Source organism: Ruminococcus flavefaciens (genome assembly GCF_900108555.1).
Taxonomy (GTDB): domain Bacteria; phylum Bacillota; class Clostridia; order Oscillospirales; family Ruminococcaceae; genus Ruminococcus; species Ruminococcus flavefaciens_P.
In genome coordinates, this window is record NZ_FNWV01000007.1 from 173015 (window position 1) to 225613 (window position 52599).

The 52599-nt window shown below is 45.6% G+C and carries 50 protein-coding genes and 1 riboswitch (1 of these 51 running past the window's edge); of the genes, 27 read left to right on the forward strand and 23 right to left on the reverse strand.

Translation table 11 applies throughout. The features are described from left to right. On the forward strand, positions 1-1741 hold the 3' portion of the coding sequence (locus BLW60_RS10970) for a carbohydrate-binding domain-containing protein (protein ID WP_074717299.1). The gene continues 1139 nt to the left of window position 1, outside the view; the window shows 1741 of its 2880 coding nt (coding positions 1140-2880); its start codon lies beyond the left edge, outside the window; the stop codon is at positions 1739-1741. Between the two features lie 102 nt (positions 1742-1843). Here BLW60_RS10970 and BLW60_RS10975 read toward each other — a convergent pair whose 3' ends face one another. The 3 genes from BLW60_RS10975 to BLW60_RS10985 form a co-directional block, all read right to left on the reverse strand. After that, positions 1844-4852, reverse strand: a complete 3009-nt coding sequence (locus BLW60_RS10975; RefSeq protein WP_074717301.1) for a glycoside hydrolase family 9 protein — start codon at positions 4850-4852, stop codon at positions 1844-1846. A gap of 311 nt (positions 4853-5163) precedes the next feature. Next, positions 5164-5664 carry a hypothetical protein gene (locus tag BLW60_RS10980; protein WP_207645936.1) on the reverse strand — a complete coding sequence of 167 codons (501 nt, stop codon included), beginning with the start codon at positions 5662-5664 and terminating at the stop codon, positions 5164-5166. Next, positions 5639-7318, reverse strand: a complete 1680-nt coding sequence (locus BLW60_RS10985) for a glycoside hydrolase family 11 protein (RefSeq protein ID WP_074717305.1) — start codon at positions 7316-7318, stop codon at positions 5639-5641. The genes BLW60_RS10980 and BLW60_RS10985 overlap by 26 nt, the downstream gene beginning before the upstream one ends. 319 nt (positions 7319-7637) lie before the next feature. Between BLW60_RS10985 and BLW60_RS10990 the strand changes: the two genes are divergently transcribed. From BLW60_RS10990 to BLW60_RS11020, 7 genes are all read left to right on the forward strand, one after another. Further along, positions 7638-8096: a hypothetical protein gene (locus BLW60_RS10990; protein WP_074717307.1), complete on the forward strand. Its 459-nt coding sequence runs from the start codon at positions 7638-7640 to the stop codon at positions 8094-8096. Between the two features lie 4 nt (positions 8097-8100). Next, positions 8101-10026 (forward strand): M13 family metallopeptidase, encoded by a 1926-nt coding sequence (locus BLW60_RS10995; RefSeq protein WP_074717309.1) that lies wholly within the window; start codon positions 8101-8103, stop codon positions 10024-10026. 1 nt (position 10027) lies between these two features. Then, positions 10028-12439: an ABC transporter permease gene (locus BLW60_RS11000; protein ID WP_074717311.1), complete on the forward strand. Its 2412-nt coding sequence runs from the start codon at positions 10028-10030 to the stop codon at positions 12437-12439. 10 nt (positions 12440-12449) lie between these two features. After that, positions 12450-13124: an ABC transporter ATP-binding protein gene (locus BLW60_RS11005; protein WP_074717313.1), complete on the forward strand. Its 675-nt coding sequence runs from the start codon at positions 12450-12452 to the stop codon at positions 13122-13124. Between the two features lie 42 nt (positions 13125-13166). Then, a complete protein-coding gene (locus tag BLW60_RS11010) occupies positions 13167-13877 on the forward strand; it encodes a LytR/AlgR family response regulator transcription factor (protein WP_074717314.1) in 711 nt (236 codons plus the stop codon). Between the two features lie 9 nt (positions 13878-13886). Then, positions 13887-15191, forward strand: coding sequence for a sensor histidine kinase (locus BLW60_RS11015; RefSeq protein ID WP_074717316.1), 1305 nt, complete (start codon positions 13887-13889; stop codon positions 15189-15191). A gap of 111 nt (positions 15192-15302) precedes the next feature. Further along, on the forward strand, positions 15303-16037 hold the full coding sequence (locus tag BLW60_RS11020) for an N-acetylmuramoyl-L-alanine amidase (RefSeq protein ID WP_074717318.1): 735 nt from the start codon (positions 15303-15305) through the stop codon (positions 16035-16037). A 122-nt stretch (positions 16038-16159) separates the two neighbouring features. On the opposite strand, the gene BLW60_RS11025 is transcribed toward BLW60_RS11020, so the two are convergent. After that, a complete protein-coding gene (locus BLW60_RS11025; RefSeq protein WP_074717319.1) occupies positions 16160-16420 on the reverse strand; it encodes a TIGR03905 family TSCPD domain-containing protein in 261 nt (86 codons plus the stop codon). A 221-nt stretch (positions 16421-16641) separates the two neighbouring features. Here BLW60_RS11025 and BLW60_RS11030 point away from each other — a divergent pair, with 221 nt between their 5' ends. Continuing rightward, entirely contained in the window at positions 16642-17628 is a 987-nt protein-coding gene (locus tag BLW60_RS11030; RefSeq protein WP_074717329.1) for a glycoside hydrolase family 25 protein, read from the forward strand. Between the two features lie 99 nt (positions 17629-17727). Here BLW60_RS11030 and BLW60_RS11035 read toward each other — a convergent pair whose 3' ends face one another. Further along, a complete protein-coding gene (locus BLW60_RS11035; protein WP_028516792.1) occupies positions 17728-17973 on the reverse strand; it encodes an IreB family regulatory phosphoprotein in 246 nt (81 codons plus the stop codon). A gap of 224 nt (positions 17974-18197) precedes the next feature. After that, positions 18198-18734, reverse strand: coding sequence for a 4'-phosphopantetheinyl transferase family protein (locus BLW60_RS11040; RefSeq protein WP_074717330.1), 537 nt, complete (start codon positions 18732-18734; stop codon positions 18198-18200). Between the two features lie 258 nt (positions 18735-18992). On the opposite strand from BLW60_RS11040, the gene BLW60_RS11045 reads away from it, so the two are divergent. The 9 genes from BLW60_RS11045 to BLW60_RS11085 all read left to right on the forward strand — a co-directional run bounded on the left by BLW60_RS11045 (position 18993) and on the right by BLW60_RS11085 (position 26396). After that, complete coding sequence (locus BLW60_RS11045) at positions 18993-19220, forward strand: hypothetical protein (RefSeq protein ID WP_074717331.1); 228 nt, start codon at positions 18993-18995, stop codon at positions 19218-19220. A gap of 15 nt (positions 19221-19235) precedes the next feature. Next, complete coding sequence (locus BLW60_RS11050; protein ID WP_074717332.1) at positions 19236-19451, forward strand: hypothetical protein; 216 nt, start codon at positions 19236-19238, stop codon at positions 19449-19451. Positions 19452-19484: 33 nt separating this feature from the next. Continuing rightward, entirely contained in the window at positions 19485-19766 is a 282-nt protein-coding gene (locus BLW60_RS11055) for a hypothetical protein (RefSeq protein ID WP_074717333.1), read from the forward strand. Between the two features lie 13 nt (positions 19767-19779). Continuing rightward, positions 19780-20022: a hypothetical protein gene (locus tag BLW60_RS11060; RefSeq protein WP_074717334.1), complete on the forward strand. Its 243-nt coding sequence runs from the start codon at positions 19780-19782 to the stop codon at positions 20020-20022. Between the two features lie 143 nt (positions 20023-20165). Next, positions 20166-22928 carry a preprotein translocase subunit SecA gene (gene secA / locus BLW60_RS11065; RefSeq protein ID WP_074717335.1) on the forward strand — a complete coding sequence of 921 codons (2763 nt, stop codon included), beginning with the start codon at positions 20166-20168 and terminating at the stop codon, positions 22926-22928. Between the two features lie 94 nt (positions 22929-23022). Continuing rightward, positions 23023-24006, forward strand: a complete 984-nt coding sequence (locus tag BLW60_RS11070; RefSeq protein WP_074717336.1) for a hypothetical protein — start codon at positions 23023-23025, stop codon at positions 24004-24006. Positions 24007-24093: 87 nt separating this feature from the next. Continuing rightward, complete coding sequence (locus BLW60_RS11075) at positions 24094-24861, forward strand: class I SAM-dependent DNA methyltransferase (RefSeq protein WP_074717337.1); 768 nt, start codon at positions 24094-24096, stop codon at positions 24859-24861. Positions 24862-24874: 13 nt separating this feature from the next. Then, complete coding sequence (gene hslO, locus BLW60_RS11080) at positions 24875-25747, forward strand: Hsp33 family molecular chaperone HslO (RefSeq protein ID WP_074717338.1); 873 nt, start codon at positions 24875-24877, stop codon at positions 25745-25747. Between the two features lie 4 nt (positions 25748-25751). Beyond that, positions 25752-26396: an HAD family hydrolase gene (locus tag BLW60_RS11085; protein WP_074717339.1), complete on the forward strand. Its 645-nt coding sequence runs from the start codon at positions 25752-25754 to the stop codon at positions 26394-26396. 245 nt (positions 26397-26641) lie between these two features. Here the strand turns inward: BLW60_RS11085 and BLW60_RS11090 are convergent, their stop codons facing one another. After that, positions 26642-28225 carry a glycosyl hydrolase 53 family protein gene (locus tag BLW60_RS11090; protein WP_074717340.1) on the reverse strand — a complete coding sequence of 528 codons (1584 nt, stop codon included), beginning with the start codon at positions 28223-28225 and terminating at the stop codon, positions 26642-26644. A gap of 28 nt (positions 28226-28253) precedes the next feature. Then, on the reverse strand, positions 28254-28901 hold the full coding sequence (locus BLW60_RS11095) for a nuclease-related domain-containing protein (protein ID WP_074717341.1): 648 nt from the start codon (positions 28899-28901) through the stop codon (positions 28254-28256). A gap of 122 nt (positions 28902-29023) precedes the next feature. Here BLW60_RS11095 and BLW60_RS11100 point away from each other — a divergent pair, with 122 nt between their 5' ends. Next, positions 29024-29242, forward strand: coding sequence for a DUF378 domain-containing protein (locus BLW60_RS11100; protein WP_074717349.1), 219 nt, complete (start codon positions 29024-29026; stop codon positions 29240-29242). Positions 29243-29347: 105 nt separating this feature from the next. On the opposite strand, the gene rpsR is transcribed toward BLW60_RS11100, so the two are convergent. Genes rpsR through rpsF form a run of 3 tightly spaced genes read right to left on the reverse strand, consistent with a single transcriptional unit; the run spans position 29348 to position 30471 of the window. Then, positions 29348-29590, reverse strand: coding sequence for a 30S ribosomal protein S18 (rpsR, locus tag BLW60_RS11105; RefSeq protein WP_028516774.1), 243 nt, complete (start codon positions 29588-29590; stop codon positions 29348-29350). A gap of 39 nt (positions 29591-29629) precedes the next feature. Beyond that, the gene (locus BLW60_RS11110; protein ID WP_074717351.1) at positions 29630-30145 is read right to left on the reverse strand and encodes a single-stranded DNA-binding protein; all 516 of its coding nucleotides are present in this window, start codon (positions 30143-30145) and stop codon (positions 29630-29632) included. 29 nt (positions 30146-30174) lie between these two features. Then, the gene (rpsF, locus tag BLW60_RS11115) at positions 30175-30471 is read right to left on the reverse strand and encodes a 30S ribosomal protein S6 (RefSeq protein WP_028514575.1); all 297 of its coding nucleotides are present in this window, start codon (positions 30469-30471) and stop codon (positions 30175-30177) included. A 240-nt stretch (positions 30472-30711) separates the two neighbouring features. Between rpsF and BLW60_RS11120 the strand changes: the two genes are divergently transcribed. Next, the gene (locus tag BLW60_RS11120; protein WP_074717353.1) at positions 30712-31908 is read left to right on the forward strand and encodes a cation:proton antiporter; all 1197 of its coding nucleotides are present in this window, start codon (positions 30712-30714) and stop codon (positions 31906-31908) included. 142 nt (positions 31909-32050) lie between these two features. Next, the gene (ispF, locus tag BLW60_RS11125) at positions 32051-32527 is read left to right on the forward strand and encodes a 2-C-methyl-D-erythritol 2,4-cyclodiphosphate synthase (protein WP_074717355.1); all 477 of its coding nucleotides are present in this window, start codon (positions 32051-32053) and stop codon (positions 32525-32527) included. A 54-nt stretch (positions 32528-32581) separates the two neighbouring features. Here the strand turns inward: ispF and BLW60_RS11130 are convergent, their stop codons facing one another. The 11 genes from BLW60_RS11130 to queA form a co-directional block, all read right to left on the reverse strand. Next, positions 32582-32980 (reverse strand): hypothetical protein, encoded by a 399-nt coding sequence (locus tag BLW60_RS11130; RefSeq protein WP_074717357.1) that lies wholly within the window; start codon positions 32978-32980, stop codon positions 32582-32584. Between the two features lie 178 nt (positions 32981-33158). Further along, the gene (locus BLW60_RS11135) at positions 33159-34082 is read right to left on the reverse strand and encodes a hypothetical protein (protein ID WP_074717359.1); all 924 of its coding nucleotides are present in this window, start codon (positions 34080-34082) and stop codon (positions 33159-33161) included. A 325-nt stretch (positions 34083-34407) separates the two neighbouring features. Further along, positions 34408-35721 (reverse strand): dockerin type I repeat-containing protein, encoded by a 1314-nt coding sequence (locus BLW60_RS11140; protein ID WP_074717361.1) that lies wholly within the window; start codon positions 35719-35721, stop codon positions 34408-34410. 10 nt (positions 35722-35731) lie between these two features. Next, entirely contained in the window at positions 35732-36073 is a 342-nt protein-coding gene (locus BLW60_RS11145) for a phenylpyruvate tautomerase MIF-related protein (RefSeq protein ID WP_028516769.1), read from the reverse strand. 183 nt (positions 36074-36256) lie between these two features. Next, the gene (locus tag BLW60_RS11150) at positions 36257-37537 is read right to left on the reverse strand and encodes a methionine gamma-lyase family protein (RefSeq protein ID WP_074717363.1); all 1281 of its coding nucleotides are present in this window, start codon (positions 37535-37537) and stop codon (positions 36257-36259) included. Between the two features lie 379 nt (positions 37538-37916). Beyond that, positions 37917-39164, reverse strand: coding sequence for a GTPase HflX (hflX, locus tag BLW60_RS11155; protein ID WP_074717365.1), 1248 nt, complete (start codon positions 39162-39164; stop codon positions 37917-37919). 3 nt (positions 39165-39167) lie between these two features. Beyond that, positions 39168-39485: a GIY-YIG nuclease family protein gene (locus tag BLW60_RS11160; protein WP_074717367.1), complete on the reverse strand. Its 318-nt coding sequence runs from the start codon at positions 39483-39485 to the stop codon at positions 39168-39170. Between the two features lie 3 nt (positions 39486-39488). Further along, positions 39489-41876, reverse strand: coding sequence for a hypothetical protein (locus BLW60_RS11165; RefSeq protein ID WP_074717369.1), 2388 nt, complete (start codon positions 41874-41876; stop codon positions 39489-39491). Between the two features lie 33 nt (positions 41877-41909). Further along, positions 41910-43040, reverse strand: a complete 1131-nt coding sequence (gene tgt, locus BLW60_RS11170) for a tRNA guanosine(34) transglycosylase Tgt (RefSeq protein WP_074717370.1) — start codon at positions 43038-43040, stop codon at positions 41910-41912. A 24-nt stretch (positions 43041-43064) separates the two neighbouring features. Then, complete coding sequence (locus BLW60_RS11175) at positions 43065-43442, reverse strand: hypothetical protein (RefSeq protein WP_074717371.1); 378 nt, start codon at positions 43440-43442, stop codon at positions 43065-43067. Between the two features lie 25 nt (positions 43443-43467). Beyond that, positions 43468-44499: a tRNA preQ1(34) S-adenosylmethionine ribosyltransferase-isomerase QueA gene (queA, locus tag BLW60_RS11180; RefSeq protein WP_074717372.1), complete on the reverse strand. Its 1032-nt coding sequence runs from the start codon at positions 44497-44499 to the stop codon at positions 43468-43470. 264 nt (positions 44500-44763) lie between these two features. Further along, positions 44764-44935, forward strand: a riboswitch (Lysine riboswitch). A gap of 102 nt (positions 44936-45037) precedes the next feature. Between queA and asd the strand changes: the two genes are divergently transcribed. From asd to BLW60_RS11205, 5 genes are all read left to right on the forward strand, one after another. Further along, entirely contained in the window at positions 45038-46117 is a 1080-nt protein-coding gene (asd, locus tag BLW60_RS11185; protein ID WP_028516839.1) for an aspartate-semialdehyde dehydrogenase, read from the forward strand. 246 nt (positions 46118-46363) lie between these two features. Further along, positions 46364-47254: a 4-hydroxy-tetrahydrodipicolinate synthase gene (dapA, locus tag BLW60_RS11190; RefSeq protein WP_074717373.1), complete on the forward strand. Its 891-nt coding sequence runs from the start codon at positions 46364-46366 to the stop codon at positions 47252-47254. Positions 47255-47384: 130 nt separating this feature from the next. Further along, positions 47385-48134, forward strand: a complete 750-nt coding sequence (dapB, locus tag BLW60_RS11195; RefSeq protein ID WP_074717379.1) for a 4-hydroxy-tetrahydrodipicolinate reductase — start codon at positions 47385-47387, stop codon at positions 48132-48134. Positions 48135-48215: 81 nt separating this feature from the next. After that, complete coding sequence (locus tag BLW60_RS11200) at positions 48216-48779, forward strand: GNAT family N-acetyltransferase (protein ID WP_074717381.1); 564 nt, start codon at positions 48216-48218, stop codon at positions 48777-48779. A 3-nt stretch (positions 48780-48782) separates the two neighbouring features. Continuing rightward, complete coding sequence (locus BLW60_RS11205; RefSeq protein WP_081348221.1) at positions 48783-49184, forward strand: PaaI family thioesterase; 402 nt, start codon at positions 48783-48785, stop codon at positions 49182-49184. A gap of 47 nt (positions 49185-49231) precedes the next feature. Here BLW60_RS11205 and BLW60_RS11210 read toward each other — a convergent pair whose 3' ends face one another. After that, positions 49232-51142 (reverse strand): GGDEF domain-containing protein, encoded by a 1911-nt coding sequence (locus tag BLW60_RS11210; protein WP_074717383.1) that lies wholly within the window; start codon positions 51140-51142, stop codon positions 49232-49234. A gap of 651 nt (positions 51143-51793) precedes the next feature. Between BLW60_RS11210 and BLW60_RS11215 the strand changes: the two genes are divergently transcribed. Beyond that, positions 51794-52599 (forward strand): glycoside hydrolase family 11 protein (locus tag BLW60_RS11215; RefSeq protein WP_175460930.1); only part of this gene is annotated, 806 nt, incomplete at its 3' end.

Here is a 52599-nt window from a genome sequence, read left to right on the forward strand (position 1 = left end):
GAACCTCACCTCAACAGAGCAGAATACACTTATGTTCGACTTTGTCAAGGAGTGGTCAAAGAACAATCCTGTTACCATAACGGATTCTTCAAATAAGGAGCTCTTTGACAGGAATACGAGCAAGAAGTTCAGATATGCAATAGTTTCATCATCAAAGATAGGCAGTGACGAGTATAAGCTCTTCACAGGCGGAATAAAGATGAAGCACAGCACAGGCAGCACCTTCAAGGCAGGCAAGCCTGCTTCATACAAGGAAGTCAATAATGATATGGAGAACGAGGAGCAGCTCTACAGCGAGCTCTTCAGCCAGAAAAAGATACACAAGATCGACGTCAAAATGGACGAAGCAAAGTGGGAAGAACTTCTCAAAAACGCAAGCAAGGAGGAGTGGAACCCCTGCGACGTTATTATCGACGGCGAGGAATACAAGAATGTCGGTATCAGAACAAAGGGCAACAGCTCACTTATGATGGCTCAGAACGGTAAGTACAGCTTCCGTATCAAAATGGACAAGTACGATAAAGAAACAAACTACCACGGTCTGACCGAGCTCTGCATGAACAATATGCTCATGGACGCTTCATGCCTCAGAGATATAATCTGCTACAACGCAATGTATGAGGTAGGCGGTGTTGCTCCTCATGCTGCACATACAGATATGTACCTCAACGGCGAGCTTTACAGCTTCTATCTGCTGGCTGAGCAGCCGGGTACTACAGTTGCAGAGCGTTATGCTGTAGATGATGATTCTGTACTCTACAAGGCTACAGAAAGAGCAGGCAACGGCGGCGGCTGGGGCTTCGGCGGCGACAGCTACTGCTCATTCACAGAGAATATGACTCCCGACAGATTTGATGTTAAATTCGGTAAGGACGATGAGTACAAGCACATAGTTGATATACAGAAAGCTATCAACAAGCTCACTCCTACCGATTACAAGTTCATTGAGGACGTTATCGACGTACCGAGCTTCCTCAAGGGCTTTGCAGTAAACTCTATCTTCTGCAACTACGACAGCTATAACGGCTCACTTGCACATAACTACTATCTTATGTACTCAGGCGGAAAGGCATATTTCGTAGGCTGGGACTACAACCTCTGTCTCGGCAACTTCACAGGCGGCGCAAGCTCAGTAACATCTGATATCACAACAAGTCTCTATCAGTCAACTGTTGAAGACCGTCCGCTTGCAAAGCTTCTTCAGGTGCCCGAATATTATGATATGTATGTGGACATAGTAAACGAGATCATGGACTACTACAGCGATCCCGAGTCATATGTTGCTGATTATGCAAAGAAGATACGTTCACACGTAGAAGCTGATCCCCGTGCGTCATTCACAATTGATGAGTTTGATGTAAACACCTCAAAGAGTGCCGAGGGACTCCAGTACAGCGAAGAAGATACAGGCATGGGCTGGGGCAACTGGAACGGCAACGGCGAAGGCGGCGGCTGGCAAGGCTTCGGCGGCGGTGACGCTAACGGAGGAAACGGCGGCTGGCAGGGCTTCGGCGGCGGTGACGCTAACGGAGAGAATGGCGGCTGGCAGGGCTTCGGTGATGCAAGCTTCGACTGGGCTAACGTAGATTGGAGCAATATGGACTGGGGCGACATGGACTTCGGTGATATGGACTGGGGCAATATGGACTTCGGCGGCGGAATGTTCGGCGGCGGTCAGACCTCAGTTGTTGACTTCCTTATCAAGAGATTTGAGATTATACGCGAAGCACTCGAAAAATGATCGGCATATTGCTGTAAAGCGATAATACCGATAAAATAGTATAAAAAGACGGCTAATGAAGGCTTTAAAGCTTACATTAGCCGTTTTTTGAATATTAATTTATCAGTCTATACTCAGTCCAAGTAATATTTTCTGTATGTTCAGCGCATCACCAACAGTCAGACCGTCACCGTTCATATCGCCGTATATTTCGCCCGGCTTTGTAAGATGAGTTTCAGCTGTGCCGTTTATTCCGTATTTATTCGGATTTGCAAGAGCCTGCATGATAAGGACCACATCGCTCATATCAAGCTGACCGTCACAATTAGCATCGCCTTTCATTCCCATTGGGAGAGGAGTGTCAACTGTTACGACAGAAGTTGTGGTTACAGTTGTTGTGGTAGTCGTCGTTGTAGTGACAGAACTTGTAACTGTAGTTGTTGTAGTTGTTTCTTCGGGAGCTTTCCCTAAAATGTCCTCAAAGAAAGACAGATCCCATACCAATCCTGCCTGCCAGTCAAGAGCAGGACTGTTTACCGACCATGCCTCAATGGAATCGGCATAGCTTTTCTGCGGAGAGGTCTTATCTGGAGCAAGACCGAGAGAGCGTACATACATATCAGCTGCCAATGTATAAGGACCGCCTGCCATAATTCCGTCGGGAGCTTTGGGAAAGTCCTTGTCGAGCTCATATCCCCAGTATTCGTCAACAGGATTTTGGGCATGATATGAACCGCAGCCTGTAACATACGAGAAGCCAAGGGCGTTTCTGCCGAAAATATAGTCCACAGCCTGTAAAGCACCGTTAAGGTATTTTTTATCGTCCGTTGCATCGTAAGCGTACGCCATTATCAGAGCATTATTTGTGATCGTACTGTTAGAGCCAAGACCGTAGCCTGCATATGACTCTTGCGGATAGGTGTATGGATCAAGCCACTGGATCTCTTTATACGGAACGCCCATACCATTGGTTTTCGTATCGTTTTCAAGATCAAGATACTTATTTGCGGTATCCGTAATGTTTTTCTTTATTGCTGCTTTATCAGCATTTTTTGTTTTATCGCTGAGGTAAAGCGAAAGAGTTCCGCAGCCCACCTTATTGTTTCGGTCAAATGCAGAGAATATACCTTGGGATTCAATCATAGGAAGATAAAGCGGAATATCCAGAGCAGAGCAATCTCCGATATTAACTGACGTTTCCTTTCTCTTGTAATCCTTCAGATAGTCATAGTAAGTTTCGTCACCCGTAGTTGCAAAAAGCTCACAGGCTGCCCAGTATGCTTCATCTTCAATATCAGAATTATATGAATCAGTATCGTGATAGGAAGTAAACGGAACAAAATGAACATCTTTCTCCCATGCAGCGTCACTGAATTTACCCGGTTTGTATTCAAAATCATCTTTGTATTTCATGATAGCTTCCCATGATCTTTTTGCATGGTCAAGGCATTCCTGCGCAAAGTCATCATCAATGCCTTTCCACAGACGAGCTGCCTGTGCTGCGCAGGCTATCATGTTAAATGTAGCACTGTATGTAGGCGGACAGATGAGACGCGGCGACAGTTTTTCATCGATGTAATCAAGGGGAGCATACGGTACAGGCTCACTCCAGAGGTTCCTTACCCTGTCATAAACAAAATCACCGTATTTTTCGCCCCATATGCTGTCCTTTTCGGAGTCAACGATCATTCTGAACATGAATTCAAGTTCATATCTTGCCTCGTCAAGAATATCGGGAGTATCGGCACAGTTTACAGTTCCGTTTGATATGCTGTACTCGTTTGGGATAGACATAGTCCTGCCGTCAGCCCATTTGCCGTCGGTTCCGTTTTTCTTTGACCTTTCGTACATATTCTGGAGAAGCCATACAGCATTACCGCCGCTTGAAATGCTCTTGCAATGATTTTCTGGATCATACCAGCCGCCCGAAACGTCCAGAGAGACTTTTTTATTTATATCGGCATTATATTCATAACCATAGTATTCTTTATACCATATCGGCTGAACATAAGCCGTGTCAGTTTTTATAAAATCCTTATGGGCGACTTTATTTTTGTCACCCGAGGTCACATACTTCGCCTCAACATCAGAACCCGAGCGTTTCTGATAGTAGTAATTGAGTGCGTTTCTGAGTGTGTTTTTATAGATATCATCACCTATGCTGAACTCATGACTGATGTGTTTACTGCCGTCCTTTTCATCGTCCATAACTATGGTATATACACCCGGAGTATCGAACTTTGAGAAATCAACTATATGGCAGTATTCTCCTGCCATCTCGTCATATCCGGCAGGTTCGCTCTTGCCTGTAAATACGGTCTTTCCGTCCTTGTCCACCAGCTTGAAATCGATAGATTCTTTATCTTTTTCGGTAACATATGTAGCTTTTTTGTCAGCTGTTGTGTAATATCCGAGCTGATTAATACGTACATCGTTTTTGGGAATAGTTAAGCCGTAATTGCTGTCACCTGTCCAGCCGCAGGTCGCAGCACCCGGATCTTCATCACAGGTAAGGCATTCGATAGACATATCATCGAACCATATCTCATCGCCCTCCTTAGCATTGCCCTGATACTTAGTACCTTTTGCATACTGAAATGTCCACTGACATCCTTCAATATCTTCGGTAGGCTTGAATATTCCCTCAATGGTCTGCCATTCGGTGGTGAGTTCCAATGCCCTTAACGCCCATTGACCTCCCATATGAGGTCCCATGTGCATATTCGATTCTTCACCGTCAAGTACGAAGTATTCTTCAAGATCGTTTAAAGTACCGATGAATGAGCAAAGCTCCATGCCATATCTGTTTCCCTTGACTTTAAAGCTTACTTTGTACTCATGACCTTTTCTGAAATTGAGACCTCTGTGTCTGAACTGAAGATCCCACTTTTCATGTTCTGAGCCTTCGGGAACACGGATCTGTATATGGTACGCCCCGTCCTCGATGTTAAAGCTTTGCTTTGCAGGATTTGATGAACAGATGTGCCATGGCAGAGACTTGTTTTCAAACGAAGTTTCGCCAAGTACCTGAACCGCTGAAGCAGGCAGGGGAGCAATATAAGCAGATGCTGATGATGCTAACATTGCCAGTGACATGATGCCTGAGATGAATTTTTGTGTTTTCTTATGCATTTTAAACCCTCCCTTATAAATATGCATTGTATAACTATTATATATGTTTATGAGAAAATAGTCAAGTTTTTGTAAAAATCAGTATAAGATAATTTTGCAATGCAGCCATTAGCTGTTAGCCGAAGGAGTTCGCTTACGCTCACATTTTTAAAAAAGTTATGCATCCTCAAAAAACGCTCGCGTAAAGCAGTGATACCCATATAGAAATTTTTATGCTTATTATTGAGAGACACCCTTTTGAAAAAGGTTTTTCCCCGAGTAATAACTATAAACTTCTGTATGAGCATCGCTGCTACACGCGAGCGGCTTTTTTATTCTGCTTTTGTCTTGTCAAAGAATGATAATTCCTCAAGATCAAAATGTCCCGATGTATTGTCAGTACTTAATTCAAATTGTATTTCGCTTGGTTTGGCATCTTCCATGCCATAATACTTCAGTATCTCTGCAAAGTCAACTTCTCTTTCAAAGCTGCATGGTACGCCGCATTCAATGGTATTTTCTGTGGGATATAGCCAGTACACAGGTTCAAATATGTCGCTTTCCTCAGTTCCCTTATCAACGTAATACTCTGTGCCGCCAATAGTTACGCGCTCCATATCGTCAGCTCCCGATAACCACCTGAGCCTTTCTTTTTCATCTGCACCGTCCACAACTAACACATTGAAGTTTTGACCGTATTTTATAAATCCTGCCGTTAGTGTAACAGTAATAGCATGGTTGGTGCTGTCGTTTTTAAATACCTGATCATCAGTTACAGCCTTTCCCGAATACTTTACGCTCAGCTCGTCATAGCCGTGATGATAATGCCTCATAATTTCTGACATTTTCCCATTCTGCCATAAATGTACCATTTTCACGGATAGCCGTTTTTACAGCTTTGGCATTGCCTCCGTAAGCACTTACTATATGAGCTGTACCGTTAACTTCTTTATTGAAATTACCAAGATATAATTCCGTACCGATCTCAGGTTCGGGGATAGACTTTTCCTGACCGAGAACGAAACGTGTAAGAAGTACCAGATCACTTATATTGAGCTTGCAGTCTCCGTTGATATCGTGAACAGCATCAATGGAGAAATCACCTGCATCAATGAGTTCTTTTCTCAATGCGATGATATCGAACATATCAACTGAATTGTCATGGTTGATATCTCCGCGTACACGATCGCCTGACGGATTTATTATCTCATTATATTTATCCGCTTCACAGATATAGAGATCATCGGCACAGAAATCCACAGCGTCGTTAGCTGTTATGGTAAGATAGGCTTTTGTAAAGCGATCAGCGGCTACTGAAAAATGGAACGGCTCTACAGACACCCAGCGTCCTGCGGGAACGGTCCTGCTGTATTTGTCAGCGAAAAACCTGCCTCTGGAATTGTTCTCGAACATGACCTCAAAATCAAAGCTTACAGCCTTGTCTGAATTCTGGAACAGCTTTATGCCGCTCACAAGATCATCGCTTCTGAAATCATACGGATCTATCTCATACATAAATGTGCGTTTGTTATCGCCCTCAGCTGATACGAGCACCGAACGCTCACCGCTGACAGAACGTTCATCACTGTATGAAGCCTGACAGTCTTCATCGGCTGTACCGACTTTTTCATCAGCATTCTCAAAGTCGAGATATACTGTTCTTCCTTCTTCGTCAGGTTCAGCAGGTCCATGCTTTTTATATGCAAAATCAGGTCCGTAATTCAACTCGGGAGTGATCTCCTTTGTTATGTCGAGAGAGTTCAGCTTGACGCTGCCGCTGCTTCTGTAACATTCGACATCGAATCCGATATTATACATATATCCAAGCTCAAAGCCTGCCTCGGACCACGCCTTAAAATGGTCAGCAACATTGACAGTATTTTTGATATTGCAGGTGCCGTCTATCTTTTCGGCTTGATTTTCCCTTGCAACGCTATAGTAAATATATTTCGGCGAGTTATTATCGCCAAAGCAGACCATCTGAGCTATGATGCTCCTGTAAATGTCATATGTAATGCCGTTTGATTCAAATGAGCCGTAATTTTCGTCATCATTTCCCCGGGGACGCCAGCTTCCCCAGCTGTCAATGATATAGAAAAGCTTATCAGGATCCTCCATACGGCCGTAAATGCCGCAGAAATTGTTCTGTCCCATATAGTCGATATCCGCATCATATGTCACATTGTATTCTTTCAGCTGAGATGCAAAAATATCTTTTCCTTCAAAGGCTTCACCTTTCATTGCATAAGAGTTCTCAATATTGCTCCAGCTGGCGGAAAAACCGTTATTTTCAGTGTTTTCGTAATTGATTTCTCCTATGTAGTTCTGCTGCCATATCTCATAATGATAGCCGTCTATATCTCCGTACTCAAAAAAATCAGCTGCATATACCTTTGATGAAGATATGACCGACGGCAGATTTACTGTACCCAGCAGACAAAATCCTGCTGTCAGGGCAGCTGCTGTTCTGGCAAACGATCTATGCATAATAATTCCTCCTCACTGAAAAAACAAATCAAATTCTGATATAACATATCCTCTTTTCATGCTATCATTTTTATATGGAAATGACAAATCATTTTTTGCTAAAAATCGGCGTAATGCCGCCCATAAAGATCTTTGGCTCGTCTGTCATTCCGAGAATATCACGATCACTGTCAGCCCTTTCATGCTAAATCTTTGCAAAGAAACATAATAAAGAAGCGGCTTTGGTCATTTCACCACAAAAAGAGCATATTTCACCACATTATTTACCATGTTAATTTTTCCTGTGTTATAATCAGAAAAAATGAAAGGACTGGTATCTATGAAAAAATTTCTCATTGCATTTATTATTTTGGCAGTTGCAGGCGGTGTGGGGTGGTTCTTCCTGCTTCGTCCCGAAACTATCTCACAGGAAACTCTTACGCATGACTTTGAAGCGCACCGTCAGGCGTATGAGGACATTGCGTACTATCTCGCAAAGAAGGACATCACCACTGAGATCAAGGATATACCCATGGCAGGGAAGCAGTATGACGGTGTCATGTATGAGGATACTGACGAGTACCGTGCATTTATGGAAGCCATTTATGTGATCATGGAGGAAGATCACGATGCGATAATCTCTGACGGTGAAACCGTGGAGTTCGTATACCACAGCACAGGCGGCAAATTTCGTAAGCTGTACGGCTCGGTGATATATAACGGTGAAGAGCAGGTCAAAGGCAAGGTCACTGTACCGCTGACGACCGACGGCTGGCACTTGTATATCGCACAGGGGTGATATCATGCGCAGATGTGTTTCCGCAGTACTGGCGGCGGAGCTGCTGTTGACGGGCTGTTCTGCCAAGATCGCGCAGAATGGTCCAAAGCCCATCGACAATACTGTATACACCCGTGAAAGCGCAGGGATACGCTTGCAGGACGATTTTTACGGGTATATGGATTTCGATCTTCTGTATGGCAGCGATATACCTGCCGATATGAACGAATTGAGCGCAGGTCAGCTTGTGAACAAACAGGTCGAGGATATCCTCTCAGATGAAATACTGACGATTGCCAATGGTAAAGACTATAGTATCGGCAGCGATGAACAGAAAATACACGACCTGTATGAGCAGTATCTTGATGCCGAAGCAAGAGACAGTGTCGGACTTGCGCCGCTTGAAAAGGGCTTTGAAGCGATAGAAAGCTCTCGGACAACGTCCGAATTCGTCCGTGCCTGCGGTATGCTTTACACCGAATACGGAGTAGCTGCGCTGCCTGCGGTGTATGTGTCGCAGGATCATTTCGACAGCAGCAGATACAGTGTTGTGCTCGGACAAATGGAACTTTTCTATTCGACAGACGAGCTTCTGAACGGCAGAGACGGAGCAGAGGAATTGCAGCGTCAAATGACAGAGCTTCTTAAAGCACTCGGGACAGATAACGCCGATGCTCTTGCTTACGATACGGTCACAATGCTGCTGGATATTGCCGAAAGCACCGCCGATACAGGCAATATGACAATTGAGGAAATGCACAATATCCGCAAGCCTGGGGAGCTTGCTCCTCTGATCGCTTCATATATCGAAAAGCTGGGACTGGGCGGACGTGATGTGATAGTGTACGACACAGAACAACTCGATAAAATATGCTATTTGCTGAACGATGAAAATCTCCCTCAGTGGAAAGCACTTGCTGAATGTGTGCTGATATACGGATACAAGGACTATCTTCCGCCGAAAATTTCCAAGTCTATGGGCACGGAAAAAAGCTCCGATGAGGAAAAGGCTCTGAACGCCGTAAAAAACCTGCTTTCGGACGAGGTCGGAAATATCTATGCGAAGAAATATCTTGACGAAAAAACGCTTTCTGCTGCAAGGCAGATGACGGAGGATATCATCGCGGCGTACAAAAAAGTCATCGAAACATCGGAGCTTTTGTCGGAAAGCGAACGTGCAGAATGTCTTGCAAAGATAGACCATATAACAGTAAATATCGGCTGTCCCGATGTGGAATATTACAGCAGCTCTGAGGTCTCGGGCAGTCTGCTTGAAAGCGTTGTAAGTATCAAAAGTGCGGCAGTAAAAGACAACTTCTCAAAGCTTGATAAAAGTCCTGATCCGACCGAATGGTATATGCCGCCGCAGACGGTCAATGCAGTCTGCCGCCAGCAGAGCAACAGTATTACCATTCCAATGGCAATGTTCAACGCGCCTTACTTTGACATTAATGCGGACTACTACACCAATCTCGGCGGACTGGGTTCTGTCATAGCTCACGAAATAGGTCACGATTTCGATGCGGAGGGTATCCTTTACGATGAGTACGGAAATTACCGCCCCGAACGTATCGGCAGTGACCGCACTAAGCTATTGTCCGATGAAGTTGCGGAATATTTCGGCAGCAGGCAGATCATGGAGAAATTCTACATCGACGGCGAACGGACAAAGACAGAAAACGCCGCGGACCTCGGCGGTATGCAGGTCATCGCCTCCATGACCGACAATAAGGACGAGCTGAAGCGTATTTTCGGGAGCTATGCGAATATCTGGGCAACGCTCTCTTTCGATACCGATACAGCGGAGCGTATCGCCGAGGACGTTCACAGCCCTGCGGAGATACGCGTGAACGGGGTGCTGTCGAGTGTGGATAAATTCTATGAAGCTTACGGGATAACAGAAACGGACGGTATGTATGTGCCGCCCGAAAAACGTGTAAGGGTGTGGTGATATGCAGTTTATATTGAAAATAATACTCCGCAATATCACGGTAAAGCCCCTGCGGACAGCTGTCATCGTGCTGTGTCTTGCGGCAGTATCGCTGACATTTTCGCTGTGCCTGACTATCAGCGTTTCCTCAAAGGCAGCTGTCGAGGAGCAAGTGCGCAGCGGAAACGGCAGAGCTGACATTGTATTGAGCAGCGGCAAGGGTTTTACGGAATTGCCTGTTCTTCCCGACGAATGTGACAGCCTGCCCGTTCTGCTTGCAAGCTCGTATTTTCAGATACATGATATCAACAATTACAAATACGTTCAGAAGAAAAACATCAAAGTCCTCGGGATAGATACTGCAAAGGCACAGGAACTCGGTATGCTTCCCGAATGTACCGCACCAAAAGACGGTGAAGCAGTCATCAGCTACTCGGTGGCACAGCGATACGGCTATGAGGTCGGAGATACGATGACACTGCCCTGTGCATACAAAACAGAAGTCACTCTCACGGTCTCGGAGATCGTGCTGAACAAGGGCTTGCTTTCAATTATGCAGCAGACGGTGATAGTTACTGAGGACACGGCAAGAAGCTTTCTGTCCGAACCCGAATTAAAAGCGACAATGCTCTACATAGACGCCCCCGACGGCATGACCTCTGAAATTGCAGATCAGCTGTCGGAAATGTATCCCGAACTTATCGTTCAGCAGCTCACGGGAACAGCCGAAACGGAAGATATGATCGAAAGTTTGACAAGGACATTTTTCATACTCTTCATCGTGACATTTCTTATGATACTGTTCATCATCACGGCTTTTGCAAAGAATATCGCAGCTGAAAGGCTGTCAGTCATCGGAACGCTCCGAAGTATAGGTGCAGAGAAAAAGACCGCGGCGTTCACGCTGCTGACGGAATGTGCAGTATACGGACTGCTGGGCGGTGTTCTGGGAACGGTGCTGTTTTACGCCCTCAAGGATATGCTTGTCGGTAATATGATACCCTCTGTGAACGGCTTGGGCGGCAGCGTTTCCGTGCCCTTTTACATACCGATTACGGGACTTCTGCTCTCGGCGGCGATAAGCTGTATAGTTTCGCTTTCAACGGTTATCCGCACATCAAAAACGCCCGTAAGGGACATCATTTTCGGCGGCAAGGACAGCGTATACCGTCCCCAAAATACTGCGGCAGTCATAGGCGTGACATTTTTCGTTTTCGCGCTGTTACTGTACTTTTCGCAGACAGGGGCTATCTCTTGTATCGTTGGACTTACGGCGTTTGTCATCGGTTTGTGCCTTATTGTCCCGAAGCTGCTGTCCGCGGTGTCGGCGTTTGCGGCAATGCGTACAAATGGCGGCAGTCTGCCCGTATTAAGGCTTGCTGTTATCCAGTCGGGAACGATAAAGACAGCCGTCACGGGCACAGTCATCTGCGCGGCGGCCATGCTGCTTACCTCGTCATTGTATATACTCTCGTGCTCGGTGGATAAGCTGTATTCGGTGAGAAATTACGGCTGCGATGCTATCGTGACCGATCTTTCCGAACGCGCAGAGCGTTATGATATCATCACCGCCGACAGCAGGGAGTTTATCTACAACACCGAAGAAACCGCGCAGGTAAACGGTAAAAACATGACGATAAACCTATTCGGATATAAGGGCTTCGAGATGTTTTCGGGACTTTGTGATCTGCCTGATGAGCTTGCCGAAAACGAGATAGCATTTGACAGGCTTATGATGAAGCGGCTCGGCATCAATGAGGGGGATAGTGTTACACTCACGCTGAAAAGCAATTCATTTCGTCCCGTAACGCTTACCTTGACGGCAGTATCGGGCATCGACAGCATTTATTTCGATCAGCGGTGCAATGCGGCAGTCGTAAGCCTTGAAACTTACAAAAACGTCTATCATGATTATCCGTCAACGTTGCTTGTAAAGGGTGATACTGAGCTTATGCGCAGGCAGCTTATCGACAACAGCGCGGAATTTCAGCTGACGGAAGAATATTACACATCATCTGATGAGGAGTCCGAAAGCATTACGGGACTGCTGAAAGTGCTTGCGGGAATGGGCGTTCTGCTTGCGGTGATATCCGTTTCGAGCGAGCAGATGATAGGTTTCACGCAGCGCAGGCATGAACTTGCGGTGCTGCGTTCTCAGGGAATGAGCATAGGGCAGCTCTCGAAAATGCTGCTCATAGAAACTATTCTGACAGTGATCGTCCCGATATTTATCTTCTTGACCGCAGGACAGGCTGTGATGATGTTCATCACGAAAACTCTCGGCAGTCTTGATATGAATATCCCGATCAGCTATAAAATAACGGGGCTTGTCGGATTTATCGCAGTCATGTCGGCAGCAGTCGTTTTGACAGTGCTGATACCGATCAATTCACTCAAAAAAATGAACGTTGCTGCCGAACTGAAACAGGAATAGGGGGAGCAGAATGGAAAATATCATCAAAATAGAAGAGATATGCAAGAGCTTCGGTGAGAAAGACAGCCGTACACAGGTGCTGAACAATATATCCCTGACAGTCGGCAAGGGCGAGTTTATTTCGCTTATGGGCGCATCGGGCAGCGGAAAATCCACGCTCCTGTATCTCATTGGAGGACTTGATACCCCCGACAGCGGAGAGATATTTCTTGACGGCAGAGACATTTCCAAAATGCGCGACAAGGAGCTTTCAAAGCTGCGTCGTGAGGGAATGGGCTTTGTGTTCCAGTTTTTCAATCTGGTACAAAATCTCACAGTCGAGGACAATATCCTTCTGCCCCTTGTCATGGACGGCAAAAGCCCGAAAAAATACCGTGACAGACTGGACAGTATCCTTGAAACGGTGGGACTTTCGGATAAGCGGCGCAGCTACCCGAATCAGCTTTCGGGCGGTCAGCAGCAGCGGTGTGCTATTGCAAGAGCAGTGATCTATGAGCCGAAAATACTCCTTGCCGATGAGCCTACAGGAAACCTCGACAGCAAAAGCGGCACGGAAATTATGGAGCTGTTCAGCCGTATCAACAAAGAAAAGGGAATAACGATACTTATGGTAACACATTCAGCGGAATGTGCGGCGTATTCCGACAGGATAATAACGCTGTCAGACGGGAAGATACTGCCTTGAAAACAAGCGGCAGATGTGTTATACTGAAAAAGGGTGATAATTATGCGAATAGCCGTCTGCGACGATGAGAAATACTTCCGTGATACGATATGCGAGGCAATAAATGCTTTTTATCAAAGTCTTGATGTGCTGTGTCTGCCCATTGCAAGCGGCGCTGAGCTGATCGCAGCCTTTGAAAAGGGACAGCGGTTCGATGCTGTATTTCTTGATATAGAAATGCCTCCGCCCGACGGTATGGAAACAGCAAGGCGGCTGCATGAGTTTTCAGCCGAACTGCCTGTGATATTCCTCACGAGCCATACTGAGCTTGCTATGGAGGGCTATGAGGTAGGAGCTTTCAGATTTCTGCAAAAGCCCGTTGTCAGTGAAAAACTGACACAGGCTCTCAAAGATATCGGGCAGCTCTGCGACAGGAAAAAGACTGTCTGTATCAGGGAAAACGGTGAGGAGCATTATATTTCTCCCGATGATATCATATACGCCGAAGCTGACAACAACTCGGTGCGCTTCATCACGGCTGAGCGTGAATATCAAACGAGAATGAAGATAACCGAAGCACTTACGATGCTTGATACGGCTTCCGACAGCTTTTGCAGGGTACACCGCTCGGTCATCGTAAACCTCGCACACATAATCAGCCGCAGCGAAAGAGAGGTAAGGCTTGACAGCGGTATCGTTCTGCCTGTCAGTAAAAGCTACGGAGACGAACTGAAAAAACGGCTGATGGATCACATAAGGCTGAACGCAAGGTAGGTGGTGCTGATGAAAACGATCGCACATTATTCAATTATACTGCTCGGACTGATATACGGAACGGCGTTCAGCTTCTGTACGGTCGTCACGCTGGGCGATCTATTTTATAGAAAAGTCAAACGTGTGATATTGTTTCCGATGTTCGCAGGAGTGATCTTCGGCATTACGGGATTTTTGCAGAACTCATTTTTAGGCGGTATCAATATGCTGCCGCTGTACCTGCTGCATACGGTAGCAGCCGTTTTTCTTCTTGCTGATAAAAGCAAAGGAAGTATTATTTCGCTGATCTGCGCGGAGCTGTTTTCCGGCTGTATGATCGGCAGTATACAGACGGCGGTGTTTTCGGTCACAAACGGTGCAGAGAGGTCATTTATCCAAGTGACTTTGCTGTATCTGACAGGCTATCTTGCGGCTGCTCTGTTTGTATTTCTTTTGAAAAGACTTGTCCGCAGTGAGGACAGAGAACCTCTCGGACTGCTGCAAATATTTCTGCTTACGGGCATTTCCTGTGCTGTCACATTGCTTGTGGACCGCAGTTTCACCATGTCCGACTACGTCCCCGATGTTTCACCCGAAGCGGCAATACCCTCAGTGCTTATGCTGATGTCGGTAAGCGTACTTCTCCTGCTCTCGGTAAAAGCAGATCAGGCAAAGCGTTTCCGTGAGATGAATGAACTAAGCGAAAAATATATGAACGTACAGGCGAAGCATTTCGAGCAAAGCAGAGCTGCCGATACCGAAATGCGTATGCTCCGTCACGATATGAAAAATCATATCACGGTAATGAACGGACTTTTTGATTCGGGCAAAACCGATGAACTGGGCGAATATCTCAAAGAGCTCGGTGATACCTTTTCGGACGCGCAGTCTGTCAATATCACGGGAAACGAGATCGCCGACGCGATAATTTATGAGAAAAAGAAATATGCCGAAATAAACGGTGCAAGTATTGTTACCGAAGGCAGTCTTAAAGGACTGGAGATAAGCGCAGTCACACTTTGTACAGTGCTTTCAAATCTGCTGGACAATGCCATCGAAGCCGCCGCGCAGACCGATACCGAGCGTGTTGTAACACTTTCAGCGAAGAAGTCTGGCAGCTTTTACTACATTTGCATCAGCAACCCGACTGCAAATTATGTTGATATATCCTCAGATATCCCCACAAGCAAACCCGACAGTGCGTGTCACGGTCTGGGACTGAAAAGCGTCAGAAAAGCGACTGAAAAGTGCGGCGGAACGCTGGAGCTGTCCTGTAAAGAAACATCAGCAGGATATATCTTTACGGCAGAGGTCATACTGCCTGCAAAGCAATAACGACCGAAGAATATGCGCATCACTGTTGAAAGTCGGAGCTTTGCATATATGAAAAGGCTTTCTCATATAATTCAGTGACTAAATATCGCAAAAGCGGAAGGAGAAACTGAAATGAGAAAAGTACACAGAAAGATAGTTAGCGGAGCACTTTTATGCGGCTGCGCTTTGTTTACACTTTACGGAGCATCACGCATAGCCGAAAGGACGGAAAACGGTGCATTGCCCGTATCAATTACAGATATGGAGAACGAAACTCCCGTAATAGTGCTTGATGCAGGTCACGGCGGAATAGACGGCGGCTGTACCTCTTCCGAAGGAGTTCCCGAGAAAGGGATAAATCTTGATATACTGCTGAAGCTAAGGGATATGCTTGAAGTAAACGGATTTGAGGTCAGGGTAACAAGAGATACCGACAGATCGATACATGATGAGGGGGTAGAGGGGATAGCGGCGCAGAAAAGCTCGGATATGGACAACAGACTTGCCATATTCAACGAGAGCGATAATGCTGTGTGTATATCGATACATCAGAATCAGTTCACAGACCCGAAATACAGCGGTGCACAGATGTTTTACTCGGGCAGCAACAGTACCAGCGAAGCACTTGCCAGTGCTTTACAAGGGAAGTTCAGGGAGTTTTTGCAGCCTGAAAACGACAGGGAAATAAAGCTGTGCGGAAAGGAGCTTTTTCTCTGCTATTACAGCAATAATCCCACAGTTATGGCGGAATGTGGATTTTTATCCAATCCCGATGAGGCTGCGCTGCTGAATACGGAGGAGTACCGTTCAAAGGTGGCATTTACGCTTTTTTCGGGGATAAATGATTATCTGGAGCAGAAGAAATAAAACAACGGGAGCTTTTTAGCTCCCGTTGTTACATTTTTATTGTTCTGAACGATAGTACTATACATCAAAACGATATCATTCGTTATGAGAAGCAGCTTTACTGATACTATCAGGTTTTAGGCTTATGCATTCTTCTGCTTTTCATAGGCTTCGCGGACAGCGAGGCAGAGCTGATCTGCGCAGGAAGTAGGTCTCCTGCCGCAGGTATTGCCTTTGAGCTTAGCTTCTATCTGTTCAACGGTCCAGCCGTCGAGTATTTTAGAGATAGCCTTGAGGTTTCCGTTGCAGCCGCCCACGAACGATATATTGGTGATAACATCGCCTTCTATGTGAAAGCTTATTTCCTGTGAACAGACCATATTTGTTTTGTAAGTGTAATCCATAATATCCTCCTTATTGATAATGATATGGTAAAAATAATTTATCTTGTTTTGATTTTATACTAAAAAACCATTTTTGTCAACAGACAGTTGCTGAAAATTCTGTGAAAAAACGTTATATGACAAAACTGTTATTTTTTACGGGCAAAATAATGTTTACAAATAGAGAAAAATATGATATTATATACTTACAGACAAAAACGAACATAAAAATGGAGGAAACAATGTCAGAACCCAGAAGAAGGATACGTTTCAAGAGCATTGCTATACTTGAAGCGGTAATTATACTTATACTTACGATCGCGCTGATATGGACAGCGTTTATCCGAGGCAGAGATGATGCAGTTGCTGCAAATTCCAAATCAAAAGGAACTGATGTGCGCAGGAGAGCGGTAATTGAGAAAGAAGAGACTTTTTACCAGCTTGACGGCAAGAAACTGCTCATGCATGACAGCTCGCTTGGAGAAGTATTCGTACCTGTTTATGCAGATGTTCCTGCAAGTACTGTCGATGTCAATAATATTTCTATGAGGAACGGATATGCTTATTATACGGAAAACGGCGAAGTTAATTCCGAAAACGGCATAGATGTTTCGGAATTCCAGGGCGAGATCGACTGGGAGCAGGTAAAGCAGGCAGGTATCGAATTTGCAATAATACGAGTTGGCTATCGTACATACGGCGGCGGAGTCGTTACATATGACGAACAGTTCAGAAACAATATCGAGGGAGCTCTTGCACAGGGCATAAAGGTCGGAGCGTATTTCTACTCGCAGGCAACTACAGCAGATGAAGCAGTCGATGAAGCTGATGCTATTATAGATGCTCTCAGCGGTTATGATATCACATACCCTGTAGTTTATGACTGGGAGCTGGTATCGGGAGATGCTGCACGTACAGACGATGTAAGCGTGGAAGCACTTGCGGATTGCTGCGTATCGTTCTGCGAAAGAATAAAGGATTCGGGATATACTCCTATGGTGTATCAGAACAAGACAACAGCAATGCACAAGCTTGATATACCGAGGGTCAAGGACTACGACTTCTGGCTTGCCGAATACAGTGACAAGCCGTCCTATTACTATGACTTTAAGATCTGGCAGTACTCAAACTCGGGAAATGTTCCCGGTATTGAGGGAAATGTTGACCTTAACATATGCTTTGAGCCATACGGCAGTAAAAAAGCAGATAAAGCAGATAAATCAGAATAAAGAAGGCGGATCATTGATCCGCCTTTTTGCATATATAAAACGACAGGGACGGCCATAGACCGTCCCTTAACTGATCGCTGATAAATAATGCACTTGAAATTATGCATTTAAATATGATCTTACAAGCACCTGTAAAAGCTCGTCACGGTCGATGTGACGAATAAGGCTTCTTGCATTGTTGTATGTTGTGATGTATGTAGGATCCTCAGAAAGGATATAGCCTACTATCTGATTGACAGGATTATATCCCTTTTGTGTGAGAGCGTCGTAAATTATGGTAAGATTTTTTTTCAGCTCTGCTTCCCTGTCTTCATTAACTGAGAACGTCATAGTCTTATCGAACATAGTATCAGCCTCCCGATTTGTGGAATACTTCTGGTGAAACGCGAATGGATCAAACAAGAAGCTTACTATTATTATAACCTAAAATCGGCGGCAATGCAAGGGTATAAAGGAATTTTTCCCGATTTGACCGAATTTCACTCTTTATTTTATGGATTTTGCACATCTGAGACAGTTTGAAAACGACATTTTCCACAGAAATCCTGCTGAAATTACATGGTCTGGCGTTAATTTTGTTTTATTATTTCGCATACAGATACTACAAATCGTTTTTCGCCGATGATATACTGTCTGAAACGGCAGTTTTCGATGTTTGTGACTATATCAGTTCCCGAAAAGCTGAATTCAGCTTCGTTCATAGGGTAGGAGATACCGACGCCGATAGCCTTTACATAGGCTTCTTTGAGAGTCCAGAGTCTGAAAAAGAGCAGAGCCTTTTCGCTGTCGGGAGTATCCTCGAACATTGCTTTCTCATTCTCTGAAAACACCCGTTTTACCACATTCGGACGGAAGTCCCTGACCTTTTCGCAATCGATACCGCACTCAAAGTCTGATATCATACAGGCAGCTATACCCTCTGCGTGGGAAAGGTTATAGTGTATATCTGGACGGTCTGCAAGTGAGGGCTTGCCCATTTCGTTTTGGGTTATGGGTGTATCCTCGGTGTAGTTTACATTTCTGAGCTTCATAGCTTCTCTCAGCATTTTGTGAGCGTAACTGTGGAGCTGTTTTTTATCGGTATTTGTCATTGATATCATAAGCATAATCATCACCGCTATCATTATACCACGTTTTACAGTATATTTGCAATAACTAATGACAAATGTCACTGAGATAGTGACAAACGATATCTTGTGAAAGTGTTGGCAAAATGGTATTATAAACACACAGGGAGCTCATATGAGCATGGTTTGGAAAATAAGGGAGAAGCTATGGAGAATTATTTGGGTATGTTTACAGTAACGCTCTATATGGGCTCGGCTTTTCAGACTTGCTGAGGCTAAGGTGAAAGGAGAATATTTATGATCTTGTTTTTTGCGATAATTTTATTGATACTTGGAATACGTCTGGCTGTTGATTACAGCGATGATAAAACTCAGAAAGCTAAATTGGTGGGAGCGATAATGCTGATAGTTATTGCTTTGGTTCTTGGCGGTACATATCTGGCACTTCGTGCTATGGCGGAAGCATTCGGTCAGTGTTTTGATCTTGGCTGCGAAACAGCCGAGGGCGTAGGAAGAATAGGTTAAGGAAAGGATATATTTATGTTTGCTGCATTTTTGATAACGGTAGCGGTAGTTGTGGTGTTTGTAGTTGTGGGACTGGTGCTGGAAAGCCTGAATATTGACCATGAAAGGCTGAAAAATGCCGTTCTTTATATTATCATTCTTGCAGGCGCGGTGCTTATATACTACATGGTCGGAAAATTCCTCATATCAGACCTTAACTCGTGTCTGCCCTTTGAAGGCAGAAGGCACTGATATGGCTTATATGTAAGACAGGAGGTATGAAAAATGTTATTGTTTTTGCTTATCATAATTATTTCGATAATAGGAATTATTGCTTTGTCAGGTAATGGCTCGAATGACAAGATCAGCGGAAATGCAGAAACTGACGAAAAAAGCAGATTAAAGGCAGAATTTAAGAGTGAAATAAAAGCGTTTATCATTATAGGATTTATTATTGCTTCGCTCTTTTTAGTCGGTTATATGGTTTGGAATGGTATTACAGATGCAATGTTTGTGTGGCTCGATCCCTTTGTTGATGCGCTGCACGAAACTCAGAAGCACGGATAAGCAGAGGTGGAATATGGAGATCATTTATATTGGGGCAGTAACTTTAGCGATAATAGGTATATGGATATTTTTAGCCTTTAAAGATACCTCTGAAACGAGCCCCGGCAAAGATAATAAAGGCATACGTATCTTTAAGATCGTATTGATGATCCTGCTGATAGTCCTTGTTTTAGGGATAATCGGCTTTATACAGGTTATGAATGAATTAGGGGATATGTTCGATTCCTGCTGCTCGGAAGTGCAGAAAATGGGATAAATGGCGAAAAACTGCCGAAATCAAACGTTGTTAACCAAATGTTACGTGGGTATTGACAAACAGGACCATTTGTTGTAAAATATATTATGTGTATTTATACTATCAAGACCTACACTATTATAATGTAAAGGCGGAAAACAAAAATGGGTTTATTCAAAAACGTTTTTGGCGCGAACGCTTATTCCAACCGTGAATTAAAGCGTATCGAACCTATTAAAAATAAAGTTCTCGAACTGGATGAAGAGTATCAGGAGCTCTCAGATGCAGAGCTCAAGGCTAAAACAGCCGAATTTAAGGAAAGACTTGAGGACGGCGAAACTCTTGACGATATACTTCCCGAGGCTCTTGCTACTGTAAGAGAAGCTGCATGGCGTGTACTTGAGAAAAAGCCTTATCCTGTACAGATAATCGGTGCTATCGTTCTTCATCAGGGACGTATCGCTGAAATGAAAACAGGTGAAGGTAAAACTCTCGTTGCCTGTGTTGCTTCATACCTCAATGCGCTTTCAGGTCTCGGCGTTCATGTCGTTACCGTTAACGATTACCTTGCAAAGACTCAGGCTGAGGAAATGGGTAAGGTACTTCGCTGGCTGGGACTTACAGTAGGCTGTATCCTTCACGGTCTCAACAACGATCAGCGTCGTGCTGCATATAACTGCGATGTAACCTATGCTACAAATAATGAGCTCGGTTTCGACTATCTCCGTGATAACATGGTAACTCACAAGGAAGATCGTGTTCAGCGAGCTCCTAACTTTGCTATCGTGGACGAGGTTGACTCTATCCTCATCGACGAGGCACGTACTCCTCTTATCATTTCGGGACGCGGTGATAAGTCCACTGACCTCTATGCTATTGTTGACCGCTTTGCAAAGACACTTACTTCAACTACTGTTGTTGAAATGGACGATAAGGTAGATCAGGAGTCTATCAATGATACTGCTGACTATATCATCGACGAAAAGGCTAAGACAGCTACTATCACACAGCGCGGTGTTAAGAAGGCTGAGCAGGCATTCAGAGTCGAGAACCTTATGGATTCAGAGAATATGACACTTCTTCACCACATCAATCAGGCTATCAAGGCTAACGGTGTTATGAAGAACGATATAGACTACGTTGTAAAGGACGGCGAGATCATCATCGTTGATGAGTTCACGGGCCGTCTTATGATGGGACGTCGTTTCAACGACGGTCTCCACCAGGCTATCGAGGCTAAGGAAGGTGTTAAGATCAAGAGCGAGTCAAAGACTCTTGCTACTATCACTTTCCAGAACTTCTTCCGTCTTTACACAAAGCTGTCGGGTATGACAGGTACTGCTATGACAGAAGAGGACGAGTTCAAGGAGATCTACAAGCTCGATGTTATTGCTATACCGACAAACAAGCCTGTTATCCGTATAGACCATAATGACCTTGTTTATACGACCGAAAAGGGCAAGTATGCTGCTATCATCGAGAAGATCATCGAATGTCACGATAAAGGTCAGCCTATCCTCGTTGGTACTGTTTCTATCGAGAAGTCAGAGCTCCTCTCTGCTATGCTCAAGAGAAAGGGCATAAAGCACGAGGTACTCAACGCTAAGCAGCACGCTAAGGAAGCTGAGATCGTTGCTCAGGCAGGTAAGTACGGTGCAGTTACCATCGCTACCAACATGGCTGGACGTGGTACCGATATCATGCTTGGCGGTAACGCTGAATTCCTTGCAAGAGCTGAACTGAGAAAGCGCGAGATACCTGAGGAGATCATCACAGAGGCTATCGGCTTTGCTGATACTGATGATCAGGAAGTTATCGAAGCAAGAAAGCTCTACCGTGAGCTCTATGATAAGTACAATGCTGAGGTAAAGGAGAAGGCAGTTGCTGTTAAGGAAGCAGGCGGTCTCTATATCCTCGGTACAGAAAGACACGAATCAAGACGTATCGACAATCAGCTCCGCGGACGTTCGGGACGTCAGGGCGATGAGGGCGAAAGCTGCTTCTTCCTCTCTGTTGAGGATGACCTCATGCGTATCTTCGCAGGCGACCGTCTTGAGAATATGATGAGAACTCTTAACGTTGACGAGAATACTCCTATCGAGAGCAAGATGCTCACAAAAATTATCGAGTCCTCACAGAAGAAGGTCGAGGGACAGAACTTCAGCGTAAGAAAGAACGTCCTCAACTACGACGACGTTATGAATACTCAGCGTGAGATCATCTATAAGCAGAGAGCACAGGTGCTCGACGGAGAGGATCTCCACGAGAGCATTCTCAAGATGATGGAGGATCTTATCAAGTCTACTGTTGATACATACCTTGTTGATGACGAGGTAAAGGACGACTGGAACCTTGTTGGACTCAAGGATCACTTCCTCGGCTGGCTCATCGGTCCCGAAGATCTTACTTTCGAGGACGGCGAGATCGAAGATGTAACTAAGGAAGATATCGTTAATGCTCTCAGCACTAAGGCAGGAGAGATCTATCAGGCTAAGGAAGAGGAATACGGCGCAGAGATCATGCGTGAGCTCGAGCGTGTTATCCTCCTGAAGGTAGTTGATACAAAGTGGATGGCTCATATCGACGATATGGAAGAGCTCAAGAAGGGTATCGGTCTCCGTTCATACGGTCAGAAGAACCCTGTTATCGAGTATCGTTACGAAGGCTTCGAGATGTTCGATGCTATGGTAGAGTCTATCCGTGAGGATACTATCCGTATGCTCCTTACAGTAAAGCTCCAGAAGAACGAAGCTCCCGAGCGTGAGCAGGTAGCTAAGCCTGATGCTCCTAATGCAGGTGCAGGCGACGGAAGCTTTAGTGATGAGCCTGTTCGTGTAAAGAAAATAGGCGATAACGATCCGTGCCCCTGCGGAAGCGGCAAGAAGTATAAGAAGTGCTGCAAGGCTAAGGACGCAGCAAACAAGTAATACAGAGGGGCGGTTTTCTCCGCCCCTTTTCTGCATTGATGCAGGATAGAAAGATATACCATGTTTTGAAAGAAAGGTATTATGAGGTGACATTATGAAGAAATATATCTTACCTGTTCTTGCACTGGCTCTTCTTACGGGCTGCGGCAAGGTAAGCGAGGTAAAGGATACAGACCGTCCTATAAATATAGTTTCTGGTACTGTTGAGGGAACTACAAAGGATATCTCGACTACAGATACGGAAGCCGATGACGATACCGTTTCGGGAACTACTACAGATAAGGCAGGAAATAAGGTATCAGGAACTACGACTACTACAAGTGCAGGCTCAAAGAAATCTGCTGTTACCCGTGCAAACGGCGGAAGCGGCGGAGTTTACGGAACTACAAGAGCTGTACCTGTTGCTCCGAAGAGCAATAATACCAAGAAAACAACAACTACAGCAGCTCCTGCAACAACTCAGCCTGCTACACAGTCTCCGAAATTCGATCCTAAGGATTGCAGCTCTATCTCATTCGGTTATTCTAACAGCACACCTAATAAAATAGACGTATCAAGACAATACAGCGACGGACAAGCACGTTCATATCAGGTGCTCAGCGCAGATACTGCCGAGATACAGAAGGCTATAGAGAAGGACTCTTCAAAGACTATAAATGATTTCGTTATAAAGAACGATTACGACTTTGACGGCTATCCTGATATCTTCATAATTGAAAAGCCTGATGACCTCAACAAAACAGGTAAGTATTACCACTATGACCCCGAAAGCGGAAACTATCAGGCGTGGGCAGAGCTTAACAGCATACATCTGGAGCTTGCAAGAAATGCCGCTGAGGATCTGCTTATTACCGTTGAGAAAAAAGACGATATCGAGTATGAGGAAAAGGCTTATTACTGGAATGAGAAAAATCAGCTCTCACTGAGAAGCTATACTCATAAGTACAAGGCAGGAGATACTATCCTCATAGAATATGTGGGCTATGATAATAGCGGTGCCGAGACATTCAGAGAGACACGCGATGAAAACGGCAATCTCGTAGGCGGAAATACAGGCAATCAGGCGCAGGGCGAATAAGCCTTTGCACAGGAGTAAATGCTTTCATGGACTGTACCTTACATGGTGCAGTCCTTTGCTGTAATCAAAACGGAAGAGTGATCAAATATGAGCGGATACAGTGCGTTTGCACGTTACTATGACGAGCTTACGGCAAATATAGACTATAAACGCCGAGGGGAGTTCTTCCACGGCATAATACAGAAGTTCAAGACTACAAAGGAGAATATCCTACTTGATCTTGCCTGCGGTACGGGAAGTATCTCCGAGGTCATGGCAGGTCTGGGGTACGATGTTATCGGAGTTGATAACTCTGATGAGATGCTTGGAATTGCTCTTGATAAGAAGTTCGACAGCGGACTGAATATACAGTATCTCTGTCAGGATATGCGCAAGCTTGATATGTTCGGGACTGTGGATATTACCATATGCGCCCTTGACAGTATCAATCACCTTGCAAGTCTTGACGATGTTAAAAAGGTATTTGAGAATGTTGCGTTTTTCTCGGAGCAGGACGGACTTTTCATATTCGATGTGAATACTCCCTACAAGCACCGCGAGATACTGGCAAATAATACCTTTACATATGAGACGGAACACGTTTACTGCGTGTGGGAGAATACTCTTGATCCCGATACCCTTGAAGTCAAAATGGAGCTTGAGTTCTTCGAGTGCGAGGAAAACGGGCTTTATTCACGAAGCTCCGATGGTTTCTCGGAAAAGGCTTACAGTGAAGAGGATATCGAGGCACTGCTTAAAGAGTGCGGATTTGAAGTGCTGGCAAAGTACGGCGATGATGCTCCCGAGCCGCCATGTGAGACTTCACAGCGTATAGTCTATGCCGCAAGATGTATCAGAAGCGGTCAGAAATATTGAAAGGATAAGTAAAATGGGAAATTTATACAGAGCTATCTCTGCTGACGGTTCGGCTTTCGCAGAGGTACTTGATGCTAAGGATATAGTTTCGGAGATAGAACGCATACACAAGACATCGGCTGTTATCACGGCAGGTCTTGGCAGACTTACTATCGCAGCTTCCCTTATGGGTTATATGCTCAAAGGCGATAACGACAGCGTTACTCTCCGTGTGGACGGCGGCGGTCCTTCGGGACAGCTTGTCGCAGTTGCAGACAGCCGCGGAAACGTTAAAAGCTGCGTAAACAATCCTGTTGTGGAGCTTCCGCTCAATGCGCAGGGGAAGCTTGACGTAGGCGGCGCAGTCGGCAGGGACGGTACTCTGTCAGTAGTCAAGGATATGGGACTGAAAGAGCCTTATGTGGGCGTTATACCCCTTGTTTCGGGCGAGATAGCTGAGGATATCGCAAGCTATTACGCTACAAGCGAGCAGATACCCACTGTGTGCAGTCTCGGTGTGCTTGTAAATCCCGACCTTACTGTAAAAGCAGCGGGCGGCTTCCTTGTACAGCTCCTGCCCTTTGCGGACGAGAAGTGCATTGATACTATTGAGAAGAATGTGGCTAAGATGCGTCCTATATCACAGATGCTGGACGAGGGCGCAACTCCCGAGGAGATAGCAAATATGCTCCTTGACGGACTTGAGCCTAATGTGCTCGATACAGCTCACCCTGAATACAAATGCGATTGCAGCCGTGAGCGCACAGAGAAAGTCCTTATCAGTATCGGAAAGGACGAGCTGAAGTCCATTGCGGACGAGGGAAAGGATACCTCTGTAAGCTGCCATTTCTGCGGTAAGGAGTATATATTCACTCCCGATGAGATACGCGGACTGATAGGGGAGTGAGACCATGAAAACAGCTGTGTTTGACCTTGACGGCACTATCGCCGATACTATTTACGATCTGGGCGACGCGGTAAATCACGGACTTGAAAAGCTTGGCTGTCCCACACATGATTACGAAGCATACAAGAAAATGGTGGGAAATGGTGCTAAGAAGCTCTGTGAACGTGCGCTTCCCGAGAATAAAAAGGATAAGGCCGGGGAGCTGCATAAGCTTTTCGGCGAGTACTATTCTCAGCATTATCTTGACAAGACAAGGCTGTATGACGGCATGAAAGAGACTATGGAGAAGCTCCGGAGCAGCGGAGTCATACTTGCTGTGGCTACGAATAAGCCTGAGGACGCAGCACGAAATATCATATGGGAGCTTCTGCCCGATATTGATTTTGTTAAGGTGCTGGGCGGAGTTGAATATCGTCCCGTAAAGCCAGACAGTGCTATTCTTATCGAGATATTTTCAGTCCTTCCCGATGAGGAGAACGAGGTATACATGATAGGTGACAGCAATGTTGATGTTCGTACCGCAAAAAATGCAGGGATACCCTGTATAGGCTGCGCATGGGGATTTCGCGGACGCGCCGAGCTTGAAGCCGAGGGTGCGGAATATATCGCGGAAAAGCCTGAGGATATCGCGGAAATCATTTTGAAGTGATAACTGGCAGGGACGCCCTCTCTTGCAGGGCGTCCCTCTTCCGAAAACAATTCACTGGATTGTTTTCGGAATTCACCCTTGCGGTGCGCTTTTTTATTATTTCGCTGTTCTTTAAAAGCTTGGAACAGCGACCAGAGACGCTGTCTCTGGACTCTGCCAAAGGGTTATGAACCCTTTGGAAACCCATTCATAGGGTAATCATATTTTTACGCAAAAAAGCCGCTGCAATTGCAGCGGCTTTGCCATTATTTTACGGTAATTGTCTTGTATGTGAGGTCACTGTCGGCATATCCTAAGATATAACGCTGGAGCTTCACAAGGTCTGCAACGCCCACCTCATTATCACCGTTGAGGTCAAGCTCTGCGGATTTTTTTCCTGCAACGATCGCCTTTCTCAGTGCCACAACGTCATATACGTCGATAATTTCATCACTGTTGATATCGCCCAGAATGATATCCTTTGTCTGTACAGGCTCTGTAGTAGTTGTGGTAGTAGTCGTAGTAGATGTAGTTGTCGTAGTTGTGGTGGTAGTGGTCGTTGTAGTCGTAGTTGTCGTAGTCACAGGCTTATTCTGTGGGTAGATGTTGAGGAATACGTCAAGGGACTCCAGAGGCTTGCCGTGGAAATCGAAAAGTGCCTGATTATCAAAGGAAGAACCGCCTGTCTCGGTGGCATCTTTATCGTAATTACGTGCAGTTGCCGTTGCCCAGCCCGAACCGTATTTTTCCCAGAGCTGCTTTTGCTGCTGCCATGGGATATCGGGTACTCCCAGCCATGCAGGCTCCCAGTAGAACACGCCTATACCGTGACCGTTGCAGTTGGCAACAGTCCGGAATACATCGGTAAGAGCTTTTGCCTGTCCTTCAACGGAGATATCATAGCGAAGGTCTACGTCTTTTGTGCTTGATGTTACTGTATTGCCGAAGGTATCGCCGTCCTCGTTGGTGTAGGGATAAGCGGTCTCTACTACCATGACGTACTTGTTGTACTTGTTTCCGATATCGGTGAGCACCTTGCGCATATTGTCCAGTGAGCCGTGCCAGTAGGAATAATATGAGCAGGCGAAAACATCGTAATCAAGCTTGCACTCGTTCATTACCTGAGCATACCAGTCGAAGTGTCCGCTGCCCGGATTTGCGAAATGATGAGCAATGAGGATATTTTTGTTGTAGTCGCGGACTGCCTTTTCGCCGCTGGCAAAGAGGTCGCATATCTGATACATATCCTTTTCATCGCAGAAGAAGCAGTTCGTCTCGTTGCCTATCTGCACCATGCCTATGTCGCTGCCGTTTTCGGTGAGGTACTTCACTACCCATGAAGTCCAGTTGTATATCTCGGTCTTGAGCTTGTTGTGGTCATGAGGCTGCCAGTACTTAGGACGAGTCTGCTTTGCAGGATCAGCCCAGAAGTCGGAATACTGTATATCGGCGAGGAGCTTCATGCCGTACTGAGCTGCACGTTTGCCTATTTTTACAGCAGTATCAAGGTCGGAGTGCCCGCCGCCGTAGCTGTTTCCGTTGCCGTCGTTTGGTTCGTTCCATATCCTGACGCGGATATAGTTTACACCGTGGTCGGCAAGTGTCTTGAAGATATCCTGTTCGTTTCCGTTATCATCGAAGAATTTCACGCCTGCTTCTTCGATAGAGATGATAGAGGATATATCCACTCCGCGTATGGGCTCACCGCCGTTTATGCGGCTGTCAAAGTTTGAGAAAGTAACCGAGTTTATGTTTACAGCAGCTGTTTTTGTTCTGATGTCGGTGCATAATGCAGAGGGAAAGGCTATCAGCGCAGCTGATGCCAGTGCGATAAAACCTTTGAATTTCATAATAAACTCCTTTTTGGTGTGGCTGTTATCAGTCATTCTTCTTACGTGTTCTTATCCACATCTTCTTGAATGGGTTTCGTACCTGCATTTTTTCAAAGTAGTGGTAGAGTATGTCCTGATTGCAGCCTGCGTCGGGAAGTGAACCGTAGAACTTTTCAAGTCCCTTTAAGTCCATGCCTATTTCCGAAGGAAAATCAATATCCTTTGCGGAGAATACTACCGCGCCGTTTACGGGAGTTTTCTCGAAACCGCCTTTTTTCAGGTGGTGGATAACGTTATCCATATGAGTCTTGTTCTGGAGCTGTGGGTTGTAGAATTTATGTGTCTTACTGCCTATAGTATGAGTCAAATTTTTGCCGCTGCCTGTTACAGTGCCCGAGATACCCTTTGTTTCAACGACAAGTACGCCGAAACGTCCGAAAACAAGGTGATCGACTTCACAGGCTTTGTTGTAAAGAGGGAGATAAGCGTTGTTGATTATCCTTATCTTGTCCTTTTTGCCCAGTTTTTTCAGATATTTTCCTACCTTGCGCTCGGCAGCTCTGCCCTTGCGCTTGCCTTTGCTGAAGTGTACGGATACATAAAGAATGAGCAGAAGTACAGCGGCAGCGATCACGGCTATCATTATCCATGTTTTTTTGTCAAAGGATAAAAGTGACATATTATACAGAAACATAATTTTTCTCCTTAAAAATGAATAATCCTGAATTTTGCGGCGATAATACATTTGTACCAGTGAAGTGCGGTATTTATCCGCCGTCAGTGGTTTCAAATCCCGAATAAAGAGGTGTTCTCAATATGTGGGACAAACTTGCTCTTATTCTTCTGATTATCGGAGGAATAAACTGGGGATTAGTCGGTATTTTTGAATTTGACATTGTAGCATGGCTTTTCGGCGGTGCTGACAGTGTCATAAGCCGTGCAGTTTTCATACTTGTAGCTATCTCGGCAGTATGGTGCATCTCTCTTCTCTTCCGCAGAGATGAGGAGCTTGCTGTTCAGAATATCGACCGGTAGCCCCATTTGACCGCTCCTTTGCCGATGCCGTAAGGAGCGTTACATAAGAAGCTGTTTTGTGGATATGCAAAAAGGGAGGCATAATGCCTCCCTTGAATTTTATGATTAGTCGCTGATGTAAGGAAGCAGAGCGATGTGTCTTGCTCTCTTGATAGCAACTGTGAGCTCACGCTGGTGGTAAGCGCAAGTGCCTGTTACACGTCTTGGAAGAATCTTAGCTCTCTCAGTCATGCACTTTCTGAGCTTAGCGAGATCCTTATAGTCGATCTTCTCGATTCTGTCAGCGCAGAACATACAAACCTTCTTGCGAGGCTTCTTTGCCGGACGGGCATTTCTTTCCTTTTCCATGACTTTTCCTCCTATCGTAATAAAGTAAAGTTAACTGACTCAGAACGGCACGTCGCCGTCACTGAGTATTTCCTCAAAATCGCTGAGGTTGCCGTAAGACATACTGTCATTAGCGGGCTGCTGTGGAGCTGCCTGCTGCGGAGGAGCGGAATAATTGTTATTGTAATTGTTCTGGGGAGCACCGTAGCCGCCGTTATTCTGATAACCGCCGCCGTTTGTTCCTGACTCTGACTTTGAACCTGTGAATTCAACGTTATCAACAAATACCTCTGTGGTGTAATGAGTTACATCAGAGTGGTTTTTGTCCTGATAGCTTCCTGTTCTGAGGTTGCCCTCAACACAGATCATGCTGCCCTTATTAAAATAACGGGTGATGAATTCAGCCTGCTGTCTCCATGCTACACAAGTGATAAAATCAGCCTGTCTTTCGCCGCTGTTCTTATCTACAAAGCGTCTGTTCACTGCAATAGTGAATCTGCAAGAAGCAATACCGCTCTGAGTTTGTCTAAGCTCGGGATCAGCAGTGAGTCTGCCCATTAAAATAACCTTATTCATCTGACCGCCTCCTAATTAATGAAGTAGAATTATTCAACAACTGTTACGAGTGAACGAAGAACGCCGTCTGCGATGTTAAGACGTCTTGAAAGCTCAGCAGGATAATCAGGCTGTGACTGGAATGTGTAGATCACGTAGTAACCCTCAGTCTCGTCCTCGATAGGATATGCAAGCTTACGCTTACCCCAATCCTCGTTGACTTCAACAGCTTCAGCGTGACGCTCGATTCTTTCCTTGAACTTCTCTACGAGAGCCTTCATTGGCTCTTCGCCGTTCTTGAGGCTGAAAACAACCATTACTTCATACTTAGCGGATACCTTTGCCATTTAGCACACCTCCTTCTGGGATCATGCCCGACAACTTACTGCGGGCAAGGATAATAATAGTATCTGTTTGCACAAGATACTCAAATATTATACCATTTCATTCAAGGCTTGTCAAGCATTTTTTTTGAAGTTGTTTCAAGATATTTTTCAAAAAAGTTGACATCTGACAAAGTTCATAGTATAATAAGGATATATGGGAGCGGTCGTGCTCCCTTTATTTACGAAAGGATATGGATATGAATGGAAACTTATAATATACTCAAAGACCTTGCTATCATATTTATATGTGCAAAGGGTGCGGGACTTCTTGCAAGAAGGCTGAGAGCACCTATGGTCGTGGGAGAGATAATCGCAGGTCTGCTCATCGGACCATGCCTGTGGAGAGGACTTGTCCAGCCCTCTGATTTCATAAGTCAGATGGCGGAGATAGGCGTTATACTTATCATGTTCTCGGCAGGTCTTGAAACGAATTTGCAGGAGCTGAAAAAATCGGGCTTTGCGGCGTTTATGATAGCCTGTGTGGGAGTATTAGTGCCACTTGTGGGCGGAAGTCTGCTGTATATGTGTATTTACGGCTTTTCAACATTCGGCTCGGACGAATTCTTCAAGGCTGTGTTTATCGGCTGTATAATGACGGCTACGTCGGTAGGCATAACGGTAGAGGTGCTGAAGGAGCTTGGCAAGCTCAAGACCCGTGTGGGACAGACTATACTCAGTGCGGCTATCATTGATGATGTTATCGGTATGATAGTGCTGACATTTGTGCTCGGATTTAAAGACCCGAACAGCAATACTCTCGTTGTTACGGGAAAAATAGGACTTTTCCTTGTGCTGTCACTGGTACTCGGATACATATTCTATAAGCTGTTCAAGTTTTACGACGAGAGACACGCTCACACAAGACGTATACCGATAATCGCTATAACTCTTTGCTTCATCATGGCTTATGTTGCCGAGAAGTATTTCGGTATCGCTGATATCACAGGCGCGTATATCGCAGGAATTATCCTCTGCAATGTACGTGATGCGGAGTATATCGACCGCCGTGTAAATATCAACGGTTATATGTTCTTTGCACCTGTGTTCTTCGTTGGTATCGGACTTAAAACCGATTTCAGCAACGTGGATTCGAGCATGATAGTGTTCTCAGTCGGATTTGTTATCGTTGCAATGCTCGCAAAGGTCATCGGCTGCGGACTTGTATCTAAGTGCTTTAAGTACAGCTGGAAGGACTGCCTTAAAATCGGCGCAGGAATGATGACGCGCGGTGAGGTGGCTCTTATCATTACCAATAAGGGACTTGGACTCGGTATTATCGACTCGTCATACTTTACGGCAGTAATACTTCTTATTATAGTATCAAGTATTGTAACACCTGTGGTGCTGAAGCTGCTTTTTGGCAAGTCAGACGATGCAGTTTTGGAAGAAAAATCATAATTTTGTGCGTACACGCAAAGTTGAGAGTTGAGAGTTAATGTGTTCGCTCCGCTCACATTATTTAAATAATGTCGCCGAAGGCGGCTCCACAACTTTCAACTCTAAACTCTAAACTCTCAACTTAATCAGAAGGAGAATCAATATGTTCAGAATAGGTCACGGTTACGATGTACACAAGCTCGTTGAGGGCAGAAAGCTCATTCTCGGAGGTGTGGAGATACCTCATACTACAGGACTTCTCGGACACTCGGACGCAGATGTTCTCGTTCATGCGATAATGGACGCAATGCTCGGTGCTCTTGCAATGGGCGATATAGGTCATCTTTTTCCCGATAACGATGACAGCTTCAAGGACGCAGACAGCATGAAGCTCATGGAAGAGGTATGCCGCAGAGTACGCGAAGCAGGCTGGGAGATAGGCAATATAGACGCTACTGTTATTGCTCAGTCACCTAAGCTGGCTCCACATATTATGACAATGCGTGAGAATATCGCAAAGGTGTGCGGCTGCGATGTTTCGCAGATAAGCGTTAAGGCTACAACTGAGGAGCATCTCGGCTTTACAGGCGAAAAGCTGGGTATGTCTGCTCATGCGGTCGCACTTATGTATAATAAGTAAATATATGCAGCAAAAAGGGCGGATAATTCCGCCCTTTATCAATATTCAATACGCTTATGAGAGCGGTACTTTCGGGAGCTTTACAGACTCTTTTTCCTTTGTGGTGGTCGTTTCCTCGGTAGGGGGCTGAGTAGCTGCTTCCGTTGCTGCCGTTGTGGGGGTAGTTTCCTTCGGTACGTTAAGCTCCGTAACGGCTGCGGCTGTCTGCTGATTGTCTGTGCTTTTTGCAGTTGTGGCAGAAGCGGCAGTTGTAGTTGTAACAGTAGTTGTTGAAGCTTTGCTCGTTGTTTTTTCGGCGGTCGTGGTCTGCTCGGTAGTCGTTGCAGTAGTCGTTTCGGCAGACGTTACAGTTGTGGTCGCGGACGATGATGCGCCTTTGTCCGATGAATCATCGTTTTTGCAGCCTGTCAGCATGAGAACTGACAGCAGCAAAACGGGTATTATCCTTTTCATATATTCTCCTTAAAACAACAGGCAGCCGCGTGGACTGCCTGTTTATTATTTATATTCCGTCTGTTTCAGGAATACTTGTTGTGATCACGTCTTCTGACTCGAATTCGATTATTTCAAGCTCGGGGCTGATGTACTTTTCCATTGTGACTTACCTCCTTTGGACAAATCTCAAAGATCATTATGCAAGATAAGCAGTTATATATTTATAATACTCATATGCAGCCTTGCCTATATTCTGAGTCTTGGCATCTGAAGAATTCAGTGCGCGGAAACAGTATGAAAGTGCAGAAGCCTTGTATGTCTTTGAACCGTATGTTATTGTCTGTACTTCACTGAAAAACTGTGGGTAAAGGAATGTACTTTCAAAGCAAGCCTTGCCATTCTTACCGTTTTGTGAATAAATTGAAGTTACACCATCACTGTCTTCGAGATCAGCTGACTCAGGAACTGTAAGACCATCTATATATACTCTGAACTTAGTAATTGAATCAAGTAAGAGAGAGATCTTTGCAGTTGTATCTTCACCAAAATCAGGTGCATATGAACTGAGGTCATAGCTTTCATCCATGAATGTGATAGCAGTATCTTTATTGTTGAAGTAGTTGTCAGATGCAATGCCGAGGTTTTTAAGAGATTTTGCTGCGTTCTTTGCCTCATCGGTATAATCAGTCGAAGAACCTGCTTCAACAGCTGCACAGTAGTCATTTACAGTGTATTTGAAGCTTTCGCCCTTGTCAGCGATCTTTACTATATCATCGCCATTCTTGAACTTGATAGTAACATCCTCACCAAGCTGTGTTGGGTAAAGATCATAGCTAAATACTTCGCTGTCTGCGTCAACAGATATATTTTTTACACCGTTAGGACCTGACAATTCAACACTGTCGACACTTGCAGCAGCTAAAGAACTTTTATCTGCATAGAAGTCCAGAGTGATAGAACTTGCAAGCTCTACCTGTGCCTCTGTCAGTGTTACCTCGTTTTCAGCGGCACTTGCTGTGAGGGCAGGTGGGAAAATTTCAGTACCGAAAGCTGTCGGTACACCGCCGACAACAGCCAGAGCACAAGCTGCTGCCATTGCTTTTTTCATAAACTTGTTCATAAAAAACCTCCTTATAAATAAAACAACCGCGTTGAGAAAAATTATCTCAAAAGCGTATTTTTACTATATTTAGCCTTGCGTAAATAGTTACAGCGGTCTTACTGAAACGAATTTCTTTTGATCGGTACTGAATATCTTATTAAATTTTTTCTATTATTTGTAAATTCTATGTGAATTATAACATAATGGAAAGCGTTTGTCAATAGATTTCAGAAAGTATATTGAAAATTTTTGTCTACAACCAGTAAAAATAAGCGGCGGTGATAGCCGGTCATAAAAAAAGCCATAGTACCCCGATGAATTCGGCAATACTATGGCTTTTTGTTTATTTCGGATCGAGACTGTCTATCTTGTGGAGGAGATACTCCTGTATGCGCAGGGCATCGTTTGAAGTTACGCCCTTGCTTGAAAGGTCAACGTCAGCGTTCACCTTTCCCTGCATAGTGATGTGATGCTCGTCAGTACCGTTGATGTCATACTTGTTCGGATTTGCAAGTGACTGCATTATCAGTACGATGTCTGACATATCAATGGTGTTATCGCAGTTAGCGTCGCCGTAAAGTGCATCGCCCATTGCGAAGCTTGTAGTTGCGGTAGATGTTGTAGTCTCTTCAGATGTGGTAGTTGCTGATGTAGTAGTTGTAGTGGTCGTAGTAGTAGTTGTTGTTGTTGTTGTTGTTGTGGTAGTAGTAGTTGATGTGGTAGTTTCCTGCTTTTCCTCTATTGGAGCCATGCTTGGTACACCGTCGCCCCACCAGTCCCAGCGGTCGGGAGTACGGTATTTATTGATCTTTTCGCCGTTTGCAGATGTCCATGTGAACACGTTGTCGTAGAGGTGTCCCTCATAGTAGTAGAACTGCGCCATTGCACATATTTCATCTGCGTATGTAGCGTATGCACCGTCGTCCTCAGCCTTGGTACACCAGCCTGTGTTGAAGCCTTTAAGGCTGTTTCTTATTACCTGATAGTCGTTCATTCCCTGCTCGTTGATGCATATCTCGGCAAAGTGGAGTATCTTTCTGATACCCATATGATTTGAGATTATGCAGTCATAGAAGTTGGACTCTGTAAACGAATACTGATACATTTCGGGTACGTTGTCCTCGGGCATGAACTTAGGATCGCAGTCCTTGAAAGCGGTAACGGCAGTCTGCAAAGTACCGTATGCGTGAGCGGAGTTTACTCCCCAGCCGTCCTCGTAGGCTGTTTCATGGTCTGAACCTATCTTGCCCTCGCCGAGTGTGGACTCTCTTGAGCCCAGTCCGAGGAAGAGAGCGTACATCTTTTCACGGTCAGTCTGTCCGAGACGTGTGGAGATAAGATCCCAGTGCTCGTCTATTTCCTTGTAGAGCGCGTACTTGACCTCCTGCACGGTCATTTTGTGGTTGATCGCACGTATCTCCGCTGTGGAAGCGTCCGCAGGAGTGTTTCTCTCGCCGAAGTTAAGCGGATTTCCCACGCCCTCTTTCTGGATATCACGTGAAGTGTCGTGGAGCGGATCGCAGGTCTCTCCTGCGAAGCACCATTCGTCTGCGGAAGCATGGAGCACAGGAGCAGCTTTTTCAGCTATTGTGGGCACGCAGGCGGCTGTACATATGGCAAATGCGGTCAGTATGCCGCAAATTCTTTTGAATTTCATTCGTATCACCTCAGAAATTTGAACCGTTCCAGCCCCAGTCGTTGGTGCTTGTGTACTTGACATACACACGGTCGGACGGTATGCCGATATTGTCTGTGAGAATGCCTGTGATATGGCTTGTGAGAGTTACAAGAGCGTTTGAAGAAGCACTGCCGAAGATAGATACCTCTACCATAGCAGCAGGAGCGTCCTCACCCTTGAACCAGAGGTCGTACTCAGGCTCGATGCCTACCATGAGCCAGCCCTCGGACTTGCCGGGGATAGCTGTGATAGCGCGTCCCATAGCGGATTTGATGGATATTTTCTGCTCCTCGGAAACAGATACGTTTGTTTTGACATTGATGAATGGCATAATATTTTCCTCCCTTTTTAATAAATTTAATTCGGAATTCGTAATTCGGAATGCGGAATTGAATGTGTCGGCTTACGCCGATGAATTAAAGAGTTATTTTTATTCTGTTTGCCAAATGGCAAACAACCATAATTCCTAATTCCGAATTCTTAATTCCGCATTATAAATCAGAATTTAGCAAAGCTAAATTTTGATGAGTCCGTCAGAGAGCATTTCCTGTGCTGCAAGCATTACGCCAAGCTTGCCGCTTGTGTAGGTTATGCCGCCCTGCATCCAGACTGCATATGGTTCACGAAGTGGTGCATCGGCTGAAAGCTCTATTGATGCGCCGTTTGTAAAAGCTCCTGCTGCCATGATGACCTGACTTGAATAGCCCGGCATATCCCAAGGCTCGGGAGTTACAAAAGAGTCCACGGGAGCACCTTTCTGTATTCCGCGGCAGAATGCGCAGAGATGCTTCTCGTCACCGAGCTTTACAGCAGTTATGATATCGCCGCGAGGCTCGTCCTTGCGCGGTGAACACTCAAAGCCGAGAAGTGTGAAAAGCTCACTTGCGAAAGTACAGGTCTTGATAGCATTAGCTACAACATCGGGAGCAAAGAAAAGTCCCAGAAGCATTTCGCGGTTCATACCGAGGGTACAGCCTACCTCCTTGCCCATGCCCACACAGGTAAGTCTGTATGAGCAAAGCTCCACAAGGTCTGCTCTTCCTGCGATATATCCGCCTGTACGTGCGATACCGCCGCCTGCGTTCTTGATAAGTGAGCCGATGATGATATCAGCACCTACGGAAACAGGCTCGCGGTCCTCAACGAATTCACCGTAGCAGTTGTCTACCATTACGATGATGTCGGGATTGCCTTTTTTTGCTGCAGCTGCCATTTTTTCGATATCCGCAATGGTGAAAGCTCCGCGGAGAGAATAGCCGCGGGAACGCTGTATGTAAGCGACTTTAGCTCCCTTTACGGCTTCGGTTATCTCATCAAGCTTTGGAGTGCCGTCAGCGTTAAGGTCTACCTGACCGTATTCAACGCCGTAGTCCATGAGTGAGCCTTTGCCTTTTCTGCCGCTGATACCGATAACTTCTTCGAGGGTATCGTAGGGCTTGCCTGTGACAGATACTATTTTATCGCCTGTTCTGAGCACACCGAAGAGTGCAACGGAAAGAGCGTGAGTGCCCGAAACAAAGTTGAAGCGCACGAGGGCGTCCTCTGCACCGAGTGCCTGAGCGAATACCTTGTCGATTACATCGCGTCCCATATCGCCGTAGCCGTAGCCTGTTGAGCCATAGAAGCAGGGCTCGCTTACCTTGTTGTCGGAGAAAGCTTTGAGCACCTTTGCTCCGCAGTATTCGGCATTAGCGTCAATTCTTGCAAATGCCTCTGCGCAGTTCTTCTCAGCCTGAGCAGCCAGCTCTGTGAGTCTGCCGTCGAAGCCGTATATCTCATTTATTTTACTGTTCATTTATTATCCTTTCTTAAATCATAATTTACATTTGTAGGGGAGCCCGCCCTCGGGCTCCCGCAATAATAATAAATACCCACGCGGGAGGGCGAGGGCGCCCTCCCCTACACATTGGTTCATGTTATTTATTGCGCAAGTCATACACGGGAGGATAATATCCGCCCCTATAATGGGCTAATGGCTCAAATCCAAATTTAGCAAAGCTAAATTTGGATTTAGTTTAGAGTTTAGAGTTGACAGTTATGGTGTCGCCGCAGCGACATTATTTAAATAATGTGAGCGCAGCGAACATATTAACTCTCAACTCTCAATTCTCAACTCATAACTTAATTATAGCGTTTTTAAGTGTCCGTGTCAACGTATTTTCGCGGAAAAGTCCTCAGACTTTATAGTTCTCCGCTTCCTTGATGAGCTTTACATCAATAAGTGCGTCGATGAGAGTGCCGTTTTCGGCGTATTCCTCGGAGAATATCTTGCCGTCCTGCCTTATTTTGCCGATAAAGCCGCCTTTATCGTAGGGGACGAGCAGCTTCATGCGTTTTGCAGTCTCGGGCAGATTTTTCATTATACATTCAAGGAGCTTGTCAAAGCCCGTCTGCTCCTTCGCACTTATCATAACTGTATTGTCGTCCTCGAACACCGTGTCCGTGAACGGTGCGGCATCAGCCTTGTTCATAACGTATATCTGCGGTATGCCCTCGCAGCCGAGCTCGTTGAGCAGACTTGCTGTGACCTCTGCCTGCTCTTTTATCTCGGGTGAGGATAAGTCCTGCACATTCAGGATTATATCTGCAGCAGCTGCTTCTTCAAGTGTGGACTTGAAAGCTTCAACAAGATTATGGGGAAGCCGTCTGATAAGTCCGACAGTATCTATGAGCATTACGCTCCTGCCGTCGGGAAGCTCTATTGAGCGCGATGTGATATCAAGTGTGGCAAAAAGCTTGTTTTCGGCAAGAACTCCTGCATCAGTCAGTGCGTTCAGCAGCGTGGACTTGCCTACGTTGGTATATCCAACTATAGCTGCGCACAGTACGCCGTCCTTTTTGCGTCGTGAGCGTGAGAAGTTACGGTGCTTTTTAAGTTCCTCAAGCTCAGCTTCAAGGTAGCTTATACGCTTGCGGATATGACGCTTGTCAGTTTCGAGCTTTGTTTCGCCCGGACCTCTTGTGCCGATACCGCCGCCCAGTCTGGAAAGGGCAGTGCCCATGCCTGTAAGACGTGGGAGTCGGTACTTCTGCTGTGCGAGCTCGACCTGTAATTTACCCTCTTTTGTCCTTGCGCGCTGGGCGAAGATGTCGAGTATGAGCGTAGTGCGGTCGATAACGCGCACGTCAAGTATCTGCTCGATATTTCTTACCTGTACGCCTGTGAGCTCATGGTCGAATATGACAAGCTCGGCTTCGAGAGCTTCAAGCTGCTCTTTCAGCTCCTCCAGTCTGCCTGCGCCCATGCAGGTGGCAGAGTCATAGGCAGGACGCTTCTGTATTATCTTTCCCACTACATCGGCGTTAGCCGTAGCAGCCAGCTCTGCCAGCTCGTTTATGGAGACCTCCGCGTCGAATTCACCTGTATCAACACAGGCGAGGACAGTCTTTATGGGGAGATCCTCAGTCTTGTTTTCGTACATATATTACTCCTTGTCAATAGTCTCACGGGTGTATTTTTCGGAAAGCTCTGTACCAAAAAGCTCTCCAAAGCAGCTGTTGTCGGCAATGAGCTTCAGCTTTTGCGCTTTGGAGAGCTGCTTTATTCGGTATTCGAGCTTTGAAGCGAGACTGCGGTTTTCACAGCTCCAGAGAGCTTCGAGAGAGACTGCTTTGTGTGAACGTGTATATTTCGCGCATTTTTCCGTTCTGCCGAAATGCTCGCTCATGCGGCGTTCCACATCAGTGGTAATGCCAGTGTACAGCAGGTCTCCCTCACATTTTATGATATAGATATAGTACATTGCTTATACCCAGAATGCGAACATTCTCTGGACTTCGTAAGCCATTTCGGGGAATTCTCTGTTGTAGACATCAAAGCGGAATGCCTGATTGAATTCCTGTACGCCGCCTACTACAAGTCCCCACATGACTGAGAACCACATAAAGGCGGATATGAGCTTTTTCTTTGTTGGGTCGTCAAGTCGGCTGTAGATGAAGAATATGATAGTGTATGCGCCGAGGAGAGACTGCCATGCGAAATCCACCATGTATCTTACTGCATAGCCGCTTTCCCATACGGAAGCAACGATGCCGAATGGTATGAAAAGGCAGGGGATAGCGATGTATGCTGCGTAAAGGAGCTTCTGCTTTCTTCCGCCGCGGACTTTTTTCAGTGCCTTGCCCGAGAGCAGATATGCGAACATAGGAAGTGCAAGGAAGAAAAGTCCCGAAGTATTTGCTGTGGAATTAAGGTCTGCGTAGAAAAATCCTCCTGCGTTCATAAACTGGAACTCAGTGCCGATAATAGGATAATAGGTCTTGAACATAGGCGGATTGAGGAAGTAGTTGTACAGGGCTGTCCATGAAAGACGGCTGTGGAACTGTGTCTTTGTGAAGTCGTTGATAGTAAGTGAATACTGTATGCCGAATTCAAACGGCGAGCCGAAACGGTCGTAGTTGTACCACATCTGCACAAGACCTATACAAGCCATTGGTATTATGGCACAGCAGAGGAAACGTGCTCCCGAAGCTGTGAAAAGCTTGCTTTCGCCCTTTTTGCCCGATGCTGATACACGGGGCAGTGCAAGCAGCATGAACAGTGCTGCGGTTATGCAGTAGAGTACAAGTGTAGGACGGCAGAGAACTGCTATGGCAAAGAGAAGTGAGGATATAGCTGTTCTGCTGAGTATGGGCTTTTCTGTACCTATTATGTTGGCGGAGAACATGAAATATACCGCCCACGTAAGCGCTGCGAAGCCTGCGGACATTGCCACCTCATAGAAAAGAGGTCTGCCGATGCTGAACCATACGCCGCTTACGGTCTGAATGAGGATAAGTCCCGCTATGGCTATTCCTGTGGGAGTTTTGGGGAAGAACTTCTTGAGGAATTCCTTGTAGAGTTTGGTAAGTCCTATCATGCCTATGACAGCAAACAGGAGGACTGCCATAGAATCGGGGAAGAAATATCCCGTAAGAAGATGATACGGCAGGAATACCAGTACAACGGGAGCTATACCGTAATAGCTGAAATACTGCTGATCGAAGTAAACATGATCCCACTGATAGCGGATATGAGCTTCATCAAGTGCGTCGCTGTTGTAGGGAGTAGGGAAGTTGTTGAGCTCGTCGGTCGGCTCGGTCAGCAGGTGAGTGCTGCCGTGCTCAAAGGCTTCAACAAGCTCCTGAGTCATCTGATTTCCCGACGGACGCTTCATTATATCGGTGATAGAAGTGTTGTCGAGCTTTGTGAAGGTTATGAGTACTGCCGCAAGACAGGCGATATCGGTTATGATAACGCAGGCAAGACGGAATATCTTTTTGTTCTTGGTGAAACTGTACTGCATGGTCTTGCTTTTCATCATGAGCTGCCAGAAGCAGGCTGCAAATACGATAAGGAACAGTCTTGCCCATGAGATGCTCATAGGTATCTGTTTGTTTAAGGTTATGCCTTTAATGTATACCATGCCCTCGTCAAGGGGAGATACTGTAAGTTTAAGGCTGCTCACATCGCCCGAAAGGTGGAGCTGTATATAGTGTGAATGGGGTTTGTCCTTGACAAGAGTACCCTCGGCTATCATCTTTCTGTAGTCGTTTGTTCTTGTTTCGTCCATAGCATCAATGGATACATTTGCAGCCTTGGTGTTCTTGCCAAAGTCGATATCCACGAAAACATCGGCAACCTGTTCGCTGATGCCCTTGAATGTGAAGGTAGTGGTACGGTCGCCGATAACGGCTATATCGTCTTTGTCGGGACGGTATTCGATATCGCTGCCGTCAGACAGCTCCTGTGCTGAAAAGCTCATTTCTCCGTAGCTGCCGAACCAGAGACGGAATGTGGGTATACTGAATATGGTGGCTTCAAGCACAGTGGCTATGAGCAGGGCTTTAACGAATGTTTGAACGGTGTGGTACTTTTTCTTTTTGTTGAGAGTACAGGCGAGCATGGACAAGCCTGCTGCTGCACCGAGCATGAGAAAAGCACCCTTGTATTCGCTAATCTTTATTATGCCGAAAGCCTCTGCGGCTGCTATGAATATAAGAAGTACCGCAGTGCAGCGCGAAAGACCGCGCAGGCTCTTGGTTTTGGGATTTATTTTGCTGTGACCGTTGATGTCGCATTTTATCTCATGCAGAAAAACAGCGGTCACTGCGACAGAGACCGCAAGCATTAAAACAAACAGGAACGTATTCATATAAACTCCGTATTATGGCGTTATGCCGTGATATTATATTCTTGTGGCGAGAAGCTGGGAATATTTTCCGCGGAACTGCTTGAAGCGGTCCTCGTCAATGGCTTCGCGTATTTTTTCGGTGAGCGTATTGTAGAAATAGAGGTTGTGCTGTACTGCAAGTCTGCCTGCAAGCTGTTCGTTTGCCTTGAACAGGTGGCGCACATAGGCGCGGCTGAAATTGCGGCAGGTAGGGCAGTCACACTGCTCATCGACAGGGCGCGGATCAGTTTCGTAGCACTTGTTGGTAAGGTGCATTATACCGCTCCATGTGAAAACAGTTGCGTGACGGGCATTGCGGCTGGGCATTACGCAGTCGAACATATCCACGCCTCTTGCTACAGCCTCGATTATATTTGACGGAGTTCCTACTCCCATGAGGTAGCGCGGTTTATTTACAGGCATATAAGGCTCTACTACGTCGATTATGCGGTACATCTCCTCGGTTGCTTCACCTACGGCAAGTCCGCCGATAGCGTAGCCGTCAAGGTCGAGCTTGGCGATGTCCTCCATGTGCTTTATGCGCAGGTCGTCAAAGGTGGAGCCCTGATTTATGCCGAAAAGCATCTGGTGCTTGTTTATGGTATCGGGAAGGCTGTTCAGGCGAGCCATTTCCTCCTTGCATCGTATGAGCCAGCGAGTTGTGCGCTCGATAGAGTCAGCAACATATTTATAAGGGGAGGGATTTTCGATACATTCGTCAAATGCCATAGCTATAGTGGAGGCAAGGTTGGACTGTATCTGCATACTTTCCTCGGGGCCCATGAATATGCGGTGACCGTCGATATGAGAAGCGAAGTATACGCCCTCTTCCTTTATTTTTCGCAGCTGAGCAAGGGAGAATACCTGAAATCCGCCGCTGTCGGTAAGGATAGGCTTATCCCAGTTCATAAACTTGTGCAGACCGCCCATTTGCTTTACTACGTGGTCGCCCGGGCGGAGGTGCAGGTGGTAGGTGTTGCAGAGCTCTACCTGTGTTTTCAGCCCTTTAAGGTCAACTGAGGATATGCCGCCCTTTATGGCTGCGGCAGTACCTACATTCATAAAGCAGGGTGTCTGGAAAGTGCCGTGAACGGTCTCGAAAGTACCTCTTCGGGCTTTATTGTCTGTTTTAAGAAGTTTGAACATAGCTTCTCCTTTGCATTTTATTTATCAGTCAAGGTCGAACATTTTGCCTTCATCGGGATTTCTGTCTTCGCGTCTGCCGTAAAAGCCGATAAGCTCTGACTTTGAATTTCTTATTGCAAGTATATACATATCCATGTTATTATGAGCGTCATGAAGTGCAAATACCTTATTATTCTTCTCATCTTCCTTGAACCACTCAACGCTCATTACGACCTTGCTCATCATTTCCTCGTCCATGTAGGTCTCAAGGAGCTTTCCTGTGAGGGGGGAAGCAGGAGCGTAGTATTTAACAGCAGCAGGATTTTCGTAAATTATCCTGTAATCCATATTGCAGATGATGATAGGTCCTTCCTCTGAATCAATAATTCCTTTAAAAAAATCAAAAAGTTCAGTGTCAGTCATTTTTATTTTTCCCTTCAATATTATTTTAAAGTATACACATACTGTCGCCGAAGCTGAAAAATCTGTATTTTTCTTCGACTGCTGTCTTATAAGCTGTCATTGTATTCTCGTATCCCATGAAAGCGGAAACAAGCATTATGAGCGTACTTTCGGGAAGATGGAAGTTTGTTATGAGTCCGTCTATGCATTTGAATTCATAGGACGGGTAGATGAATATGTCGGTATATCCCTCGTGTTCGGAAATATTGCCGTAAAAACTTGCAACGCTTTCAAGTGTGCGGCAGGTGGTAGTTCCTACAGCTATAACTCGTCCGCCATTTGCCTTTGTTTCGTTTATGAGGTCGGCAGTCTCCTTCGGAAGATAGTAATGCTCACTGTGCATTTTGTGGTCGAGAACGTTATCTTCCTTGACAGGACGGAATGTACCCAGCCCCACATGGAGAGTTACGAAAGCAGTCTTTATGCCCCGTGAGCGCAGGTCGTCCAGCATTTCGGGAGTAAAGTGCAGACCTGCTGTGGGAGCGGCTGCTGAACCAAGCTCCTTTGAATATACCGTCTGATAGCGTTCACGGTTCTCGAGCTTTTCCTTTATGTAAGGCGGAAGTGGCATCTGTCCCACATCTTCGAGAGCGGTAAAGAAGTTGCCCTCGCATTCGAACTGTACGATGCGGTTGCCGTCGTCCTTGACTTCAACGACCTCGGCGATCAGCCTTCCGCCGCCGAATGAGAAGCGTGTGCCCACCTTGGCTTTTTTGCCCGGACGGCAGATTATCTCCCAGCGTTTGTCGCCCTTCTGTTCAAGCAGAAGAAACTCGATGAATGTCTGGTTTCCCACTTTTTCACCGTAAAGTCTTGCAGGGATAACTCGTGAATCGTTCATTACCAGCAAGTCACCTTCCTTGAGGTGGTCGCATAGATTATAGAAGTGGTCGTGGGTTATTGCTCCCGTTTTGCGGTCAACGCACATCATTCGTGAGGCGTTGCGCGGCTCTATTGGAGTCTGAGCGATGAGCTCCTCGGGAAGCTCATAGTAAAAATCGGATTTAAGAAGTTCCATTAATATCTCCTTCTGTTTAGCCTTTAGCCCTTAGCCTTTAGTAGGGAACGCCGCCCAACAGGCGCCGCGACCCTCTGTCCTTCGGACATCTCCCTATACTATAGGGAGTCACCCTCGGCGTTCCGTTTGTTATGTAAGACGTTCCCTACATTGCGGGCGGATAATATCCGCCCCTACAAGCTAACGGCTAATGGCTAACAGCTAACGGCTGAAATAAAATTTTCAAGAATGTATTGACAATAGCTGATTTAAGTGCTATTATAGTTACAAGGTAGAGGCGCGGCTGCGAATAGTACCTGTACACGGGACGACCCGTCCGATGGTGTTCAGCGAAAGGCAATGCCGCCGAAGAGCTGTCTTTGGTAAATTCAGCTCTGGCTGCACACTCAACAGGTTTGCAGCTGTCATCATGCTTTGATGGAGAGCTATCGGCATATTTTATTTCTGATATGTCAACATTTCTATTATAACGCATGATGAGCCGGTTTGCAACCGGTTTTTGTTATTTTATGGAAAATTTTTTTAAGGAGAGGTCAATATGAAACAGTATAATGTTGGTATTATAGGCGCAACGGGCATGGTAGGACAGAGATTTGCAACTCTGCTGGAGAACCACCCCTGGTTTAATGTAAAGGTGCTTGCAGCTTCACCAAGAAGTGCAGGTCAGACATATGAGCAGGCAGCAGGAAGCCGCTGGAAGATGGCTGTTCCTATGCCGGCAGCTATGAAGGACATGGTCCTCATGGACGCAACAAACGATATCGAGAAGATCGCTGGCATGGTAGATTTCTGCTTCTGTGCCGTTGATATGAAGAAGGACGAGATAAAGGCTCTCGAAGAGGCATATGCTAAGGCTGAGTGCCCTATCGTTTCAAATAACTCCGCACACAGATTTACACCTGATGTTCCTATGGTAGTGCCTGAGATAAACCCCGAGCACATCGAGATCATCAAGGCTCAGCGTGAGCGTCTCGGTACAAAGAGAGGCTTCATCGCAGTTAAGTCAAACTGCTCTATCCAGAGCTATGTTCCTGCACTTCACCCACTTAGAAAGTTCGGCCTGAAGAACGTTCTGGCTTGTACTTATCAGGCGATATCAGGCGCAGGAAAGAATTTCGAGACATGGCCTGAAATGGTAGATAACCTTATCCCTTACATCGGCGGTGAGGAAGAGAAGTCCGAGCAGGAGCCGCTCAAGGTATGGGGCGAGATCAAGGGCAACGAGATCGTAAAGGCTACAGCTCCAAACATTACAACACAGTGTCTCCGTGTGCCTGTTTCAGACGGACATACAGCTGCTGTATTCGTAACATTCGAGAACAAGCCTTCAAAGGAAGAGATACTTAAACTCTGGGCTGATTTCAAGGGCGTTCCTCAGGAGCTCCAGCTCCCAAGCGCTCCAAAGCAGTTCATCCACTATTTCGAGGAGAATGACCGTCCGCAGGCTAAGCTTGACAGAAATCTCGAAGGCGGTATGGCTGTTTCAACAGGTCGTCTCCGTGAGGATTCACAGTACGATTATAAGTTCGTTTGTCTTTCACATAATACATTAAGAGGTGCAGCAGGCGGCGGTGTCCTCCTTGCTGAACTCCTTGCAGCAAAGGGATATTTTGACTAAGCGGGGAGCCCCCGCGGGCTTCCACGTTGTCGCTCGTAAACTCGCTGACTTTCAGAAAAAAACAAAGTCTGCTATCGCTTACAGCACATAATAATTAAGATGTAGGGAACGCCGCCCTCGGCGTTCCGCAGTTCAAAGGGCTATCGGGAACGTCAGCCCCATGAAATTAATAAATATACTGCATGAATATTGCGTAGGGGACGGCGTTCTCGACGTCCCATTCCATTTTATGAAAGGAAAATAGCTATGAAGAATACAATTTTCACCGGCGCAGCAATTGCTATAATCACTCCGATGAACGCCGACGGTTCTATCAACTATGACGAGCTCGGACGTATCATCGACGACCAGATCGCTAAGGGCACTGACGCTGTTGTTATCTGCGGCACTACAGGTGAGTCCGCAACTATGACAGATGATGAGCACCGCGACTGCATCAAGTTCGCTGTAAAGCACGTTGCAGGCAGAGTTCCTGTTATTGCAGGTGCAGGCAGCAACGATACACACTATGCTGTCGAGCTTTCAAAGGAAGCTGAGGCAGCAGGTGCAGACGCACTTCTCCACGTTACTCCTTATTATAATAAGGCTACACAGAAGGGACTTATCGCTCACTTTACAGCTATTGCTGATGCTGTTAATATCCCGATAATCCTTTACAATGTTCCCAGCAGAACAGGCTGCGGTTTCGATGTGGCTACAGTAAAGGAGCTTGCAAAGCACAGAAATATCGCTGCTATCAAGGAAGCAAGCGGCAATATCAGCTATGTTGCAAAGCTTGCTGCTGCCTGCGGTGATGATATAGACATCTACAGCGGTAATGATGATATGGTAGTTCCTATCATGTCACTTGGCGGAAAGGGCGTTATCTCTGTTGCTTCACACGTTATTCCAAAGGAAATGCACGATATGGTGCAGCTCTGCCTTGATAACAACTTTGCAGAAGCTATGAAGCTCCAGATCAAGTATCTTGATATAATCAATGACCTGTTTATTGAGGTAAATCCTATACCTGTAAAGGAAGCTATGAATATGGTGGGCTGGAATGCAGGTCCTTGCCGTCTGCCGCTCTGCGAGATGACAGAGGAGCATAACGCTAAGCTCAGAGCTACACTTGTAAAGCATGGACTTGTCAAATAACTGAACATTATCTTGTAGGGGAGGGCGCCCTCGCCCTCCCACGATATTCTAAGATATTTCGCGGGAGCCCGAGGGCGGGCTCCCCTACATTATATACGGAATTATATTTTAAAGTAAAGGAGAAAGAAAAATGACCAATATTGCTATTTGCGGTGCTAACGGCAAAATGGGCAAGAATATCTACAACTGCGCATCAGAGCGCGAGGACTGCAAGGTCATTGCAGGCATTGATATCTATACCAAGGAGTACGCAGATTTCCCAATAGTTGAGACTCCTGCACAGCTCCCCGTAAAGCCCGATGTAATAATCGACTTTTCAAATCCTGCTTCACTGGACGGACTTCTGGACTATTGCTTCTCAACAGGTACTCCTTTAGTAATAGGTGCAACAGGCTACAGTGACGAGCAGATCGCAAAGATCAAGGCTGCTGCACAGCAGATACCTGTTTTCTTTACATTCAATATGTCTCTCGGTATCAATCTCCTTGTAGAGCTTGCTAAGAAGGCAGCTGCCGTACTGGGCGATCAGTTCGATATCGAGATAGTTGAAAAGCATCACAATCAGAAGATAGACGCACCAAGCGGTACAGCTATCATGCTTGCAAACGCTATCAATGAGACTCTTGACAATTCAAAGCACTATGTTTACGACCGTCACTCACGCCGTCAGAAGCGTGAAAAGTCGGAGATCGGTATGCACGCTATCCGCGGAGGCACTATCGTAGGTGAGCATGATGTTATTTTTGCAGGAAATGACGAGGTAATCACACTTTCTCATTCCGCTGCTTCAAAGACAGTTTTTGCAGCAGGTGCTGTAAATGCGGCTGTATTCCTCAAGGATCAGAAGCCGGGACTTTACGATATGTCAAAACTTGTATAAGACATCTTCCCCTGATGTAGTTCCTATGTCAGGGGAGATTTATTTGATGAATAATTTATCGAAAAATGAAAGGGGAAAGTAATGCTGACACATATAGGTACACAGACTATTGAAACAGAAAGACTTATACTCAGACGATTTGAGTATTCGGACTGCGAGGCGGTCTTTAAGAACTGGGCAAGCGATGAAAATGTGCAGAAAATGTACTCAGAGCCTACGTATTCCACATTAGAGGAGACAAATGGACTTCTTGACAAGTACATCGGAAACTATACCCGTGAGGACTATTACCGCTGGGCTGTTATCAGCAGGGAAAACGGTGAATGTATCGGACAGATAGCATATTTCCTCGTTGACAGCAAAAATCATTTTGCGGAGATAGAGTACTGCATAGGTGCGCAGTTCCAGTGCAGGGGCTATGCTACAGAGGCTGCAAAAGCTGTTATAGCTTTCGGATTTGATAAGATGAACTTGCATAAAGTTCAGATATGCTGCAAGACTATAAATGCTCCTTCAAGGAAGGTCATCGAGAAATGCGGACTTACGTTTGAGGGCACTCTCAGGGACTATTTCTTTATGGACGGGCAGTATGTGGGCAGGAACTATTTCTCCATATTACGAGAAGAATACGAAAACAGGAGGTAATTTATGGCTGATATAGAAACACTTGAAAAAGTACGAGAATTGTTCAGAAATGACCGATTTGCCACTGAAATGGGAGCAGTCATCGATGAGATAGACGACCATTACGCAAAGGTGAGCCTTGTTATAAACGAGCATCACAAGAATGCTGTCGGCGGTATAATGGGCGGAGTTTACTTCACACTTGCGGATTTTGCATTTGCTGTGGCTTCAAACTGGCAGAAAGCAGGAGTAGTAGGACTCAACTGCGATGCTTCGTTTATCGGAGTGCCGAAAACTCAGCGAATTATCGCAGAGGCAAAGCTCATAAAGGACGGCAGGAGCATCTGCTGTTACAACGTGGATATACGCGATGAGCAGGGAAATCCTGTTGCTGCCGTGCAGTGCATGGGATTCAGAAAAGCGTAAAAAAAAGTCTCTTTTATCAGTTTGTACTGAATAAAGAGACTTTATTTTTATACAAATTCGGAGAGCCTTGCTCTTTTCTTTTCCTTTTTGACAGCGTACATCTTGTCATCGGCTTTGTCGATGACATCGTAGATAGTGTCGTCATCTTCTTCGGAAGTGATTATACTTCCGATACTTGCGGATATGGTATAGGGCTTTTTTACTATACTGTTTATGTTTTCAAGCTCGTCATAGAAGCAGTTTTCAAGCTCCTCCGCATCGTTTTCGTGAGCATTTGCGGTAAGGATAACGAATTCGTCACCGCCGAAACGGGCACAGACCCTTCTTGTGCCGCTGCACTTGCGTATAATGGCTGCAAGACGCTGTATAGCAAAGTCTCCCTCATTGTGACCGTAGTTGTCATTGATGTACTTCAGACCGTCCATATCTATAAAGCTTATCAATACTTTATTATGGTGGGCGATACTTTCTTTGAATATATTCTCGGCAATATTGAAGAAACCGTTGCGGTTATAGATATTGCAGAGGGGATCGATGACATACAGGCGGTTGAGCTCGTCCATAGCCTTGTTGATATGGCAGAGCTTGCGTATATTTTCAATTGAGATGCTGAGATCCATTGTAAGAGTATGGCACAGCAGACTTGATATAGGGAAATCACTGTTGGTGATTATGTAATATCCGAGGCATCTCTCGCTGAAATGGAGAGGGAGAAAATAATTGACTTCAAAGCCTTTGCCGAAGCCATCGGGGAACATATCCCTGCTCGGGAAAAGGTCAACGCTTCTTCGGCTGCCTTTATCAAGAATAAGCGGAGCTGTCATATATCTGGAATAGCCTGTGCGGCTTGAAAGGTCGGGAGCGGAAACGTAAGTCTCCTGCCAGTCCTCAATAAGACAGAGGCAGAACTTTTCAAGATTAAGGTCGTTCATGTTCTGAGCGATGACCTCAAAGGTCGAAGCTACGGTCTCGGCACCTGCAAGCTCGGCAGTGAGCTTATTGAGCGCGTGGATATTATTGTTCGTGACTTCCATGCGGTTGTAGGTTTTCTTCTTGTATGTTTTAAGGTCGTCGGCAGTTTCGTCTGTACAGCCGCAGCTTTCAGAGAAAACAGGTGACGATTTAAGTATAGTGGCTTTCGGCTGTTTATTGCCGTAGAGCAGATTTACAAGGATATCACAGGCTTTATAGCCTGCTTCAAAAAGCGGACGCTTTACAGTTGTAAGTGCTGGGGAAGAATTACGGGCGTTGAACGTATTGTCAAAACCTGTAACGATAACGTCGTCAGGTACTTTATACCCGTATTTTTCCAGTGAAGATACTACTGTAAGAGCCATGCTGTCATTGGCACATATAAAAGCATCGGGAAGTGAAAGTCCCGACCTTACGAATTCGTCGATAGCTTCCTTGCCGTCGTGGCTGCGGAAATTACCGTAAAAAACGCGCTTTTCATCAAGCTCCACACCGTTTTCAGCCATTGCCTCACGAACAGCATCAAAGCGCAGACGCGCTTCGGGATTTGCGAGAGGACCTGTTATGCAGTTGATGACCTTAGCATGATGATGCTTGATTATATGCTCGACCAGCTCTTTCATTACGGAGTAGTTATCGATACATATACTGTAGAACTCAGGATCGTCTGTAGGTTCAAAAACAACTGTAGGCTTGTGTGCGGCGGTTATATCACTGAGGAGCTTGTGACGGATCTCGGGATCGCCAAAAGTGTTTAGCATAAGCAATATACCGTCGAATTTTGAATAATCTATCAGGTCGTAGATACTGTATTCGCCGAGATCGAATCTTCTGTTGTTGACAAGTCCGCCGAAAGCAGCGAAAAATGACACGCTCAGCTGGTTCTCTTCAGCAGATCGGTTTATACCGCATATAATGTTGTTCTGATACTCTTCGTCAAGTGCCGAAACAACAACTGCGATCTTTTTAGTGTTCCCAGAATCCATATTATCCCCTCTAAAAATCAGAAAATAAGTTTATACTTATTTATATTATAATATATCCATATAAAAAAATAAAGGTTTTGAGAATTTTTTCGGTGTTTTACACATCTGAAAATGTTCCTCTTTGTGCATACCTACAAAAGAAAATTTAATAATATAAAGCTGTAAAATGGTAAAATCATAATATAAAGTGGAAAATATTACTGACCATTTTTATATAATGAGGGGAAAATCACTGCCGTCAAATTGTAAAACGGTGGGTGGCAATCAATATAATTTTTGTGTATATGCTATAAATATATAATATAGTTGAAAGGAAAAAAGTCAGCACAAAAAGTAATATTTTACAATAAATCTACCACTTGTAAATAGCATTTTTCCTCGAAAAATAGCAAGTTAAAGTGCTATCACAGTAGAGTGTATAAAAATACGCAACATTCAGCGGCTAAAATGTACAAAAACAGCAAAAAATGAGCAAGTGAAATTATTGTTAGCAAATTTTGACTTGAATAGTTCACAGAAATGTAATAAAATGATAACAGAAGCTAAGGAAGAGGAGGGACGCGAAAACAGCATAGTGTTTTTGTGCTTTTCCTTAGCCAAGACGAGAAGATATCATTTATTATTACGAAATGAAAGTGAGGAATGATCGACATGAAAAAGAGCAACTTTAAAAGATTTGTCAGCGCAGGCATTACTGCACTGATGGTTGCTTCAAGTATCCCTGCTGTTCCTGCTGTAGTAGCAAATGCTGCTGACCAGCAGACAAGAGGCAATATCGGCGGATACGACTATGAAATGTGGAATCAGAATGGTCAAGGTCAGGTTTCAATGCAGCCAGGTGCAGGATCATTTACCTGCTCATGGAGCAACATTGAGAACTTCCTTGCTCGTATGGGCAAGAACTATGACAGTAAGAAGCAGAATTATAAGAGCATAGGCTCTGATATCACTCTTACTTATGACGTTGAGTACACTCCAAGAGGAAACTCGTATATGTGCGTATACGGCTGGACAAGAAATCCTCTTATGGAATACTACATCGTTGAAGGCTGGGGCGACTGGAGACCACCCGGAAACGGCGCAGAGAGCAAGGGTACAGTAACTCTTGACGGAAACACATACGACATTGCTAAGACAATGCGTTACAACCAGCCATCACTTGACGGTACAGCAACATTCCCACAGTACTGGAGCATTCGTAAAACAAGCGGTTCAGCTAATAACCAGATGAACAAGATGAGCGGTACTATCCATGTCGGCAAGCACTTTGATGCATGGTCAAAGGCAGGCCTCGATATGTCAGGTACACTTTACGAAGTATCACTCAATATCGAAGGTTACAGATCAAACGGATCTGCTAATGTAAAGAGCGTAAGAGTTTACGAGAACGGTCTCGGTGACAATCCGAATCCGGGCACAACAACACCTGTACAGACAGTAAAGGCTGATGATAACGG

Coding starts and splice junctions, on each gene's coding strand:
- BLW60_RS11055 (WP_074717333.1), top strand. CDS start 19,485: ATGTTATTGTTTTTGCTTATCATAATTATTTCGATAATAGGAATTATT.
- hflX (WP_074717365.1), bottom strand. CDS start 39,164: ATGTACGAAAACAAGACTGAGGATCTCCCCATAAAGACTGTCCTCGCC.
- BLW60_RS10995 (WP_074717309.1), top strand. CDS start 8,101: ATGCGCAGATGTGTTTCCGCAGTACTGGCGGCGGAGCTGCTGTTGACG.
- BLW60_RS11070 (WP_074717336.1), top strand. CDS start 23,023: ATGAAGAAATATATCTTACCTGTTCTTGCACTGGCTCTTCTTACGGGC.
- secA (WP_074717335.1), top strand. CDS start 20,166: ATGGGTTTATTCAAAAACGTTTTTGGCGCGAACGCTTATTCCAACCGT.
- BLW60_RS11205 (WP_081348221.1), top strand. CDS start 48,783: ATGGCTGATATAGAAACACTTGAAAAAGTACGAGAATTGTTCAGAAAT.
- BLW60_RS11200 (WP_074717381.1), top strand. CDS start 48,216: ATGCTGACACATATAGGTACACAGACTATTGAAACAGAAAGACTTATA.
- BLW60_RS11060 (WP_074717334.1), top strand. CDS start 19,780: ATGGAGATCATTTATATTGGGGCAGTAACTTTAGCGATAATAGGTATA.
- BLW60_RS11110 (WP_074717351.1), bottom strand. CDS start 30,145: ATGAATAAGGTTATTTTAATGGGCAGACTCACTGCTGATCCCGAGCTT.
- asd (WP_028516839.1), top strand. CDS start 45,038: ATGAAACAGTATAATGTTGGTATTATAGGCGCAACGGGCATGGTAGGA.
- BLW60_RS11020 (WP_074717318.1), top strand. CDS start 15,303: ATGAGAAAAGTACACAGAAAGATAGTTAGCGGAGCACTTTTATGCGGC.
- BLW60_RS11035 (WP_028516792.1), bottom strand. CDS start 17,973: ATGTTCGATAAGACTATGACGTTCTCAGTTAATGAAGACAGGGAAGCA.
- BLW60_RS11015 (WP_074717316.1), top strand. CDS start 13,887: ATGAAAACGATCGCACATTATTCAATTATACTGCTCGGACTGATATAC.
- BLW60_RS11025 (WP_074717319.1), bottom strand. CDS start 16,420: ATGGATTACACTTACAAAACAAATATGGTCTGTTCACAGGAAATAAGC.
- queA (WP_074717372.1), bottom strand. CDS start 44,499: ATGGAACTTCTTAAATCCGATTTTTACTATGAGCTTCCCGAGGAGCTC.
- BLW60_RS11210 (WP_074717383.1), bottom strand. CDS start 51,142: ATGGATTCTGGGAACACTAAAAAGATCGCAGTTGTTGTTTCGGCACTT.
- BLW60_RS11000 (WP_074717311.1), top strand. CDS start 10,028: ATGCAGTTTATATTGAAAATAATACTCCGCAATATCACGGTAAAGCCC.
- BLW60_RS11135 (WP_074717359.1), bottom strand. CDS start 34,082: ATGAACAAGTTTATGAAAAAAGCAATGGCAGCAGCTTGTGCTCTGGCT.
- tgt (WP_074717370.1), bottom strand. CDS start 43,040: ATGTTCAAACTTCTTAAAACAGACAATAAAGCCCGAAGAGGTACTTTC.
- ispF (WP_074717355.1), top strand. CDS start 32,051: ATGTTCAGAATAGGTCACGGTTACGATGTACACAAGCTCGTTGAGGGC.
- BLW60_RS11090 (WP_074717340.1), bottom strand. CDS start 28,225: ATGAAATTCAAAGGTTTTATCGCACTGGCATCAGCTGCGCTGATAGCC.
- rpsF (WP_028514575.1), bottom strand. CDS start 30,471: ATGGCAAAGGTATCCGCTAAGTATGAAGTAATGGTTGTTTTCAGCCTC.
- hslO (WP_074717338.1), top strand. CDS start 24,875: ATGGGAAATTTATACAGAGCTATCTCTGCTGACGGTTCGGCTTTCGCA.
- BLW60_RS11145 (WP_028516769.1), bottom strand. CDS start 36,073: ATGCCATTCATCAATGTCAAAACAAACGTATCTGTTTCCGAGGAGCAG.
- BLW60_RS11120 (WP_074717353.1), top strand. CDS start 30,712: ATGGAAACTTATAATATACTCAAAGACCTTGCTATCATATTTATATGT.
- BLW60_RS11100 (WP_074717349.1), top strand. CDS start 29,024: ATGTGGGACAAACTTGCTCTTATTCTTCTGATTATCGGAGGAATAAAC.
- rpsR (WP_028516774.1), bottom strand. CDS start 29,590: ATGGAAAAGGAAAGAAATGCCCGTCCGGCAAAGAAGCCTCGCAAGAAG.
- BLW60_RS11165 (WP_074717369.1), bottom strand. CDS start 41,876: ATGAATACGTTCCTGTTTGTTTTAATGCTTGCGGTCTCTGTCGCAGTG.
- BLW60_RS11160 (WP_074717367.1), bottom strand. CDS start 39,485: ATGTACTATATCTATATCATAAAATGTGAGGGAGACCTGCTGTACACT.
- dapB (WP_074717379.1), top strand. CDS start 47,385: ATGACCAATATTGCTATTTGCGGTGCTAACGGCAAAATGGGCAAGAAT.
- BLW60_RS10985 (WP_074717305.1), bottom strand. CDS start 7,318: ATGCATAGATCGTTTGCCAGAACAGCAGCTGCCCTGACAGCAGGATTT.
- BLW60_RS10990 (WP_074717307.1), top strand. CDS start 7,638: ATGAAAAAATTTCTCATTGCATTTATTATTTTGGCAGTTGCAGGCGGT.
- BLW60_RS11150 (WP_074717363.1), bottom strand. CDS start 37,537: ATGAACAGTAAAATAAATGAGATATACGGCTTCGACGGCAGACTCACA.
- BLW60_RS11175 (WP_074717371.1), bottom strand. CDS start 43,442: ATGACTGACACTGAACTTTTTGATTTTTTTAAAGGAATTATTGATTCA.
- BLW60_RS11050 (WP_074717332.1), top strand. CDS start 19,236: ATGTTTGCTGCATTTTTGATAACGGTAGCGGTAGTTGTGGTGTTTGTA.
- BLW60_RS10980 (WP_207645936.1), bottom strand. CDS start 5,664: ATGAGGCATTATCATCACGGCTATGACGAGCTGAGCGTAAAGTATTCG.
- BLW60_RS11045 (WP_074717331.1), top strand. CDS start 18,993: ATGATCTTGTTTTTTGCGATAATTTTATTGATACTTGGAATACGTCTG.
- BLW60_RS11040 (WP_074717330.1), bottom strand. CDS start 18,734: ATGCTTATGATATCAATGACAAATACCGATAAAAAACAGCTCCACAGT.
- BLW60_RS11030 (WP_074717329.1), top strand. CDS start 16,642: ATGTCAGAACCCAGAAGAAGGATACGTTTCAAGAGCATTGCTATACTT.
- dapA (WP_074717373.1), top strand. CDS start 46,364: ATGAAGAATACAATTTTCACCGGCGCAGCAATTGCTATAATCACTCCG.
- BLW60_RS10975 (WP_074717301.1), bottom strand. CDS start 4,852: ATGCATAAGAAAACACAAAAATTCATCTCAGGCATCATGTCACTGGCA.
- BLW60_RS11095 (WP_074717341.1), bottom strand. CDS start 28,901: ATGTTTCTGTATAATATGTCACTTTTATCCTTTGACAAAAAAACATGG.
- BLW60_RS11075 (WP_074717337.1), top strand. CDS start 24,094: ATGAGCGGATACAGTGCGTTTGCACGTTACTATGACGAGCTTACGGCA.
- BLW60_RS11130 (WP_074717357.1), bottom strand. CDS start 32,980: ATGAAAAGGATAATACCCGTTTTGCTGCTGTCAGTTCTCATGCTGACA.
- BLW60_RS11140 (WP_074717361.1), bottom strand. CDS start 35,721: ATGAAATTCAAAAGAATTTGCGGCATACTGACCGCATTTGCCATATGT.
- BLW60_RS11085 (WP_074717339.1), top strand. CDS start 25,752: ATGAAAACAGCTGTGTTTGACCTTGACGGCACTATCGCCGATACTATT.
- BLW60_RS11010 (WP_074717314.1), top strand. CDS start 13,167: ATGCGAATAGCCGTCTGCGACGATGAGAAATACTTCCGTGATACGATA.
- BLW60_RS11005 (WP_074717313.1), top strand. CDS start 12,450: ATGGAAAATATCATCAAAATAGAAGAGATATGCAAGAGCTTCGGTGAG.